This is a genomic window from Shewanella sp. AC34-MNA-CIBAN-0136, assembly GCF_040309945.1.
In the GTDB taxonomy this organism is placed as follows: domain Bacteria; phylum Pseudomonadota; class Gammaproteobacteria; order Enterobacterales; family Shewanellaceae; genus Shewanella.
Genome location: NZ_JBEOPJ010000024.1, coordinates 1 through 57,671 on the forward strand (window position 1 = coordinate 1; position 57,671 = coordinate 57,671).

The 57,671-nt window shown below is 40.6% G+C and carries 50 protein-coding genes (1 of these 50 running past the window's edge); 24 read left to right on the plus strand and 26 right to left on the minus strand.

Going from position 1 to position 57,671, the window contains the following annotated elements:
• Nucleotides 1-485: 485 nt before the first annotated feature.
• From AAEY94_RS18700 to prmB, 7 genes are all read right to left on the minus strand, one after another.
• A complete protein-coding gene (locus AAEY94_RS18700; RefSeq protein WP_101086603.1) occupies nucleotides 486-848 on the minus strand; it encodes a rhodanese-like domain-containing protein in 363 nt (120 codons plus the stop codon).
• A 467-nt stretch (nucleotides 849-1,315) separates the two neighbouring features.
• A complete protein-coding gene (locus AAEY94_RS18705) occupies nucleotides 1,316-1,864 on the minus strand; it encodes an RNA methyltransferase (protein WP_101086602.1) in 549 nt (182 codons plus the stop codon).
• 23 nt (nucleotides 1,865-1,887) lie between these two features.
• Entirely contained in the window at nucleotides 1,888-2,166 is a 279-nt protein-coding gene (locus tag AAEY94_RS18710; RefSeq protein ID WP_101086601.1) for a YfcL family protein, read from the minus strand.
• A 3-nt stretch (nucleotides 2,167-2,169) separates the two neighbouring features.
• Entirely contained in the window at nucleotides 2,170-3,324 is a 1,155-nt protein-coding gene (locus AAEY94_RS18715; protein WP_101086600.1) for an ATP-NAD kinase family protein, read from the minus strand.
• Nucleotides 3,325-3,394: 70 nt separating this feature from the next.
• Nucleotides 3,395-4,567 carry an MFS transporter gene (locus AAEY94_RS18720; RefSeq protein ID WP_350979588.1) on the minus strand — a complete coding sequence of 391 codons (1,173 nt, stop codon included), beginning with the start codon at nucleotides 4,565-4,567 and terminating at the stop codon, nucleotides 3,395-3,397.
• The gene (gene aroC, locus AAEY94_RS18725) at nucleotides 4,567-5,661 is read right to left on the minus strand and encodes a chorismate synthase (protein ID WP_059744462.1); all 1,095 of its coding nucleotides are present in this window, start codon (nucleotides 5,659-5,661) and stop codon (nucleotides 4,567-4,569) included. The genes AAEY94_RS18720 and aroC overlap by 1 nt, the downstream gene beginning before the upstream one ends.
• Nucleotides 5,662-5,717: 56 nt before the next feature.
• A complete protein-coding gene (prmB, locus tag AAEY94_RS18730) occupies nucleotides 5,718-6,662 on the minus strand; it encodes a 50S ribosomal protein L3 N(5)-glutamine methyltransferase (protein WP_101086598.1) in 945 nt (314 codons plus the stop codon).
• Between the two features lie 79 nt (nucleotides 6,663-6,741).
• Here prmB and smrB point away from each other — a divergent pair, with 79 nt between their 5' ends.
• The gene (gene smrB, locus AAEY94_RS18735) at nucleotides 6,742-7,269 is read left to right on the plus strand and encodes an endonuclease SmrB (RefSeq protein ID WP_101086597.1); all 528 of its coding nucleotides are present in this window, start codon (nucleotides 6,742-6,744) and stop codon (nucleotides 7,267-7,269) included.
• Nucleotides 7,270-7,353: 84 nt separating this feature from the next.
• On the opposite strand, the gene sixA is transcribed toward smrB, so the two are convergent.
• The gene (gene sixA, locus AAEY94_RS18740; protein ID WP_101086596.1) at nucleotides 7,354-7,827 is read right to left on the minus strand and encodes a phosphohistidine phosphatase SixA; all 474 of its coding nucleotides are present in this window, start codon (nucleotides 7,825-7,827) and stop codon (nucleotides 7,354-7,356) included.
• 188 nt (nucleotides 7,828-8,015) lie between these two features.
• Between sixA and AAEY94_RS18745 the strand changes: the two genes are divergently transcribed.
• The 3 genes from AAEY94_RS18745 (at nucleotide 8,016) to AAEY94_RS18755 (ending at nucleotide 15,948) form a co-directional block, all read left to right on the plus strand.
• Nucleotides 8,016-10,805 carry an insulinase family protein gene (locus AAEY94_RS18745; protein WP_101086595.1) on the plus strand — a complete coding sequence of 930 codons (2,790 nt, stop codon included), beginning with the start codon at nucleotides 8,016-8,018 and terminating at the stop codon, nucleotides 10,803-10,805.
• 247 nt (nucleotides 10,806-11,052) lie between these two features.
• A complete protein-coding gene (locus AAEY94_RS18750) occupies nucleotides 11,053-15,399 on the plus strand; it encodes an EAL domain-containing protein (protein WP_350979592.1) in 4,347 nt (1,448 codons plus the stop codon).
• A 105-nt stretch (nucleotides 15,400-15,504) separates the two neighbouring features.
• Nucleotides 15,505-15,948 carry a hypothetical protein gene (locus tag AAEY94_RS18755; RefSeq protein WP_350979594.1) on the plus strand — a complete coding sequence of 148 codons (444 nt, stop codon included), beginning with the start codon at nucleotides 15,505-15,507 and terminating at the stop codon, nucleotides 15,946-15,948.
• A gap of 236 nt (nucleotides 15,949-16,184) precedes the next feature.
• Here AAEY94_RS18755 and AAEY94_RS18760 read toward each other — a convergent pair whose 3' ends face one another.
• The 3 genes from AAEY94_RS18760 to fadI all read right to left on the minus strand — a co-directional run bounded on the left by AAEY94_RS18760 (nucleotide 16,185) and on the right by fadI (nucleotide 20,156).
• Nucleotides 16,185-16,397, minus strand: a complete 213-nt coding sequence (locus tag AAEY94_RS18760) for a hypothetical protein (protein ID WP_101086592.1) — start codon at nucleotides 16,395-16,397, stop codon at nucleotides 16,185-16,187.
• Between the two features lie 316 nt (nucleotides 16,398-16,713).
• On the minus strand, nucleotides 16,714-18,840 hold the full coding sequence (gene fadJ, locus AAEY94_RS18765) for a fatty acid oxidation complex subunit alpha FadJ (RefSeq protein ID WP_101087200.1): 2,127 nt from the start codon (nucleotides 18,838-18,840) through the stop codon (nucleotides 16,714-16,716).
• A 5-nt stretch (nucleotides 18,841-18,845) separates the two neighbouring features.
• Nucleotides 18,846-20,156, minus strand: coding sequence for an acetyl-CoA C-acyltransferase FadI (fadI, locus tag AAEY94_RS18770; RefSeq protein ID WP_059744448.1), 1,311 nt, complete (start codon nucleotides 20,154-20,156; stop codon nucleotides 18,846-18,848).
• A 248-nt stretch (nucleotides 20,157-20,404) separates the two neighbouring features.
• On the opposite strand from fadI, the gene AAEY94_RS18775 reads away from it, so the two are divergent.
• The 15 genes from AAEY94_RS18775 (at nucleotide 20,405) to AAEY94_RS18845 (ending at nucleotide 40,379) form a co-directional block, all read left to right on the plus strand.
• Nucleotides 20,405-21,361: an AAA family ATPase gene (locus tag AAEY94_RS18775; protein WP_350979597.1), complete on the plus strand. Its 957-nt coding sequence runs from the start codon at nucleotides 20,405-20,407 to the stop codon at nucleotides 21,359-21,361.
• A 41-nt stretch (nucleotides 21,362-21,402) separates the two neighbouring features.
• Nucleotides 21,403-22,338, plus strand: a complete 936-nt coding sequence (locus AAEY94_RS18780) for a DUF58 domain-containing protein (protein ID WP_101086591.1) — start codon at nucleotides 21,403-21,405, stop codon at nucleotides 22,336-22,338.
• On the plus strand, nucleotides 22,339-22,887 hold the full coding sequence (locus tag AAEY94_RS18785; protein WP_101086590.1) for a DUF4381 domain-containing protein: 549 nt from the start codon (nucleotides 22,339-22,341) through the stop codon (nucleotides 22,885-22,887).
• Nucleotides 22,881-23,900, plus strand: coding sequence for a vWA domain-containing protein (locus AAEY94_RS18790; RefSeq protein WP_101086589.1), 1,020 nt, complete (start codon nucleotides 22,881-22,883; stop codon nucleotides 23,898-23,900). The genes AAEY94_RS18785 and AAEY94_RS18790 overlap by 7 nt, the downstream gene beginning before the upstream one ends.
• On the plus strand, nucleotides 23,900-26,005 hold the full coding sequence (locus AAEY94_RS18795; protein WP_350979600.1) for a VWA domain-containing protein: 2,106 nt from the start codon (nucleotides 23,900-23,902) through the stop codon (nucleotides 26,003-26,005). The genes AAEY94_RS18790 and AAEY94_RS18795 overlap by 1 nt, the downstream gene beginning before the upstream one ends.
• Nucleotides 25,999-27,633, plus strand: coding sequence for a BatD family protein (locus tag AAEY94_RS18800; RefSeq protein WP_350979602.1), 1,635 nt, complete (start codon nucleotides 25,999-26,001; stop codon nucleotides 27,631-27,633). Before AAEY94_RS18795 ends, AAEY94_RS18800 begins: the two co-directional genes overlap by 7 nt.
• 101 nt (nucleotides 27,634-27,734) lie before the next feature.
• Nucleotides 27,735-28,298: a sigma-70 family RNA polymerase sigma factor gene (locus AAEY94_RS18805; protein WP_011638133.1), complete on the plus strand. Its 564-nt coding sequence runs from the start codon at nucleotides 27,735-27,737 to the stop codon at nucleotides 28,296-28,298.
• Nucleotides 28,291-28,998, plus strand: coding sequence for a DUF3379 domain-containing protein (locus AAEY94_RS18810; protein ID WP_101086586.1), 708 nt, complete (start codon nucleotides 28,291-28,293; stop codon nucleotides 28,996-28,998). The genes AAEY94_RS18805 and AAEY94_RS18810 overlap by 8 nt, the downstream gene beginning before the upstream one ends.
• A gap of 134 nt (nucleotides 28,999-29,132) precedes the next feature.
• Nucleotides 29,133-30,593 carry a sodium/proline symporter PutP gene (gene putP / locus AAEY94_RS18815; RefSeq protein WP_182744553.1) on the plus strand — a complete coding sequence of 487 codons (1,461 nt, stop codon included), beginning with the start codon at nucleotides 29,133-29,135 and terminating at the stop codon, nucleotides 30,591-30,593.
• 406 nt (nucleotides 30,594-30,999) lie between these two features.
• Nucleotides 31,000-32,283, plus strand: coding sequence for an OmpP1/FadL family transporter (locus tag AAEY94_RS18820; protein ID WP_101086584.1), 1,284 nt, complete (start codon nucleotides 31,000-31,002; stop codon nucleotides 32,281-32,283).
• 200 nt (nucleotides 32,284-32,483) lie between these two features.
• Nucleotides 32,484-33,545 carry an efflux RND transporter periplasmic adaptor subunit gene (locus AAEY94_RS18825; RefSeq protein ID WP_350979605.1) on the plus strand — a complete coding sequence of 354 codons (1,062 nt, stop codon included), beginning with the start codon at nucleotides 32,484-32,486 and terminating at the stop codon, nucleotides 33,543-33,545.
• A 5-nt stretch (nucleotides 33,546-33,550) separates the two neighbouring features.
• A complete protein-coding gene (locus AAEY94_RS18830) occupies nucleotides 33,551-36,811 on the plus strand; it encodes an efflux RND transporter permease subunit (RefSeq protein ID WP_350979607.1) in 3,261 nt (1,086 codons plus the stop codon).
• A 45-nt stretch (nucleotides 36,812-36,856) separates the two neighbouring features.
• A complete protein-coding gene (locus tag AAEY94_RS18835; RefSeq protein WP_101086581.1) occupies nucleotides 36,857-37,069 on the plus strand; it encodes a YgaP family membrane protein in 213 nt (70 codons plus the stop codon).
• 13 nt (nucleotides 37,070-37,082) lie between these two features.
• Complete coding sequence (locus AAEY94_RS18840) at nucleotides 37,083-37,460, plus strand: rhodanese-like domain-containing protein (protein WP_101086580.1); 378 nt, start codon at nucleotides 37,083-37,085, stop codon at nucleotides 37,458-37,460.
• Nucleotides 37,461-37,934: 474 nt separating this feature from the next.
• Entirely contained in the window at nucleotides 37,935-40,379 is a 2,445-nt protein-coding gene (locus tag AAEY94_RS18845; RefSeq protein WP_101086579.1) for a S8 family serine peptidase, read from the plus strand.
• A gap of 97 nt (nucleotides 40,380-40,476) precedes the next feature.
• On the opposite strand, the gene AAEY94_RS18850 is transcribed toward AAEY94_RS18845, so the two are convergent.
• The 5 genes from AAEY94_RS18850 to AAEY94_RS18870 all read right to left on the minus strand — a co-directional run bounded on the left by AAEY94_RS18850 (nucleotide 40,477) and on the right by AAEY94_RS18870 (nucleotide 43,914).
• Nucleotides 40,477-41,079, minus strand: coding sequence for a CBS domain-containing protein (locus tag AAEY94_RS18850; protein ID WP_242445127.1), 603 nt, complete (start codon nucleotides 41,077-41,079; stop codon nucleotides 40,477-40,479).
• A 234-nt stretch (nucleotides 41,080-41,313) separates the two neighbouring features.
• The gene (locus AAEY94_RS18855) at nucleotides 41,314-41,850 is read right to left on the minus strand and encodes a YaeQ family protein (RefSeq protein ID WP_350979611.1); all 537 of its coding nucleotides are present in this window, start codon (nucleotides 41,848-41,850) and stop codon (nucleotides 41,314-41,316) included.
• Between the two features lie 78 nt (nucleotides 41,851-41,928).
• Nucleotides 41,929-42,840: a precorrin-2 dehydrogenase/sirohydrochlorin ferrochelatase family protein gene (locus AAEY94_RS18860; protein WP_101086576.1), complete on the minus strand. Its 912-nt coding sequence runs from the start codon at nucleotides 42,838-42,840 to the stop codon at nucleotides 41,929-41,931.
• 8 nt (nucleotides 42,841-42,848) lie between these two features.
• Nucleotides 42,849-43,208, minus strand: a complete 360-nt coding sequence (locus AAEY94_RS18865; RefSeq protein WP_162023543.1) for a rhodanese-like domain-containing protein — start codon at nucleotides 43,206-43,208, stop codon at nucleotides 42,849-42,851.
• Nucleotides 43,209-43,593: 385 nt separating this feature from the next.
• Nucleotides 43,594-43,914: a putative signal transducing protein gene (locus tag AAEY94_RS18870; RefSeq protein ID WP_101086574.1), complete on the minus strand. Its 321-nt coding sequence runs from the start codon at nucleotides 43,912-43,914 to the stop codon at nucleotides 43,594-43,596.
• A 165-nt stretch (nucleotides 43,915-44,079) separates the two neighbouring features.
• On the opposite strand from AAEY94_RS18870, the gene AAEY94_RS18875 reads away from it, so the two are divergent.
• The gene (locus tag AAEY94_RS18875; RefSeq protein WP_350979614.1) at nucleotides 44,080-44,481 is read left to right on the plus strand and encodes a DUF3224 domain-containing protein; all 402 of its coding nucleotides are present in this window, start codon (nucleotides 44,080-44,082) and stop codon (nucleotides 44,479-44,481) included.
• Nucleotides 44,474-44,686: a hypothetical protein gene (locus AAEY94_RS18880; RefSeq protein ID WP_350979616.1), complete on the plus strand. Its 213-nt coding sequence runs from the start codon at nucleotides 44,474-44,476 to the stop codon at nucleotides 44,684-44,686. Before AAEY94_RS18875 ends, AAEY94_RS18880 begins: the two co-directional genes overlap by 8 nt.
• Nucleotides 44,687-44,944: 258 nt before the next feature.
• Here AAEY94_RS18880 and secF read toward each other — a convergent pair whose 3' ends face one another.
• From secF to AAEY94_RS18910, 6 genes are all read right to left on the minus strand, one after another.
• Nucleotides 44,945-45,892: a protein translocase subunit SecF gene (gene secF, locus AAEY94_RS18885; protein ID WP_101086571.1), complete on the minus strand. Its 948-nt coding sequence runs from the start codon at nucleotides 45,890-45,892 to the stop codon at nucleotides 44,945-44,947.
• A gap of 14 nt (nucleotides 45,893-45,906) precedes the next feature.
• Nucleotides 45,907-47,757 carry a protein translocase subunit SecD gene (gene secD / locus AAEY94_RS18890; protein WP_101086570.1) on the minus strand — a complete coding sequence of 617 codons (1,851 nt, stop codon included), beginning with the start codon at nucleotides 47,755-47,757 and terminating at the stop codon, nucleotides 45,907-45,909.
• An 18-nt stretch (nucleotides 47,758-47,775) separates the two neighbouring features.
• Nucleotides 47,776-48,108, minus strand: coding sequence for a preprotein translocase subunit YajC (gene yajC / locus AAEY94_RS18895; RefSeq protein ID WP_011638150.1), 333 nt, complete (start codon nucleotides 48,106-48,108; stop codon nucleotides 47,776-47,778).
• Nucleotides 48,109-48,133: 25 nt separating this feature from the next.
• Nucleotides 48,134-49,258 (minus strand): tRNA guanosine(34) transglycosylase Tgt, encoded by a 1,125-nt coding sequence (tgt, locus tag AAEY94_RS18900; RefSeq protein ID WP_350979619.1) that lies wholly within the window; start codon nucleotides 49,256-49,258, stop codon nucleotides 48,134-48,136.
• Between the two features lie 142 nt (nucleotides 49,259-49,400).
• The gene (queA, locus tag AAEY94_RS18905; RefSeq protein ID WP_350979621.1) at nucleotides 49,401-50,441 is read right to left on the minus strand and encodes a tRNA preQ1(34) S-adenosylmethionine ribosyltransferase-isomerase QueA; all 1,041 of its coding nucleotides are present in this window, start codon (nucleotides 50,439-50,441) and stop codon (nucleotides 49,401-49,403) included.
• 68 nt (nucleotides 50,442-50,509) lie between these two features.
• Nucleotides 50,510-50,698: a hypothetical protein gene (locus AAEY94_RS18910; RefSeq protein WP_162023547.1), complete on the minus strand. Its 189-nt coding sequence runs from the start codon at nucleotides 50,696-50,698 to the stop codon at nucleotides 50,510-50,512.
• 194 nt (nucleotides 50,699-50,892) lie between these two features.
• On the opposite strand from AAEY94_RS18910, the gene AAEY94_RS18915 reads away from it, so the two are divergent.
• The 3 genes from AAEY94_RS18915 (at nucleotide 50,893) to AAEY94_RS18925 (ending at nucleotide 52,905) form a co-directional block, all read left to right on the plus strand.
• The gene (locus tag AAEY94_RS18915) at nucleotides 50,893-51,489 is read left to right on the plus strand and encodes an acyl carrier protein phosphodiesterase (RefSeq protein WP_011638153.1); all 597 of its coding nucleotides are present in this window, start codon (nucleotides 50,893-50,895) and stop codon (nucleotides 51,487-51,489) included.
• 29 nt (nucleotides 51,490-51,518) lie between these two features.
• A complete protein-coding gene (locus tag AAEY94_RS18920; RefSeq protein ID WP_350979624.1) occupies nucleotides 51,519-52,100 on the plus strand; it encodes a protein disulfide oxidoreductase in 582 nt (193 codons plus the stop codon).
• A 151-nt stretch (nucleotides 52,101-52,251) separates the two neighbouring features.
• On the plus strand, nucleotides 52,252-52,905 hold the full coding sequence (locus AAEY94_RS18925) for a pseudouridine synthase (RefSeq protein ID WP_350979626.1): 654 nt from the start codon (nucleotides 52,252-52,254) through the stop codon (nucleotides 52,903-52,905).
• Between the two features lie 287 nt (nucleotides 52,906-53,192).
• Here the strand turns inward: AAEY94_RS18925 and sstT are convergent, their stop codons facing one another.
• The 4 genes from sstT to AAEY94_RS18945 all read right to left on the minus strand — a co-directional run.
• On the minus strand, nucleotides 53,193-54,425 hold the full coding sequence (sstT, locus tag AAEY94_RS18930; protein WP_350979628.1) for a serine/threonine transporter SstT: 1,233 nt from the start codon (nucleotides 54,423-54,425) through the stop codon (nucleotides 53,193-53,195).
• A gap of 465 nt (nucleotides 54,426-54,890) precedes the next feature.
• Complete coding sequence (locus AAEY94_RS18935; protein WP_162023549.1) at nucleotides 54,891-55,784, minus strand: chemotaxis protein CheV; 894 nt, start codon at nucleotides 55,782-55,784, stop codon at nucleotides 54,891-54,893.
• A gap of 504 nt (nucleotides 55,785-56,288) precedes the next feature.
• Complete coding sequence (locus tag AAEY94_RS18940; protein ID WP_101086564.1) at nucleotides 56,289-56,768, minus strand: dual specificity protein phosphatase family protein; 480 nt, start codon at nucleotides 56,766-56,768, stop codon at nucleotides 56,289-56,291.
• Between the two features lie 11 nt (nucleotides 56,769-56,779).
• Nucleotides 56,780-57,671, minus strand: partial view of a DEAD/DEAH box helicase gene (locus AAEY94_RS18945; protein WP_350979631.1) — the 3' portion only. Its footprint extends 395 nt past the window's final position; only the last 892 of its 1,287 coding nucleotides appear in the window; its start codon lies off the right edge, out of view; its stop codon occupies nucleotides 56,780-56,782.

A 57,671-nucleotide genomic window follows, 5' to 3' on the forward strand; every position in this document is an offset into this window, starting at 1 on the left:
CGGGATGGAGCAGTTGGTAGCTCGTCGGGCTCATAACCCGAAGGTCGTAGGTTCAAGTCCTACTCCCGCAACCATTTTCTATTAGTAATTTTCTCATTTCAATTAACTCCCTTTTTAAACCCTTAAAATCCCATTGTACAATTGGTTCCTGTCGTCATGCTCAGCTTTTTATAAACAAAGAGTCGAAGGTCTTAGATTTTTATCAAGTCCTACTCCCGCAACCATTTTCTATTGTTATACCTTTCCTTATAATTTCCCTGCTTTAATTATCTGCAATCAGAACTATATCTTTATCGTGCCCCCTTTTTTATATTTTAACCTCAATCTCACATGTTAATTAATTTGTATAGCTCGTCCAGAGAGTATGAAATGATTAGTGTCACTCGCCGGACTCAAAAAATAAAAACTGCTATGAGCCCAGACGACATTTATACCCCCTGAACAAAAAATATTAACTTCATCAGTTGAGTCTCTTTTCTAGTGTGTTATTTCGATGTTGGTAGCGATAATTTCCACCAACTCAGCATCCCACCTTCAAGTTGATATACATCAGTAAATCCAAACTGTTTAAGTTTTCTAACCCCAGGGATACTGCGATGGGCAGAGAGACATATCACGACAGTTGTTACCTCTGGTGATAATTCAAGCTGTTTTATCGTATCAATAGAAAGCGACGTGATAGGTAGGTTTTTAGAGCCTTCAATATGCGACTTGTGCCATTCCATTTTTGAGCGAACATCTACAATCTGAATATCATTCTTCTGAAGTCGTTTATGTAATTCTTGGGCGCTCATTTCGGGTACTTTTCCAAACGGTAGCCACTGACACAGTTTCTTTAATATCGACATCTATGCATTCCTAATATTGATTTCTAATGTGTATGCTTAACTAAAGCCGAATTCAGAGGCATTCATTACCAAGCCATCAAGCTAAATAGTGACAAGTTAACTTTATGGAAAACATCATCATGAATGGCGATTGCCTTTCCTAATCTCTAATCTCTAATCTCTAATCTCTAATCTCTAATGTCTACCACATAAGTCGCTTCATCAAGCTTTGAACCACTGATGTTTAATATTTATATCACTGATTTGATATCTAACATTAAACAACAACCATGATATCGAGCTTCTATTTGAAATGTTTATGCTCTTGGGTTAGATGATACAACAGTATATATTGACCATTCAATCATACAACACTGGTTTTTCTATTGACGAGTATTGCTGTCGGCGATTGTGCGTAACAACGCGTAAACAAAAATGCCGAATGATTTCTCATTCGGCATTATCTAAAGTGCAATACGGTTATTTCATCAAAGTGACTTCAACCAGTGTTTCACTTTGGTGCGATTATTATTGTCACGACTTTGCTTAATTAATTCATCATCAGCTTTAATTTGACTCGTTTTAGCCAAACGGTCATAGAGCAAAACATTCACAGATGCAGCTAAATTCATACACCCTACAGTCGGTACATACACAACATCATCAGCAGCATCAATTAATTGCTGTGGAATAGTGCCGTCTTCCGGACCGAATATATAAAAGGCATTATCTGGATGAATAAATAAAGGCAACGGCGTCGCCCCAACAACAAGATCGACACAGACTATGGTTGCGCCATCAGGCACACTATCAAGTAATGACTCGACACCAGTTAAAGGAATACGCTTGGCAGCATCTTTAGTGTCAACATCGTATTGAGCATCACCCGACTTAGCCGCCAATTCATAACGTTTTCCGGTATAGCAAACGTTATCAACACCGTAGCAACCAGCTGCTCGCATAATGCCGCCAACATTGACCGGCGTTTTGGGATTAACTAAACCTATAGTGACTTGTTGCAATGAGGAATTTACCATAAAAGCTGTTTATCTATTCCGGGTTATGCCGCTTGAGCGACAATACGTTGACGTAACTGCTGCCATGCAGCTTCCACTAATGAAAAATCATGTTCATCTAATTCTTCATTTGCCAACGCAAGACATTTAACCAACTTTTGATCAAGCGCAGGTAAATCTTGTTCAGGTTCGACTTCTAATTCAGCTAATACAACGGCGACGTGGCCTTGTAAATAACCACAAGCAAATAACGCATCGTCATCGCTGTGGCTAACACTGTCTTCAATCCAAGACTCTAATGCTGCATCGTACTGTTCTAACATGCTCTAGTTCTCCACTAAATCTGGGTTGGCTACTTGATACATTACGTAATCATGGTAACCCGTGACTATTTTGTAATAGCCAGTGAGTGCTTTATCTAATTCAGGGTCGCCACTATCCACAATTAATGGCCTACCTTCAAGTGCTTTTAGCTTAGTTTTTGTGGCCAGGATTAAAATATTGTCTTTTTCTAGTTGCCGGATCAGTTCCGGTGACAACTGCTGATTGCCACGACCCAATATATGCCCTTGCCCACCGATTAATGTAATCACTAGCTTGACGCTAGAATACCTTTTTTTATCGGCAATCAACGCGAGTAATTGTTGCGCGGTAACATCCTTAGCAATCACGCTTTTATGCTGAATAACATCAACACCAAGCAAAGTATTTTCTAAACCAAGGTCTTCCATGACTGCCGCTACGGTGCTGCCTGAACCCATGATATAAAGCTCATCGTCCATTGATTCAATCACATCGGCGGCAATATCGGCCAACACTAATTCATCAACTTCTTTACCGCCCATTTTCACGGCTTGTATATATCGTGGCGCAGCAGGAACCGTCATTTCACCAAATCGTTTCGCTTTTACAATACCCTGCCTAAACGCGATCTCATCAATGTCCATTACATCAGCAGACATTAAGCTCACGAGTTCACCTTTAAGTAACATGCTGACAACGAGCCCAGAAGCATGCGGGGTAATACCGTATACACCCGAGTGAATTTTAACACCCGCTGGTACACCTAACACCGGAAATGCGTCATCAACTACAGCATAAATATCACGGGCAGTACCGTCTCCGCCAGCAAACAGTAACAAATCTAATTGATGATCAAGTAAGCATTTAACCGCTTGTTGGGTATCTATTGCAGACGTTTTTTCAATTGAGGTTGTTTCTAACGCGGTATATACATCTTGAGTCGAAAAACCCATTTGACGACATAAGCTCCCGCCCATTTCACCAGATGCAGTAATAATATCGATTTGTTTAACGAAAGGTAAAATCACATTCAGAGCTTGTTGCATTCGCATCTGTGCTTTGGGAATAGCCCCTTTTGCAATAGCTTCTACGGCAACACCATCAGAACCTTTTAAAGCAACACTGCCTCCGAGGCCAGCTAATGGATTAATGATTACACCTAAGCGAAAACGTTTCACACTAACTCCTTGCTGATAGCATAACTTCTGTGTCAAAAATGAAAAGTAAATAAATTATCTATTGAACCAATTATAGATTAGTCGCTGGTTGGCCATTAATATTGGGGATAAGCAATACCGCTATCATAGACAAAAATGCACAAGCGGCAGCAAAGACCCACACCCACATAGTGCTACTGCCATCACCCCAAATAATGCCACTGATCCACGTGCCTAATGCGCCACCCACACCAAAGCTGACACTGGCATATAGTGCTTGGCCAGTACTTCGATGGCTGATGGAAAAATGACGATGAATAAAATGGATTGAAGCTGCATGGACTAAACCAAAAGTGAAAGCATGCAATAGTTGGCTAATAACCAATAAGGAAACGTGTTCAACACCAAAAGCCAATAGTAACCAACGAACGGCGGTTAACAGAATGCTCACCACAAGCAATACTCGAATACCGTATTGACGAATAAGACGGGATGAATAAAAGAAAATAATAATTTCGGCTAACACACCCAAAGCAACTAACATTCCAGCGATAGTCTCAGAGTAACCAACCTGCTTTAGATACAGTACAAAAAAACCATAAAATGGTCCGACACTCATCTGCAGTAACATTGCAGATAACATAAACCACACTAATGATTTATCAAATGTCAGTTTAGGACGCTCCGCTTTATTGACTACCACACTGCGATTAGCAGGTAGAGGTAATGAGCAAGCAAACAAACCTAAAAACAGTATCATCCCCATATAAGGCAACACTTCGGGGCCCCAGTGATCAATCGCTAATCCACCACTTATCACCAAAATAATATAACCAACACTGCCCCAACTTCGAATGGCACCATAACGTTCAGCTTTATCACCCAAAGTTTCTAACGTAATCACTTCTAACTGAGCAAGAATGGAATTCCAAAAGAAAGTGTATATGGCTAAACTAACCGCAAGATACATGAAGCTGCCGTCGAAGAAAAAACTGGTATAGGTAATCGCTGCAGCAAAGGAGCCAAGCTTTATCAATTCTGCTCGCATACCAGTGCGATCGGCTACAGCCGCCCATACGTTAGGCGCGACAATTCGAGTGGCCATTAAAATGGCCAACAAAAAACCTATCTCTTGGGCATTGAAACCTCGGCTATCAAAGAAAACCCCCAAATAGGGAACCATGATGCCAAGAATAGAAAAGAAAAAGAAATAACAAGCGCTGAGCCAGCGTAAATCTGGTTCAGCGGGTTTCAATGAGGACATTATCGCATTCCGATAACGGGTGTTTGACTAGTAACATCTTGGTTTTGCGCACGATGTCTTAACAAGTGATCCATCAATACAATCGCGAGCATCGCTTCAGCAATAGGCACGGCGCGAATACCCACACAAGGATCATGACGACCTTTGGTGATCATATCGATTGTTTCGCCCTGCACTGTCATGCTTTGACCTGGTACGCTAATGCTCGAGGTAGGTTTTAGCGCAATATGAGCCACAACAGGTTGGCCAGATGAAATGCCGCCCAATACGCCACCTGCATGGTTAGATGCAAAACCTTGTGGTGACATTAAATCACGACCTTCTGAACCTTTTTGAGTAACAACACCAAAGCCATCACCAATTTCAACACCTTTAACGGCATTAATGCCCATTAACGCATGCGCGATATCAGCATCAAGGCGATCAAATACGGGTTCGCCTAATCCCACAGGAACACCAGTGGCTGCAACAGTAATTTTGGCGCCTATTGAATCACCAGATTTACGTAAGCCACGCATGTACTCATCTAACGCTTCTAATTTACTGGCATCAGGGAAGAAAAATGCATTTTGCTCAATTTGAGTCAAATCAATAGTGTCAGCGCTAATAGGTCCTAGTTGAGCAAGGTAGCCATGAATTTCAATGCCGTGCACTTGCTTGAGGTATTTTTTTGCTACCGCACCTGCGGCAACTCGCATTGCCGTTTCGCGTGCAGACGAGCGCCCGCCGCCACGGTAATCACGCATGCCATACTTTTGTTGGTAGGTATAATCTGCATGACCAGGACGAAACGTGTCTTTAATATCTGAATAGTCTTGGCTACGTTGATCGGTATTCTCAATCAACAAACCAATAGAGGTGCCAGTGGTTTTACCTTCAAACACTCCTGACAAAATTCTTACTTCATCAGCTTCACGGCGTGCCGTTGTATAACGTGACGTGCCAGGACGACGACGGTCTAAATCATGTTGCATATCTTCAACGGTTAACTCCAGTCCTGGAGGGCAACCATCAATGATACAACCTAAAGCAACACCATGGCTTTCACCAAATGTTGTAACAACAAAGTTTTGACCAATACTATTTCCTGACATGCGCGTTAACTACCTCTATTAATTATTCACTTCATTGAGTGCGATTCTTGTCGCTATTATTCACTATCTTTATAGATGGCGAAAAGTGATTCATTTTCAACTAGCTGATCACGGGTTAATACAAACACGCCATCACCGCCAAATTCAAAATCAACCCAAGCAAATGGCATATCAGGATATTGCTCAATCAAATGCACCATTGAATTACCGACTTCAACGACTAGCAAACCAGTTTCTGTTAAATAATCTGCCGCATTAGCTAAGATACGCTTGGTTAAATCTAAGCCATCATTGCCAGACGCTAACCCAATAGCAGGTTCGTGATGATACTCTTCAGGCATATCACCAATATCTTGTGCATCTACATATGGAGGGTTAGACACAATTAAGTCGTAATGCTGGCCTTTTGGAATCGCTGAGAATAAATCGGATTGCATCGGGAAAACACGATCCAACACGCCCAAAGATTCAATATTAATTTGGGCAACTTCAAGTGCGTCTTCGCTAATATCTAATGCGTCAACTTCAGCATCTTCAAACGCATAGGCACAAGCAATGGCAATACAAGCACTGCCAGTACATAAATCCATAATGCGATTAACCGGTTTGTTATATAACCATGGGCTAAAATGATGATTGATCATTTCGGCAATCGGCGAACGCGGAACCAGTACGCGTTCATCAACATAAAATTCAAGACCCGCAAATTTGGCTTTATTGGTCAAATACGGTACCGGTAAACGTTCACGTACACGGCGAATAATTAATTCAACGATTTTGTGTTTTTCGCTACTGGTCAGGTTACTTAAAATAACCTGCTGGCCGATATCTTCTGGTAAGTGTAGAGCATCAAAAACCAATGCAATGGCTTCGTCCCAAGCATTATCCGTTCCGTGACCATAATAAATATTGGCATCATTAAAACGGCTGACAGCCCAACGTAACATATCAGCTATAGTACGTAACTCAGTGACAGCTTCATCTACAAAGATCTTATCCAAAACACACTCCTTAAAAATTGTTCTGCGCTATTGTAACTGATGTCTATTAAGATGACCTAGAATTCAATACAATACGCCCATGAAAGACGATAATTATCCAGACTTATCGCTGTTTAGTGCATTAATCGAGGGTATCAAACCGCTAAGGCAAGATACTCACCACTTTAAACAGCCTGTCAAAGCCAAACAACAGTTCGAAATAAAAGAACAGCAGATTCATGCTGATAGCTATTTTTCGGATACATATCAGCCGCTTCTGCCGGTAGGTGGCCCTATGCGTTGGATTAATACCAGCACAGATAAGCATGAATTAAAACGCTTAAGGCGTGGTGACTATTCTCCGGACCTGTTGCTTGATTTGCATGGCATGCGTCAAGCAGAAGCCAAACTTGAATTAGCCGCACTTATCCAAGCATGTGTTAAGCAAAACACGATTTGTTGCTGCGTAATGCACGGCTATGGAATGGGTATTTTAAAACAGCAAACACCAATGTGGTTAGCACAACACCCAAACGTAAAAGCGTTTCACCAAGCACCCAAAGAATGGGGTGGCGATGCCGCGTTATTGGTATTAATTGATATTGGTGAACAGCCTCACCGACGTTAATACGAAGAAATAAGCGCGAACATAAAAAAGGTAAGTAATCACTTACCTTTTTTTATTCAGATGTGATTCAAAACGTTATTGCCATTACACAACAACTTGATGTGGTGCTGTCATTGCGACAAAACTCGCGTTATGCGTATGTTTGTCTATGTGAGCCACCGCAGAGGTAGCAAACAAAGGTGGCTCAACCCCCGCCACAAGCTCGCTGACCATAAATCCTAAAATTGGCATATGTGCTATAACCAATACATTATCGGCTTTATATTGCTCGGCATAAGCCAACACAACATCTATCGCCACTTTAGCATCGCTAGAGGGAGTCACATCATCAAGTACTAACCACTTACGGGGTTCAGCTAAGTGTTTACTGACTTCTTGCCACGTTTGCTGCGCACGTAAATAAGGGCTCACAATCACCAAATCAAAATGGCTGACCTGTTTTGCTAACCAATTAGCCATGTAGCCAGTTTGAATACGGCCTGTTTCAGTTAACTTTCGTTCCCTATCGGACAGAGCATCAAAACTCGCTTCACCATGGCGCATCAAAAATAGCTGCATACTTCTCTCGTGATGTTTTTATTATCATTCTTAACCAATTGTAGCGTTAATCAGCGCAACAACAAACCTAGAATTGAGCATATTTAGATAAACTTTAGTCGATAATTGAATAAAACTGACCAAGGTAATTTGCTAAAAAGTAATAACAAGATCAATATATAACAAGTTATCTTTTCTGGAGTCTCCTCTTGCCTGAATTTCCAGCAGTTTATAAAAGCCAAAATGATCATCGCCAATACCAATATCGAGTGTTGAACAACCAACTTCGAGTGCTATTGGTTGAAGACATGCAATCAAATCAAGCAGCCGCATCTATGGCGGTTAGTGTTGGTCATTTTGACGATCCTGTTGACCGACCAGGTATGGCGCATTTCCTTGAGCACATGTTATTTTTAGGCACCGAGAAATATCCAGATTCAGGAGAATACCACGCTTATATTAATCAACATGGTGGCAGTAATAATGCTTGGACAGGCACAGAACAAACTAACTTTTTCTATAGCATTAATGCCGAAGCCTTAGAAGGTTCATTAGACCGATTCAGTCAATTTTTTATTGCCCCAAAGTTTGACTTAGAGTTAGTGGATCGTGAAAGGCAGGCAATCGAATCTGAATTTAGCTTAAAATTAAAAGATGATATTCGCCGAGTTTACCAAGTTCAAAAAGAAACCGTTAATCCAAAACATCCATTTTCAAAATTCTCTGTCGGTAACCAAACAACTTTAGCGGGTAAACAAGCAGACATACGGGATGAACTGCTGGCTTTTTATCAACAACATTACAGTGCTAATATTATGACATTGTGCGTTGTCGCTCCACGCCCTATTGCAGAGCTAGACACCATCGTTAAAAAATACTTCTCAAACATTATCAATAGAAATGTAAGTAAACACTATTCATCTGAAGCAATGATAACGAAGGACCAACGTCAAAAACATATACAAATTGTACCGTTGAAAGATCAAAAACGAGTCAGTATTAGTTTTTCACTGCCAGAGATAGACCAATTTTATAAGCGAAAACCACTCACCTTTATCAGCCATTTACTCGGTAATGAAAGCCCAGGGAGTTTACTGTCCTATTTAAAAGTACAGGGGTTAGCCAATAACTTATCTGCTGGCGGTGGGGTTAATGGTTACAACTTCAAAGATTATTCAATCAGCATACAATTAACCGACAAGGGATTTACAGAGCTTGATGAAGTGGTAACTTGTGTATTTGAATACATTGAATTGATTAAGCTGCAAGGTGTACAAGCATGGCGTTACCAAGAGCGAGCCAATTTACTTAACACTGCGTTTCGATTCCAAGAACAGATCAAAACCTTGGATTTAGCAAGCCATCTCAGTATCAACATGCACCATTATGATATTGAAGACATTATTTATGGCGACTATCGCATGGATGAAATGCTAGAGGATGAAACAACACAACTGCTATCTATGATGTCGGCAGCTAATATGCGCTTACTCACGGTTGCAAAAGAATCACAGGTCGATAATCAAGCAAAATGGTACGACACTCCGTACCAAGTGAGATCATTACAACCCCAACAAATAGCAAAATGGTCTTCCGTTACGGTAAGAGAGTCACTTAAACTTCCGGAAAGAAATCCGTTTATTGTCGCCAACCCGCAAGCTAGGGCAGACAAAAGCGATACTCCAGTACCCACTATTGTTGCAGAAGGCGAAGGTTACCGTATTTGGCATAAAAAAGATGATGAATTCAATGTTCCTAAAGGGCATTTATACTTATCGTTAGACTCAGATCAAGCGAGCTCAACCCCTAGACAAGCAGCATTAACAAGACTATACGTTGAAATGCTTATCGATTATCTGACTGAACCAACATACCAAGCAGAGGTTGCTGGCCTTAACTACAATATTTACCCTCACCAAGGCGGCATTACCCTGCATTTAACCGGTTTTACGGGTAACCAAGAAAAGCTCCTCACTCTAATCATCAACAAAGCCCGCGAGCGTAACTTTACCGAACAACGCTTTAGTATGATTAAAAATCAGATATTACGCAGCTGGAATAATGTTGCTCAAGCTAAGCCAATATCTCAATTATTTACCAGCTTAACCGTATCGCTACAAAAAAGAAGTTTTGAACCCGCTAGAATGGCTGAAGAACTCACGCTACTGACACTTGATGATTTACATAATCATGTCAGCGCATTTTACAAAAAGGTTTACCTCGAAGGTTTGGTATACGGAGATTGGCTGGTTGAAGAAGCACAACAACTCGGCAAGCGTTTGCAACATCTATTGTCTTTAGTCACCAAACCAAGCGCAGAGTCTTCACGCGAACTTATCAACCTAGATAAAAGAGGTTCATTACTTCGCGAAAAAACCATTTCCCATCAAGATAGTGCCATTATTGTTTACTATCAGTCTCGGATGGCGACACCAGAACGTGTGGCGTTATTCAGTCTACTGAACCATACAATGTCATCTACCTTTTTTCATGAGTTACGCACTAAACAACAATTAGGCTACATGGTTGGGACAGGTTACTTACCGTTAAACCGACATCCAGGGATGATTTTTTATGTGCAGTCCCCTACTACAGGTCCAAGACAACTTCTCGAAGCAATCGACGAATTCATCGCCGACTTTAATTATGCCGTTATGCAAATAACCAATGAACAATGGGAAAGCACAAAGCAAGGTATGATAAGTCAAATAATGGAACACGATACCAACCTAAAAACACGCAGCCAACGCTATTGGGTGAGCTTAGGTAACCGCGATTATGGATTTAATCAACGTGAAATGGTCGTCGCGGAAGTCGAAAAGCTCACCAGAGCTCACTTGATCAAGTTTATGGTGGCTCACATGCGCAGTAGAGATTGTGACCGTTTAGTCTTGTTTAACAGTGGTGAACAACATCACAGCCAAACAAGCCTTCGTTCAGATAATATGATTGTCGACTTAAAAACATTCAAACATCAAGCAGATAAATTTCAGTTTTAACCAGCATCGACGTTTAAAGGTCTAAAAAATATAAAGCGAGATAAATCGAAATTAGATTAACAAAATGTCTCAATCATTGTTAACAGTACAAGCGACCAAATAAAACCTTAGTATTACATAACTAATTGATTAAAAAATAACTATAAACAAATTTTACAGCGATAATTGAGTAATATTCTATCAATCACACCTTTTTTGTTAACATGCTTTTGACAAAGGGCCTGCTTTCTGAAAAAGTAGACAATTCATGAACTTCTTTGCGGCATCAAAAGAGAATAAGTATAAATCTATGCCTAAAATTTTACTCTTTATCTGTGTTTATTTTATTTTCAGCTTTGGCGCTGCAGCCATTGAAGCTGATGACACAGAATCAAATTTCGATCTACTACTAAACTACACTAATTATGGTGTTGCAGATGGTTTGTCTCAGGACACAGTAACTGCCATCGTAGAAGATCCAGAGGGTTACGTTTGGGTTGGTACTATCAATGGATTAAATCGTTTCGACGGCAATGAATTTAAGCAATTCTATGCAGAAGATAATGCAAATTCTCTACCCAGTTCTTTTATTCGTAATTTACTCATAGATGATAATGGCACATTATTAGTCGGGACAGATAAAGGCCTTGTATCGTATAACAAAAATACAGAGAGATTTGTTAAAAATGAAATATCAGACTTAATTGGTAAACAAACAATTTGGTCACTTTCGAAACAGAAAGAAGGTGTGATCATTGGTCTAGAAAATAGAATAATCACTTATTCCAATGCGACTAGAAACATAATATTAGACATTAATGAAAATAAATTTAAAGAGATCAAAAAAATAATAAAAAGCAAAGAATCATTATTTATTAGGAATTTTGATGGTGATGTTTTCGAATTTAAAAATCAAAGTGTTGCAAAAATATTAAGCGGTACTAATGATATAGTAACTATGAAAGATAGCTTAATAGCTGTAACTAATGACGGTATCTATATTATCAATGACGGCGTATTATTATTATCAAAGCTTAAATTTAAGGCCTTAAGTTCATCGGCTAATTTTTACTCACAACATACACTTGGATTGTCTGAAAATCATCTATACGAGCTAAATTTAATCAACAAAAAATTAGAAACAAAAAAGATCGGGACTATAGATTTAAAAAAAGAAAGATTAAATAACATTATTATTTCACAAAACAAAAAGCATATTTACATTTCAAACTATGTTGATGGTTATTTTGATATATCACAAAATAAAAATTATCTAAAAAGGATAAATACTCCAGAAAAAAACATTTGGTCTATGACTAACATTGATACTGGATTACTTATCGCTAACAATAAAAGCAATATTTATCGATATAACAAATCAATATCAAATACTGTTGAAGTCAACAACCTTAATCATGGGCCTAAATCGATAATATCTATTGGTGATACCTTATTCATTGGCTCATCTGACGGTCTAACACTAAAAAATAATACGACAAAAGAAGAAAAAAAATTACTTTCTGATATTATTTTCAATATTAAAAAACACGGTAATTTCCTTTTTGCTTCTACTTTTGATGGAAAAATTTACAAGCTTAATTTTAAAGGAGAAATAATCACCCTTTTAGACACAAAAACGGGATTCCCTATATATGACACCTTACTCGATAAACAAACTTTATGGATAGCATCACAAAGCGGCTTGATAAAGTATAACAATGGTATATTTACAAACATATTCAATCAAGATTTCGTATTCAACCTAACAAAAAATAAAAATAGTATATTTTTTGGAACAAAAAATTCAGTTTATGTATTAAAAAATGAAAATATAACAAAGATAATAGATAGAAAGAAGATAATTTATTCAATAACAAGCATTGAAGATACTCTTACAATTGCTTCAAGTAGAGAAGTAATATTATTAGATCTTAATAAAAATAAAAAATACATTTTGAATACTGAAAATGGTTCTTTTGACGATTATAATACACAAGCAACACTTAGTATGGGTCAAGAAATAATACTTGGAAGCCCTGATGGTATGCTTCTAATTAATCCAATTGAGATCATATCAACACTAGAAAAAGAACCAAGCAACAAAATAAACTTTGAAGAACTTTTACTATTTAATTCTCCGGTAGAGGTAGGTTCGGAAAAATTGAAAGAACCACTTAATTATATTGAAAAAATCTCATTACGCTATTCGGACTACCCATTCACTATAAAATTTAATATCTTAGGGGAAAGCAATAAAGATTTTGAATTTTTTTATTATTTAGAAGATCTGGAAAAAACATGGCTATCAACTGAAGGTAATAATTCCGTAACTTATACTAATTTATCTCCTGGAAAATATAATTTTAAAATTTATGCAAAAAATCGTTCTTCCGGAAAAGAGACTAATGAAAGAAATATTAAGATATTAGTAACTCCACCATGGTGGTTATCAAATCTAGCGATAGGAATTTATGTTGCCATCATTATAATTATCATTACTTTAATTATTAAATCAGCAATACATCGTAGAAAAATCCAAAAGAAAATAGCCCAGAGTGAAGAACGTTTAAAATTATCATTATGGGGCAGTGGCGATGAAATGTGGGACTGGGATATTGAAAGTGGCAAAATCTACCGTTCTAATATATGGGGCTCTTTAGACTTCCCTCAAGACGGTCGTCGCTCGGGTAATCCTGATGAAGAAAGTAATATCCACCCTCTCGATAGAGATCGTGTGACAAGGGCGCTAAATGATCATTTCAATGCCCTAACCGATCACTTCGAAATTGCTTATCGCGTTAAAGCGCGCAACCAAGAGTGGATCTGGATTTTAGACAGAGCCAAGATAGTTGAACGTGATCAGAAAGATGTACCCCTTCGAATGACTGGCACCATTAAAGACATCAATAATATTAAGCAAGCAGAAGAGCAACTTCGTTTATTCGCTAGAGCAATTGAAAATATTTCTGAAGGGATGTTTATTCTCAATGAAAAATATCAATTTGTTGAAGTCAATAATGCCTGTTGTGAACTGGCAGCTTCGACAAAGGAAAAATTTACTCATGAAATACTCAATTTCACTCGTTATCCAGCCAGTTATTCAGAACAAATAAGAAACTTACTAAAACAGCAAGGTCGTTGGAGCGGCGAAGTTGAAGCGAGTAAAGGTAAAGACAATTATTTCTTAATGGAACTGACTATTGACGCTATATACAATGAACAAGGTGACACAAGTCATTATGTTGGCGTGTTTTCCGATATAACTCGCCGTAAACAACAAGAAGAAGAACTCAGAAAACTAACCAATAATGACTTACTTACCGGTTTACCCAATCGGTCTAGTTTGCAAGTGACACTCAGCAACCTAGTTAAAAAGGATGTTCATCACACCCTAATGGTGCTTGATTTAGATAATTTTAAACGTATTAATGACTCATTAGGCCATCAAATTGGTGATGACTTATTAATTGGTGTTGCTGAGCGTATAAAGTTAGCCATCCCAAAACATGCCAGCTTATACCGTCTAGGCGGCGATGAATTTGCCTTACTCGTAGATCAACACCCTGATATCGGATCATGTGCCGCCATTGCAACGCAAGTGATAAATTGTCTAAAGCCAGCTTTCACTCTTAATAATGACTCACTGGTACTAGGCATTAGTATCGGAATTGTGCTTTATCCTGAAGACGAGCAAAACGAGCAAGCATTGTTACGTAAAGCAGATATCGCCATGTATCACGCTAAGTCTGGTGGTGGCAACCGCTATCAGTTTTATTCTGAGTCATTAAATCAAAATGCTTTACGTCAGCTTGAAATCGAAAGTTTAATCAGAGAAGCACTCAAAGACGATTTGTTTGAAGTATATTACCAACCCAAAATCGATGTGAAGAAAGATCGTCTTAACGGAATGGAAGCATTAGTGAGATTAAATCATCCTAAATTAGGCCTGATTGGACCGAATGAATTTATCCCCCTTGCCGAAGAAAATGGTTTAATCGTTGAAATTGGTGATGTCGTCTTGCGAAAAGCGTGTTTTGCTGCGCAGAAATGGCTCGAACTAGGATTATTTAGTGGTCGTGTTGCTGTCAATTTATCGTCAAGACAATTTGCTCTGCCCGATTTACAGCAACGAATAGAGTCAATTTTACGACTCACAAAGTTACCAGCTAAACACTTAGAGCTTGAAATCACTGAAGGAACTGTCATTAAAGATCCCGAACAAGCGATTAAAGTGATGCAGCAATTGGCTAAAATGGGTGTCAGCCTTGCTCTTGACGACTTTGGGACAGGTTATTCCTCTTTGTCTTATCTAAAGCGATTTCCTATTAATTGCTTAAAGATCGATAAAACCTTTGTTGATGACATAGATAAATCTGACCGAGACCTCAAGATGGTCGATTCAATTATTACTATTGCCCACAATATGGGACTGACCGTGGTAGGTGAAGGGGTTGAACAAACCGCACAACTCAATATATTAAAAGCACTTAATTGCGAAGAGATTCAAGGCTATATCTATAGTAAGCCTATTAAAGAAGCTGACTTTGAGCTTATGTTGAATGCAGACAAACTTAAATTTGAAGCATTAAACGGTACATTAAAGAAAAATAAATAACTACCTCTTATATTTGGCATAACAAATGCAAATGCAAGTTCAGTTGTCAAAATAATATTGTTATTTAACCCTGAGCTTCAATTACAAAATATAAGAGAGATTAAAATGATTAAAGGAATAATTACAGTTGCGGTTTTATCGGCATTATCATTCAATGGCTATTCAATGGTAAATAGTCCTATGACCGAAGCAGCAAATACTTGCAATGTTAGCATGTTAGACACTCGAACAGCTAAAATCCCGGGTGTTAAATTGCTTAACTCCCAAACAGCTAAAATCCCGGGCGTTAAACTGCTTAACACTCAAACAGTTAAAATCCCGGGCGTTAAACTGCTTAACTCTCAAACAGCTAAAATCCCGGGCGTTAAACTGCTTAACACCCAAACAGCTAAAATCCCGGGCGTTAAACTGCTTAACTCTCAAACAGCTAAAATCCCGGGCGTTAAACTGCTTAACTCTCAAACAGCTAAAATCCCAGGTGTTAAACTGCTTAACTCTCAAACAGCTAAAATCCCGGGCGTTAAACTGCTTAACACCCAAACAGCTTAAGGAGAACCCTATGTTTACTTCTCTAAAAATAGCACTTGGTTTAGCAAAACCAGCTCGTAAAAAAGTAAAATTGCCTGAAGGTTTAAATCACCTTGAAGTCATCCAAGCTAGAGCTTGGTGGAAGTAATTATTGAGATACTGATGATTAACCATCAGCCATAAAAAAAGGAGCATAAGCTCCTTTTTTGTTGTTTTGAATTTGAATTTGAATTTTTATATAGCAAACTAAAATGAGTTTAACCTTCTATTCTATAGCGGCCATGTCGCCAAACCTTCATATCAGCCAAGCGTTTGTGGGTGCTAAACAATGGGTAAGTGAGTGGCCCTAATATACAACCTACACATCCCCATCGCTTTACGGCTAAACCATGCTGATAAGCTGCAAAACCAAATAAAAAACCACTACTAATACTCACTAAAATAAGCATGAATAACCAACTAAACTGCATTATCGCTGACTCCAAATAACTCAGTTAACTTAATCCCTACTTATACAACATTACGATTCATCTTTGACTCGCAAGCAATCATGTTAACGCCATTATATCGAGGTGATTACAGCTTAATGGCGAAATATCATTCGTATGATCGTTTACGCTATCATCCTTGACTTATCATACTAAATAACGGGCATTATACCGTAAAGAAGTATCTGATTGATTAAAAATAAGGCAAAGGTATGCCTTTGTTACATAAAAAAGCGGCAATTCACTGCCGCTTTTTTACAATTTGATAACTAAATATTATCAATAACAATCACTCGGTTTACTTTTTATAAAATTGGCTGCCATCACTAGCCATTTTTACTAACGTATCACACGGTGCGAAACGGTCACCGTACAGTGATTGATAACCTTGTAAAGTTGCCACTAAATTACTTGCACCTAAGGTGTCGATATAACGGAACGGGCCGCCCAAGAATGGCGGGAAGCCAATACCGAATATAGCACCGATGTCACCATCTCTTGCAGAGGCAATAATCCCTTCTTCAAGACAACGAACAGCTTCATTGAGCATTTGAATAGTACAACGCTCTGCCACATCTTTTGCTTCTTTATCCGAAGCGATTAAGATATCGAGCACTTTGTAAACGGATTCATCAACCAATTTGGCTTTTTTAGCTTTAGGTCCGTATTGATAGAAACCTTTACCATTTTTACGACCCTTACGGTCATCGGCTAATAACTTGTCAAATGCTGCAGGTGCTTTAAAGCGATCGCCGAGCTCTTTTTCTAAAATTGGCGAAATTTTAGCACCTACGTCAATGCCCACTTCATCAAGCAAAGTCATCGGTCCCACAGGGAAACCAAACTTCACTAATGCGCGATCTAGGTGTTCAACACGTTGACCTTCAAGTAATAACTGCGCAGCTTCGTTCATATACAGGGCTAGAATACGGTTTACATAAAAACCTGCGCCGTCTTGAACCACAATAGGTGTCTTTCCTTGCTTGCGTGCAAACGCCACTGTAGTTGCAATCGTTTCTGGCGATGTGGTTTTATGGGCAATCACCTCAACTAACGGCATTTTTTCTACCGGAGAAAAGTAATGTAGGCCAATCACATTTTCAGGACGACTTGCCGCTGCGGCAATCTGACCAATCGGTAATGAAGACGTATTAGAAGCAAAAATGGTGTTTTCACCACATTCACGCTCAACGTCTTGAACCATTTTATGTTTAAGTGCTAAATCTTCAAATACCGCTTCAACAACGATATCGGCATCTTTAATACCTGTATATTCAGTCGTCGTTGTCATTAATGCCATGATATTGTCACGCGCTATAGGTGTCATATGACGACGCTTAACGCCTTTATCTAGCAGTTTGTAAGCATATGATAGTGCGTTACTTAATCCCTGCTCTGAAATGTCTTTGACACGCGCTGGAATTTTAGCTTTAGTGGTTGTTACAGACGCAATACCACCGCCCATTAACCCACCGCCTAATACCATTACTTTTTTAACTTTGCGTGGCACAGCACCTTCAGCACCAGTTTCTTTTTTCATTTCAGTGGTGGCAAAGAACAAGCTACGTAATGCTGCCGACTCTTTCGACATCACTAAATTAGCAAAATGAGTTGCTTCAACCTCAAGCCCTTTCACCATGCCTTTATTCATACCTTGACGAACACAATCGATGATTTTAGCTGGCGCAGGATAATTCCCCTGAGTTTTTTTCATTACCTGTTTGCGAGCTTGATCAAACATAATATCGCGAGTAAATGAAGATGATTCTAAAAACTGATTAATTTTAGATTGCACCACAGGTTTTGCAGCTTGTTTACTTTTTTTTGCTAGCTCTATCGCGGTTTCAAGCAAAATAGAGTTAGGCACAACATCATTCACTAACCCCATTTTTAATGCTTGTTTAGGACGAATTTGCTTGCCAGTAAGCATCATATCTAACGCAGTTGCAATTCCGACTAGTCGAGGTAAACGCTGAGTACCGCCGCCGCCGGGCAACAAACCCAGTTGCACTTCAGGCACCCCTAGCATGGTTTTTTTATCGTCACTGCATACGCGTAAATGACACGCTAGCGCTAATTCTAAGCCACCACCTAAACAAGCACCATTGATAGCAGCAACAACAGGAATTGATAATCCTTCAAGCTCAGAAAAAACCACATGACCTTGTTGTGACAATGCCTTAGCATCAGCTTCACTCTTGCAAGCTGCTAACATGGTGATATCGGCACCGGCAACAAACGAATCAGCCTTACCAGATATAACAACCAAGCCTTTAATGCTGTTATCAGCTTTGATTTCAGTTAATATTTCACTAATTTCAGGACCAAATTGTTCTTTTAAGGTGTTCATGGTTTCGCCAGGAACGTCCATTGTTAAAATGGCAATACCATCGTCACGACGAGCTAAATTAAATGTTTTTTCCATGCTCATTACTCCACCTCCAAAATCATTGCCACACCTAAACCGCCAGCAGCACAAGCAGTTGCTAAACCAGTACCACCACCACGACGCTTAAGTTCATTACACACTTGGGTAATCAAACGCGTACCGGTTGCCGCAAAAGGATGACCATAGGCTAATGAACCGCCTAATACGTTAAACTTACTCATGTCTATTTCGCCTATCGCGCGATTGCGACCCAGCTTCTCTGCTGCAAACTTTTTAGAACCAAACATCTGCATATTGGCCAATGTTTGTGCCGCAAATGCTTCGTGCATTTCAATCAGCGTTAAATCTTCTAATTCCATTCCAGCACGTTTTAATGCTAATGGCGTCGCATACGAAGGCCCCATTAACATGTCTTGCCATACATCGATGGCCGTAAACGCATAACTCTTGATGTAACCAATAGGTTGATACCCTAAGGCTTTAGCACGACCTTCACTCATTAAAATAATGGCCGATGCACCATCGGTTAATGGCGTGCTGTTGGCGGCAGTAACGGTACCGTGCTTACGGTCAAATGCGGGACGCAATTTGGCGTAAGACTCTAATACAGAGTTTTCACGAATATTATTATCACGATCAATAAACTGTTTGTAAGGTGGAATATGAGCTGTCATCACTTCTTGTTGAAGCACGCCAGAATTCCACGTTTCAGTAGCCAATGTATGTGAACGATGCGCTAATGCATCTTGATCTGCACGGCTAATGTTGTAAGTCTTAGCCATTTGTTCTGCGGTTTGCCCCATAGACAAACCCGTTGAATACTCAGCAACCGCTGGCGGTACCGGCATCAGGTCTTTCAAGCCTAAACGACGTGCAATCGCAAATTTTTGCTTAAAAGTACGCGCTTTATTTAAATCGACTAAAGCATGTGCAAGCTTTTTTGATACTCCAATAGGTAGTACTGAAGACGAGTCAGACCCACCAGCTAAGCCGATTTCAATATTGCCGGTCATAATTGATTCAGCTACGTTAACCGCCGACTGAAAACTGGTTGCACAAGCTCGGGTGACAGAGTAAGCATCTGTTGACACATTCATGCCAGTACCTAGTACAATTTCACGAGCAATATTGGGTGCTGCAGGCATTTGCACAACTTGACCATAGACAAGCTGCTCAATTAACTGAGAGTCGATTTCAGAGCGAGACAGCAACTCATTAACCACCATTTTGCCCATATCTAGCGCTGATACGCCATGAAAGGCGGTTGCTTGCTTTGCAAATGGTGTTCTTAAACCGGCAACAATCGCAATGCGCTCACCCCGGGAATTTGTTACTTGTTGTCTATCACTCATGTGTCACCCTCTATTATTGTTAGCTTATCTCGGCTCTGCCGGTAAATTTTTATTTTGCCAGATAATCTGGTCAGACCATCAAAGTGTGACCTGATTCTAACTTTTTATTGAATAGTTTTAAACAGGCGTTTACAACTATCTACTTCATAAAGAGTTAAATTGTGTTAATCCTACTAGCCAAAAACCAATAGAATTCATAACATAGGGTGTAATAATCCCAATGCCAACTAAATAAATTGAGTACAGCTATGCCGTTAAGTCGTTTCCACTCACTACGCACCTATTTAGATAATGTTGTCTTAGGTCAACCCGTATTAACTGAGAACTTGCTGATAGCACTTATCGCAAACGGACATTTATTAGTTGAAGGTCCTCCTGGCTTAGCCAAAACTCGTGCAGTAAAAGCATTATGTGATGGAGTAGAAGGCGAGTTTCATCGTATTCAGTTCACTCCCGATTTATTGCCTGCCGATTTAACTGGCACTGATATTTATCGTCAGCAAACAGGGACATTCGAATTTGAAGCGGGGCCAATTTTCCATAATCTAATCCTAGCAGATGAAATTAATCGTGCCCCAGCTAAAGTTCAGTCAGCGCTATTAGAAGCCATGGCTGAAGGCCAGGTTACCGTTGGTAAAAATAGTTATCCTTTACCACCACTATTCTTAGTGATGGCTACACAGAATCCGCTAGAAAACGAAGGTACTTATCCGCTGCCAGAAGCGCAATTAGATCGTTTTTTAATGCACTTAAATCTCGATTATCCTAGCGCAGAAACCGAAGTCGAAATCTTACGCCAATCGCGTAAAGAGGCCAAAACACATCAGTTGCCTAGGATAGACCCCGTCGCACAAGCCGATGTGTTTGCAGCAAGAGATCAGGCATTAGATATTTACTTAGCTGAACCGTTAGAGAAATACATCGTTGAAATTGTGATGGCGACTCGACAACCTGCGCGCTACAGTGCTGATTTAGCTAAATGGCTTGAATATGGTGTCAGTCCTCGCGCCACAATTTCACTGGAACGTTGCGCCAGAGCGCGTGCTTGGTTACATGAACGAGACTTTGTTTCACCAGAAGACATTCAAGCTGTTGCGCCTAATGTGTTACGTCACCGTTTGTTACTCAGTTATCAAGCGCAAGCGGAAGGCGTTACGGCAGATCAGGTGATTGATCACATTCTTAGTCAAGTTGCCGTACCGTAAATGTTGCAGCACGAGCACCTATTATTAAGCATGATTAGATTATGATGAACCCAACTAATTCATTACCACTTTACAGTGATGGTGTGAGCTTAAATGAGCAAGAGCTTATTGCTTGTCAAAGCTTATCCCGCGCCATACCCGATCGCAAATCGCGGGCGAAAGCAGCATTGTCTGGTCACCGAAGCAGCCAAATAAAAGGCCGCGGTATGGAGTTTGCTGAAGTACGTCATTACCAAAATGGAGATGACGTTCGTACTATAGACTGGCGAGTCACTGCACGAACAGGTGTTGCACATACTAAGTTGTTTGTTGAAGAACGCGAACGCCCTATCCTGCTATTGATAGACTTGAGCCACAGCTTATACTTTGGCTCCCAGCTACTATTACAATCGGTACAAGTGGCTCATTTAGCCACAACGTTAGGTTGGAATGCCATTAACCATGGCGATAGACTCGGGGCATTAATTGCCAGTGAAAGTACTCACTTAGAGCTAAAGCCACGTAGTCGCCGTCAAGGTATTTTACAGTTAACCTCAGGGTTAATTAATGTCCATCAACAACAATTAAACCAAATAAATCAATTATCACCCGATCCCGGCCATATGTTTAAAGCCTGCCAACGGCTACAGCGCATTGCTAAGCCTGGGTCACTGATTTGGATTATTACTGACGGCCAACATATCAACCAGCAATGTTTAGCGCCTTTAACAGAGTTGTCGCGTCACTGTGATATTGGTGCCTTTGTGGTAACCGATCCATTAAGGCAGGGAACCTTAGCGTTACCCAAACAATTTTCTTTACCCGTACGAGATGGCCAACAACAACTGACCCTAACACGTCAAAGTTATGAAGCCTGGTTAAGTACTCAGCAACAGCAGTTACAGCAATTCGTCTCATTAATGAATATGATAAAAGTACAACCTAAATTCATCGATGCCGCTAAACCGCTCAGTGCACAATTGGATATTTTACGTTAAATGACCACTGCTAACTTACCAACACAGCCATTGCCGATTGACGCCAAAGCCTCCGCTTTAGCGCAAATGCAAGATATTGTATTACCAGAGCCAATTAGTGCAGTGCCTATCGCACCTGGATATTGGATAATTGCAACAATATTAATAACCTTAGCAATCTGGTTAGTTAAGCGTTTATATAAACAACATCAATATCATGCACCACGAAAAATCGCGCTGACGTTACTAGATAGCTATGATATTGAAGATGATACCTTTGCAGCACAGGTTAACAGCTTACTCAAACGCACCGCACTTACCTATTTACCGCGTGAACACCTCGCTAAACTCAACGGTCAGCCTTGGTTTGATTGGTTAGATACTCGCCTCGCCTCTGGCCAGCAACATAAAATTGGTCAACTATTAATTAAGCGACATCAAGCAAGTGGTTTAGATCAAACCGAAAAAGCTCAATTAAAATCTTTAGCGAAAGCCTGGCTAAGCAATAAACGTCCTTTTAGTGATACAACGTTATCATCCAATAATTCATATCTGGAGGCCAAATGCTAGCATTTTATTGGCCATGGTTATTAATCTTACTGCCGCTTCCGTTGTTGATAAAACGCATCAACATACATAATGTCGGCGGACATCTACAGCTACCCGGCATCGCTACAACGGTTACAGTGTCCAGCTCAGTAAACCGAAAAAGCAGCAGAAAACGTTACTGGCTAATGTGGATATTGTTGTTGTTAGCAATCGCTCGACCACAGTGGCTTGGCGATCCCATAGAATTACCGGCAAAAGGCCGTGATTTAATGATTGCGGTGGATTTATCCGGCAGTATGCAAATTGAAGACATGGTCATAAATGGACAAACTGTTAACAGGTTTACCCTAATACAACATGTACTTAGTGACTTTATCGAACGTCGTAAAGGTGACAGACTCGGACTTATTTTATTTGCTGATCATGCTTATTTACAAGCCCCACTCACCTTAGACCGCCGCTCTGTTGCTACATTTTTAGATGATGCTCAGATAGGTTTAGTCGGCAAGCAAACCGCTATCGGTGAAGCCATTGCCCTTGCGGTTAAGCGCTTTGATAAAGTTGACGAAAGTAATCGAGTGCTCATTCTGTTAACGGATGGCTCTAATAATGCAGGTAATATTGAACCAGAAGTCGCCGCACAAATTGCCGCGAAACGTAACATCACTATTTATACTATCGGGGTTGGCGCTGAAATATTAGAACGCCGAACTATTTTTGGAAAAGAGCGCATTAATCCATCAATGGACTTAGACGAAGGCCAACTCAAAAAATTAGCTGCCATGACTAAGGGGCGTTATTTTAGAGCCCGAAACAGTGAAGAGTTAGCCAGCATTTATCAAGAAATAGACAAGTTAGAACCGGTGAGTCGTGATCAATTGAGTTATCGTCCCAAAAGTGAGTTATTTTATTGGCCGTTATTAATGTCATTACTGATTAGTTTTTTAATCAGTTTGCAGCAACAATGGCCTGCCCAGTTATTGGCTAAAACCAACCAGACTAAAACTAACCAAACCAAAGAGGCGAATCAATAATGATCCATTTCATTCGCCCTGAATGGCTATTAGGGTTCATCCCGGTATTAATATTAAGTGCATTATTTTGGCGTAAACATAGCCAGCAATCAGCATGGAAACAATATATCGCCCCACATTTAAGTCAGTTACTAATCAGCCAAACGGTTGAGAAAAGTCATCAGCCCAAATGGCTATTAATTGCCAGTTGGATAGTCGCCGTGATTGCGCTTTCAGGGCCGGCATTAAACAAACAAAATCTGCCAGTATTTGCAACCGAACAAGGTCGAGTGCTCATTATGGATATGTCTCAGTCCATGTATGCCACCGACTTAAGTCCAAATCGCTTGTCCTACGCTAAATTTAGAGCGACCGACTTATTAAATGAATTAAAAGAAGGCGAAACAGGGTTGATTGCCTATGCTGGTGATGCTTATACCATTAGCCCGTTAACCCGCGACCGTGACACTATTTTAAACTTACTGCCAACATTATCACCCGATATTATGCCCACTAAAGGATCTAACTTAACAGCGGCGTTATCTCTGGCAGAAAAACTATTGGCTCAAGGTGGTCATGTCAGTGGCGATATTATTGTCATGACCGATGGCATTTCTGCACAACAATTTAATCAAACAAGCAGCGCACTTAACAGCCGTTATCGTTTATCGATCATGGCTTTTGGCAGTAAACAAGGTGCACCCATTCGTTTAGCTGATGGTCAATTATTGCGTGATAATAGTAATGAAATCGTCGTCGCTAAAACCGATTACGGTCTATTACAGAAACTTGTCCAACAACACCAAGGGATCCTTGTGCCAGCTCAAACAGATGGTAGCGATATCTCCACCCTCACCCACTGGCTGGCAACTGATGGCAAGGCAACCGAAACGGATCTTGCTGGCGAAACTTGGCAAGATCTGGGTCCATATTTAGCTATGCTATTAATCATCCCGATGTTAATGAGTTTTAGGCAAGGATTATTAACCCTCATGCTTAGCCCTAGCTTGCTATTCGCTACGGCAATGACATTTAGTCTAGCCAACAGTCAACCAGCACAAGCCTCTGTGTGGCAGGACTTATGGAAAACTAAAGACCAACAAGCACAGTCTGCATTTGAACAAGGTGAATTTACCCAAGCAGCGGAAACATTCGAAAACCAACAATGGCAAGCCTCTGCGCAATACAAAGCAGGTAATTACCAACAAGCGCTAGAAGGCTATGAACAAGACAGCAGCGCCCAAGGTTTATATAACCAAGGTAATGCCCTAATGCAGCTTAAAGATTATCAAGAGGCCATTAAGCGTTATCAACAAGCTATTGCGGCTCAATCACCGTTTACTGAAGCAAAACAGAATTTGACCTTAGCCCAGCAATTGCTTGAACAACAAAAAGAGTCATCAGATCAGCAATCTGATAAATCAGAGCAAGATCCATCTAACTCAAATGATGACAACTCTACATCAGAACAATCTTCCGATGAAAATGGATCTCAACAAGCAGATTCCGACGAATCACAGTCTGGAGAACAGGAAAACCAACAAGGTCAACAAGACCAATCTGGCCAACAAAACCAACAACAGAATGCTGAAAACCAATCTGACAATAAAAATGATCGTTCATCTGATAATAATAAACCGCAATCACAAAGTGATCAGCCATCAGACCGCGATGAACAACAAGATGATAAACAATCCGAATCGTCACAAAACGAAGCACAACAGCAAAATGGTCAGCAACAAAATGGTTCGGATCAACAATCATCAACCTCTGAAGATAACAACACTTCACAGCAAGATGATTCAACGCAAGATTCTCCCGCTAGTAACGAATCTAGCATGCAGGCCAGTGCGACTAAAAATGGAGACCAACAAGATGATGGCAACCAAAAAATGGGGACTGCACAGTCTTCAACAGAGCCAAGTGCAGAAGACATAAAAGATGGCAAACCATCAGAAATGATCTCGGCTTCACAAATTAATCAAGATGATTTGCCTGCAGATATGCAACGTGCCCTTCGCGCCATAAACGAAGATCCACAAGTGTTAATCCGCAATAAAATGCAGCTTGAATATCTAAAACGTCGTCAAAATAGTCAACCGCCTAAGGAAAATGAACAGTGGTAATCAGAACTTTTTTTAGCCTATTGCTATTCATCATTGCTGCACCGGTATTTGCACTTAGCCAAGTACAAGCAACCATAGACCGAAATCCAATTGTTACAGGCGAGTATTTCGTACTCGATATTATTGCCGATGATGATCTAAATGCGGGGGCATTAGATACCTCAGTATTGCTCGATGACTTTATTGTTGGAAGAACTAGCGTTGGCCGCAGCACTAAAATGGTTAACTTTGACACCACCAAAGAAACTCGCTGGCAGGTATTATTGTCACCTAAGTCAGTGGGCAATGTCACCATACCGGCGTTTAACATCAAAGGAATTAGCTCAAACCCAATTACCTTAAAAGTTATTCCACAAGGTTCAACTGCCGACGAAGTACAAAACGTATTTATTAACATCAACACTAGTGCCTCAGAAGCTTATGTCGGCCAATTAATCACTTATAAAGTAAAACTATACCTTGCAGTAGAATTACAACGAGGAGTATTAAGTGCTCCCGTTATTGAAGGCGCGCAAATCAAGCAAATAGGCGAAGACAAAGATGGCAGTGAGATCATTGATGGCCGTCGCTTTAGAGTCATTGAACGCACTTACGGTATTATTGCCGATCTGCCAGGGGAGTTAGTTATCAATGGCGCCAGTTTCTCAGGCGATGTACTTGTTGAAGCCCCTAGACGCGGAGGTATGTTTGGCTTTAATGAAAGTCGGCCAATGCAAACAGAAGCGGAAAGAAAAGTCATTCAAATCAATTCAACACCGCCAAGTTACCAAGGAAAATGGTTAGTCAGCGATATTGCGGTATTAAAAGAGACGTGGCCAGACGATATCAACGAATTTGAAGTGGGCAGCCCAATTACCCGCACAATTAGTTTAATTGCATCTAATACCGATGACACTAGTTTACCCGACATCGATATTCCACTGGCCGACGGCTTAAAAGCTTATCCAGAAAAGCCGTTAAGACAAACTTTTGTTCGCGACAATCAAGTGGTATCACAATACAGTATCACTACTGCTATTGTGCCAACAAAACCAGGTACTTATACTCTACCTGAGATAAATGTTCCTTGGTGGAACCCACATCTTAAAAAGCAACAATTTGCCACATTGCCAGCCCGCACGATTAACGTTATAGGCAGCACAACGGCTACGACAGATATTCCACCAGCGGATAGTTTTAGCGCAGTTCAAGCCAGCGGATATTGGCCGTTACTGAGTGCTGTTCTGGCGGTATTATGGCTCATCACTTTAGTATTATGGCGTAAAGCAGCATCGGTAAACCGCACGTTGCCACAATTTAATCAAGACAATAAAAACCTCAAAATACCTAGAAAAACAGCAACGACTGGACTCAATGCAATTATTCATGCATGCGACCGTAACGACAGCAGTGCGGCGATTATTGCGGTACAAGCCTACTTTAGCGAACGTTTAGGTAAATTGATGACTTTGACTCAAATCAGCGGTTTATCAGAACAATTAGCGTTAGCAATGAATAAGCTACAAGCAGACAAATACAGCAATAAACCACAAGCGATTGATAAAAAATCGTTAATGGATGCCATTTTGGCTTATCAACACCCCCCTCTCGCCAATAAAAAATCAATAATAGCAGAGCTAAATCCATAACATTAAAAAGCTAAATAGTAGCTAGATGCTGCTATTTAGCTTGCTATTAATCCTCCTCCTTTTTAAGCTGTTACATATTATTAACTCAAAAAAGTTAAAAAATGTTTGATTCATTGCGAAAGAAAAAGTCCGAACCTGCGGTCTTATCTGAGATGCTAACAAAACAACGACGATACGATAGCCTTGTCAGGGCTCTTCACACCGACATATTTCGCTACGCCTTTTGGTTGTGTGGTGATAAACATGTTGCTGAAGATATTACTCAAGAAACGTTCTTAAGGGCGTGGCGTTCTTTGGACTCATTAAATGACGAAAAAGCGGCTAAAGCCTGGCTAATTACCATTTTAAGACGGGAAAATGCCAGACGTTTTGAGCGTAAACAATTTGACTACAGCGACGTAGAACAAGATTTACTTGAAGATGTACTATCGACAAGTCATGAAGAAGATACCGAGCAGTATTGGTTACGTCGTCAAATAGGTAAACTCGATATCGAATATCGAGAGCCGTTGTTATTGCAGCTGATTGGCGGGTTTAGTGGTGAAGAGATTGCCACCATGCTAGAACTCAATCGAAATACGGTAATGACCCGTTTATTTAGAGCCAGAAACCAGTTAAAAGACGCTCTCGAAGCACCAGAGGTAAGAGGTCAATCAAATGGATGATCTACAGTTTCGTCGCCATGCATACGGTGACCCCAATAATCAAGCCGACGATTTTTTAGCTCATTTAGCTGAAAATGAAGACGATGCTAAATTTGTCAAAGATCTACAAGCATTTGATCATAGACTCACTCAAGCACTCAATATTAGCGTGCCTGATGGGCTTGCTGATAAGTTAATTTTACGACAGCAATTGAGTCAGCATCAAAAAAACAAAAAACAGACCCGTTACTTAATGGCAATGGCTGCTTCAGTTGCCTTTATTGTGGGAGTTAGCTTTAGTTTATTACGCTTCACGCCAGTAAACTTAGGGGAAAACTCGTTGGCTCATGTTCATCATGAAACCAAAGCATTAGTGATGGAACAGGATATTGGTTTTAATGACGTAAACTTTAAACTAGCCAGTTTAGAAGGATTAAGTGATTCGAAATTTATCCAACAACCAGGCCGTGTTTTTTACACCTCTTATTGCGACTTCCAAGGTGTTAAATCATTGCATTTAGTGATGGCTGACGAGAACGGAAACAAAGTCACTTTGTTTATTGTGCCCGTCGAAAGTCGTATTGTGTTAGAAGAAGCATTTGCAGACAATCAATACAAAGGCCAAAGTTTTCAAACAGCCGACGCCTATATGGTGTTAGTGGGCGAGCCCGCTTCTGACCTTGAGTTTGTCAAAAAAGAAGTTGAAAATACCTTTATATAATTTATAAATTAATGATTTAAAATCCGCTACTTCATTGGAATAGCGGATTTTTTTTCATCTTAAAAAATCAAAGTGTGAACTAGATCAAACTTCTGCTAGCATGTCGACCATAAAAATAATCACCTGGAAGCAATATGGAAATTCAAACACCAATCATCATTACCTTTATCGGATATCTTGCCTTAATGATGGGTATCGGTTACTGGGCTTATCGTAAAACAGACACTGTTGATGATTACATTCTCGGTGGTCGCAAAATGGGGCCCGCAGTAACAGCGTTAAGTGTTGGCGCATCAGATATGTCTGGTTGGTTGTTATTAGGCTTACCTGGCGCGGTGTATTTAAGTGGTTTAGGTGAAGCCTGGATTGGATTTGGGTTAGTGTTTGGTGCGTGGCTTAATTGGTTATTTGTTGCAAAACGACTGCGAATTTATACCCAAGTTGCCAATAATTCTTTGACGTTACCCGATTTTTTTGAAAACCGTTTTAATGACTCTCATGGACTATTGAAATTGGTTTCGGCATTAACGATCCTGATCTTTTTCACTTTCTATGCTTCTTCAGGCATGGTGGGCGGTGCGATATTATTTGAAAAAGTATTCGGCCTCGATTATAACCTCGCCTTACTGATCGGTTCATTCATCATTGTTTCTTATACTTTCGTAGGTGGATTTTTTGCCGTCAGCTGGACTGACTTCTTTCAAGGCTGCTTAATGTTAATTGCATTATTAATTGTACCCATTGCAATTTTCAGCCAACCCGATACTCAAGCAAGTTTTGAACAAATTGATCCTGCTATGTTGTCGTTTATTAACGAAAACACCACCGTCATTGGACTCGTGTCGCTATTGGCGTGGGGATTAGGTTATTTCGGCCAACCGCATATTTTGTCTCGTTTTATGGCTATCGGCAGTCCAAAAGATTTAGTGTTATCTCGTCGTATCGCCATGAGCTGGATGTTAGTGTCGTTAGTTGGTGCCTTAGCAACGGGTATTGCCGGTAGTCTTTATTTTGCTGCAGAGCCACTTGAGAACTCAGAAACAGTATTTATTCATTTAGCCCATGCCGCTTTTAATCCATGGATTGGCGGCTTGCTGATTGCAGCTATTTTGTCTGCCATTATGAGTACTATTGACTCACAATTACTGGTTTGCTCTAGTGTCATCACAGAAGACTTTTACCTTAAATGGTTACGTCCACAAGCCAGCAGTAAAGAGTTAATGTTAGTAGGCCGTATTGGCGTTATTGCCATTGCATTAGTAGCCGGCGTTGTTGCACTTAATCCTGAAAGCAGCGTATTAGGACTCGTCAGTTATGCATGGGCTGGGTTTGGAGCTGCATTTGGTCCCGTGGTGTTATTATCACTCTTTTGGCAAGGTTATAGCCGTAATGGTGCGATATCAACCATTCTAGTGGGTGCTCTTACCGTTGTCGTGTGGAAACAACTGACTGGCGGTATTTTTGAGTTGTATGAAATCGTCCCTGGATTTATTTTCGCAATGTTAGTGGGGGTAATCGTCAGTAAAATGTCACCACCAACACCGAAAACTATCGCCGACTTTGCCGATTTTCGTGAATCTTTAAAAACACAATAAACTCCAATAAAAGGCTGTATTAGTCATTTTAATAGCTCAACCGCTGTAATTGCAGAGGTTGAGCTACTAATCTTATAATCGAGTGTCAATACCAACGAATGACCTAACAAGCTTCGATAAATCTCATCTGATTAGTCTCTAAAATCCACTATGAATAAACTTTAACTTAAGCTAACTGCACAGTAATGGTTGTCTAAAACTGCTGATAAATTTACATATACTGCCATGCTATCAAACACCTACTTCACCATTAAAAACCAGAATTAACTTAATATTAACAACAACTAACATCTGGTCGGAGTTGTTACATTAGTCACACTTACCTAATATGCCTAAAATTTTGGCCGTCAAATGCTTGAAGTGAATAAACTTTGTGCAAAACGGTAATAATAAATGGGACATAATAATGAATAAATTCCACAAGACCCTCATTGCTACCGCGGTAGGCCTACTCAGTGCACAAGCATCCGCTGCTGGTTTTCAGTTAAACAGCCAATCTGCTACTGGTATTGGTCGTGCAATGGCGGGTGATGCCGTTATTGCTGACAACGCATCGGTTCTATCTCGTAATCCTGCAGCCATGGCTCTTTTTGATGAAACAGCGCTATCTTTAGGTGTTGTTTATGCAGACATTGATGTATCAGTATCTGATGCACAAGGCAGTTTTGCCGGACAAGACGTTGCTTTTGGTAGTGAGCATAATGCAGCAGAAGCAAAAGTTATCCCCAATTTTTATTACATCAATCCAATTAATGACAAAATGGCGTTTGGCGTTGCGGTATTCAGTAACTACGGCACTGGCACCGATTTAGGTGACTTGGCAAACAGAACCCCTACCATTAGCGGCAATGCAGTACCACTGCCACCTCCAGTAGACTTACTCGGTAATACAGAAGTGGTTACTATTAACTTCAACACCAGTATGTCTTATCGCATTAATGATGAGTTCAGTTTTGGTTTTGGTGTTGATGCCGTTTACGGCAGCGGAACCTTAACTCGTACTAGCGAAAACCCACAGATTGGCAGTCTAGTCGATGTCGATGCAGATGGTTGGGCATTAGGTGGGATTGTTGGTGTTGTGTATGAAGTTAATCCAGATAATCGCTTTGGTTTAAGTTATCGTATTAGCCCAAAACTTACCGCCAAAGGTGATGTAAATTATCTTTACACTGAATACAATGAAATTGATATTCCTATCGCTGATATTGCTCAGTTTGCCGGTTTCCACCAGCTAACGGATAAATTTGCCGTGCATTACACTGCACAGTGGACTAATTGGAGTGCATTCGACAAAATCGTGGTTAAAGATGGTGCCAATGGTGTCGACCAAGCAGATTTAAAAGAATACCACTGGAAAGATTCGTGGTTCTTAAGCCTAGGCGCGACTTATAACCTCACTCAAGACTGGACTTTACGCGCAGGTGTCGCAACCGATCAGGGCGTAGTTAATCAGCATTCATCATTATCAATACCTGATTCTGATCGTACTTGGTACACCGCGGGTGTGAGTTACGATTTAAATGCAAAATCAAGCGTTGATTTAGGTATCGCTTTTGTACGCGGAGAAGATGTTACTGTACTAGAAAATAGTAACCTTCTTGCTCAAGTGCCTGGCTACAACAGTGAGATTTCAGCACAAACGCGTTCAAATGCGGTTTACTACTCAGTACAATATAACTACAGTTTTTAATTAGCAGTATTTACCCTTTTTTAGTCCGCTCACCACGGGCTAAAAGTTTCCAACCAAGCCGCCTTTTATTGTTAATTGGCGGTTTTTTTATGCCATTTATATCATAGGGTTCTAATCTATACGATTTTACAATATATCGGTTGCTTAACGGTGCAAAGTCCATTAGAATTTTCTTATAGACTTCACATTAGGCTATCACTATGTCTCGCTTATCTAATAATTTATTCCTCGGCACAATTCTCGCAACAACGGTACTAGCCACAATAGTATCCTATACAGTGCAAGCCTCTGATGTTGCTACATTAAAGCTAGAGTATTCAGAACAATATCAACCCCGTATTTATGATGCAAAAATTGAAGCAATTAAAGCGGCAACGATTTCTGCACAAACCTCTGGGCGGATTATTAATATTCATTTTGATGTGAATGATCTCGTCCCACAAGGCGCTGCATTATTAGAAATCACCAATAAAGAGCAAGGCGCAGGATACGCGGGGGCAGAAGCGGATCTCGCTAAAGCAGAAGCGCTAAACAGTGAGGCCCAAGCACAATATCTTCGTTATAAAACATTGTTTCCCAAGGGCGCCATATCAAAAGGTGCCATGGATGAAGCCACTGCAAAAGCAAAATCCAGCAAACAAGCAGTCAGTGCTGCTCAAGCACAGTTAATAAAGGCCAAAGAGAGTTTAAATTACACTGTCGTGAGTGCGCCTTTTAGTGGCCGAATGACCCATCGATTTATCGAACAAGGTGAAACCATATCTTACGGCCAAGCGTTGTTCTCTGGCTACGATACTCAACACCTTAGAGCTGTATTTCAAATTCCCCAGCAAGACGTTGCTCAGGTGCAACAACAGGAGCAAGTGAGTGTTCAATTGTTCAACGGCGATGAAATCATTTCAAATGATGTTAACGTCTATCAATTTGCCGATCCGTTAACTCATCAGCATCAAGTCAGAGTCAATATTGATGCCAGTAACATGGAAGACGTCATTGTAGGCCAGTGGATTAAGGTAGTCGTTAACTTCCCTAGTCGAACGAGTTTAATGATCCCATTATCGGCCATACATCAAGTCAGTGACTTAACGTCGGTGTATCGTAAACATTCAGACAAGATTGTGCTTAACCAAGTGCGTATCGGCCGAATAGACCATCAGAATAATACTGCTGAAGTATTATCCGGGTTAATGGAAGGCGATGAAATTGTTATCGATGCTGGACGATATTTAATTATGTCCTCAGCAGCGAAAGGTCAGGAGTAAACCTGATGACAACACCTAATGAATCGATAAAACTTGGCCTTTCAGGCTCAATAGCAAAAGCATTTCAACACAGTGCCATTACCCCATTACTGGCTATTCTAGGTTTATTACTCGGCCTTTTTGCGGTGATTATTACCCCCAAAGAAGAAGAACCTCAAATTGATGTGACTTTTGCTGATGTGTTTATCCCCTACCCTGGAGCCACACCGACGGAGGTTGAAAATCAGGTCACCTTACCTGCAGAACGGATAATTTCTCAAATAAAAGGCATTGATACCCTGTACTCATTTTCCCAGCCCGATGGCGCGCTCATTATCGCTATTTTTGACGTCGGCGTTCCACGAGATGAAGCTGTGGTTAATTTGTACAATCAACTGTATTCAAACAGCGATAAGTTTAACCATGCAGCAGGCATTGGTGAGCCGTTAATCAAACCTAGAGGTATTGACGACGTACCTATAGTGGGGTTAACGCTCTGGTCTCAAGATCCAAACATCACTGCAGAGCAGCTTACCTTGGTCGCATCGGGCCTAGAAACAGAGCTAAAACGGATACCGGGTACTCGAGAGATTTATAGCCAAGGTGGCCACGAGATGGTGTTAAATGTGCGTATTGATCCTGTCAAGATGAACAGTTTCGGCGTAACGTTCAACGATATTAGTGCCACATTACAAGATAATAACCAACTGTCTACAGTCGGCTCTATGACACAGTTTAATCAAGAAATAAAACTGCAAGCGGGGCAGTTTTTACGCACGCCAGATGATGTTAATAATCTGCTGATTAAAGTTAATCAACCCGAATCTATAACGGAGAAAAGTCCATTTCCTCGTGCAGTTTATTTATCTGATGTCGCCGATGTGAGCCTTAAAAGTGATATTCCTAAACAACATGTTTGGCACGTAACAGATAAGGGGACCTACCCGGCTATAACCATCGCGATTGGTAAACAGGCGGGGCAAAATGCCGTCGACATTGCAGATGCCGTATTAGCTAAAATCGATGCTGTCGATAACGTATTAATTCCCAATAATGTCAATGTCGCTATCTCTCGCAACTACGGTAAAACCGCTGGAGATAAATCTAATACACTTATTTTCAAATTGATTTTTGCCACATCTGCGGTAGTACTACTGGTATTTTTCACCATGGGACTTCGTGAGTCTGCCGTCGTTGGTGTAGCCATTATCATTACTCTCGCCATAACCTTATTTGCATCTTGGGCATGGGGATTCACCCTAAACCGAATTTCATTGTTCGCACTTATATTCTCCATTGGTATCTTGGTCGATGACGCCATCGTGGTGGTAGAGAATATTCATCGGCATATGGCAATGAGTGATAAACCCATAAGCGAGCTCATCCCTCATGCCGTTGATGAAGTCGGTGGGCCAACGATATTAGCTACCTTCACCGTTATCGCCGCCCTATTACCAATGGCATTCGTATCCGGACTAATGGGTCCATACATGAGCCCAATTCCGATTAATGCCAGTATGGGAATGATTATTTCACTATTAATCGCGTTTATTATGACCCCATGGTTAAGCCGCATATTGTTAAAACCTCACAAAAAGATACATAGTTCAAACAATAAAGCGCCTGACACAAGTATCCCAGTAGAAGAAGACAATCGATTAACGCGTCTATTTACGCGAATAATGAGTCCTTTTTTACTCGGCGAACATGCGCCAAAAGCGCGAAAAGGCTTGGCTTTAGGGATCGTATTATTGATTGTCTTCGCTATCGCCTTACCTGTAATGCAAGCTGTAGTACTAAAAATGCTGCCTTTTGATAATAAATCTGAGTTTCAGGTAATGGTTGATATGCCTGAAGGCACCCCTGTGGAACAAACTCAAAGAGTATTACAAGATCTCAGTCAATATCTCAGCAGTGTAGAAGAAGTTGAGCATTTACAGTTGTACGCGGGCACCCATGCACCTATGAATTTTAATGGCTTAGTACGACATTATTTTTTACGCAGCAGCCAAGAACTCGGTGAAATTCAGGTCAATCTAGTGGATAAAAAACATCGAGACCGCGACAGTCATACCATTGCATCATCTGTACGCGAGCCGTTGCAAAAAATTGGTCTACGTTATCAAGCCAATATCAAAATTGTTGAGGTACCACCAGGGCCACCGGTTTGGTCGCCTATAGTTGCTGAGGTTTATGCGCCTAACACCGAATTACGTGAACAAGCAGCCAATGACTTATTGCAACGTTTCAGAGATACCGAATACGTCGTTGATATGGATATATATTTGCCAGCGCAACAACAAAAGTGGCAAGTGATCATTGATCGAAATAAAGCCAGCTTAATGGGTGTTTCTTACGCCAGTATTGTGGATACGATCAGCACTGCTGTTGATGGTAAGGATGTCAGTTACTTGCATCAAGCACAGTTAGCTCATCCCACGCCGATTAGATTACAGCTTGATGAAGCCGCTAAAGTAGATCTAAAGCAAGTCTTGTTATTACGCCTACCGACTCAATCAGGTGAAACAGTACCGCTAACTGAATTAGTTAAGGTGCAACAACAAGTGATTAATGCACCCATTATCCATAAAAATATGGTGCCTATGATCATGGTTATTGCCGATATGGCAGGGCCAACGGGTAGCCCACTTTATGGCATGTTCGATATGGTCAGCCAGATTAATCAGCAAAATGAACAAGGTGACACTAGTTATCCAATTCAACAAAATTTGGTTAATCAACCTGATGGATTAACCGACGTGTCGATTCTATGGGATGGTGAATGGAAAATAACATATGAAACCTTCCGCGATATGGGCATTGCTTATGCCGTTGGTATGATTGCTATTTACTTACTTGTTGTGGGTCAATTTAAATCTTATATCGTGCCGTTAATCATCATGGCGCCCATTCCATTAACCATCATAGGTGTTATGCCTGGGCACGCTTTATTAGGCGCTCAATTCACGGCTCCTTCTATGATAGGCATGATAGCGCTAGCAGGCATTATTGTCCGAAACTCAATTTTACTGGTTGATTTCATTAATCAACAAACTGCCGCAGGCGTTCCGTTAGAACAAGCGGTTATCCACTCTGGCGCGGTAAGGGCAAAGCCAATTATGTTGACAGCATTAGCAGCAATAATTGGGGCATTATTTATTATTGATGACCCTATTTTTAACGGTTTAGCCATTAGTTTAATATTTGGGATTTTTATCTCAACTATTTTAACCTTGGTGGTGATTCCAGTGTTGTATTTTTCAGTAATGAAACATAAGCATGTGTAACAAAATTATATTATTCACTGGGCATCGCCCAATAAGGAGCTAAACATGTCATTAGAACGAAATATTATGGCCTTTGCCGGCTTTATGGTTTTATTATCTCTTGTGTTAACCGCAACAGTTAGTCCACATTTTGTCTGGCTTACTGTATTTGTCGGCGCTAATCTATTTCAGAGTGCTTTTACAGGCTTTTGTCCTGCTGCGATGATAATGAAAAAGTTCGGCGTCAAAACTGCAGCTGAAATAGCCTTAAATAAATAACAAGGAAATTATCGTGTTTAAAAAATCTATGCTGCTGTCTATTCAATCTATCTTAGCGATGTTGGTCTTATTAGCGGCATCGCTTATGCCTACTTGGGCTGCAGAGCAAGAGTCTAGCGTTGCTTGGGAAAAAATAGACCGCGGTGTCACATTAATTGATGTGCGCACTGCTGAAGAGTTTGCTGCTGGACATATTGACGGTGCGATTAATATTCCATTTGAGATTATCGTCCCAGAGTTGGCAAAGCTCAATATCGATACAGACGCCGAAGTGGTTCTTTACTGCCGCAGCGGCAACCGTAGTGGTATTGCACAGGAATCATTAGTTAAACAGGGTTACACCAATACCTATAATGCGGGTGGTTTTGATAGCTTAATATCAGCACGATAACCTCACTAACAATCTAAAACCACACATTTGCAACTGTGGTTTTATTAAGTAAATACAATAGTTTATCGTATTGACATCCTCTTCATCTCAATACGATAAACCTTACCGCTTTCGCTCCCTACATTTTTCCTGTAAAAAAATCTTTACATTTAATATTAGATAATTATTTATTAGCATAAAACGGATCCGTTTATGCACTTTCTAGTTAAGCGCTTTCATAAAGTTAACTCCATTAACGCTCGAAAGATAACATTCTACCAACTCGAGTTGTAAGTGAATGTTAAGTCATGGTTGGTGAATAAAAACTCAAATAAATCCGTTCTATAACACCAGTTACTTGACAACAAACATTAACAACTTGTTTACACCAGGCAAAAATGTGGTTACCTTTTAGACAGATAGGCAAAATAGCTTATCTGTAAAAAATAATTATAAAAGACATTACGTCCCACCCTGATTAACATGGAAGATAATATGAAAAAGCATAAAAACCCAACGGTCGTGCTTAGCATGACAGCACTCGCTTTGGCTATTTCAACTCAAGTAAACGCAGCACCAACCCCGTCACAACTCTCTGCAACTAATCAACAGATTGAACAACAATCACCTTTACCTAAACGATATATCGTTAAGTTCAGAAATGATAATGCTGCTCAGACTCTTAATGGCAATGCCGCTGTGCAAAATGTGAATGTTGAAGCCGACAACAGCATGGATTACGAGCCTCGTTCTAACGAAGTATTTACCCAGTTTAGAGCTTTGAACAGCGTAAAGGCACGAGAAATGAAGCGTGTAGGTCGTAGTAATAGCTACTCAGTTAAACTCGATTCTCCCTCTCTTAAAGCATTACGTTTGCGTCAAGATGTTGAATACGTGGAAGAGGATTTACCCCGTAGACTGCTTGCGGAAACAACACCTTGGGGACAAACCTTTGTTGGTGCGACCGTGTTAAGCGACAGCCAAGCAGGTAATCGTACTATCTGTATTATTGATTCTGGTTATGACCGTAGCCACAATGATTTAAGTGGTAACAATGCAACCGGGACCAATAACTCAGGTACAGGTAACTGGTATCAACCAGGTAATAATAATGCCCATGGTACTCACGTAGCAGGTACCATTGCCGCAATAGCGAACAATGAAGGTGTGGTCGGGGTTATGCCTAACCAGAATGCCAATATTCATGTTGTAAAAGTGTTTAACGAAGCCGGATGGGGCTACTCATCGTCTTTAGTCGCTGCTATTGATACCTGTGTTACTTCAGGTGGTGCAAACGTAGTCACAATGAGTTTAGGTGGCAGTGGTTCAACCACAACTGAGCGTAATGCATTAAATGCTCATTATAACAATGGGGTGCTATTAATTGCAGCTGCAGGTAATGCTGGCGACAGTAGTTATAGCTACCCAGCATCTTATGATAGCGTAATGTCTGTTGCTGCGGTTGACAGCAATCTTGATCATGCCGCTTTTTCACAGTATACAGACCAAGTTGAAATTTCAGGTCCTGGCGAGGCAATTCTATCAACGGTTACCGTTGGCGAAGGTCGTTTAGCCGATATAACTATTGGCGGTCAGTCATACTTTAACAATGGTGTAGTGCCGCACAACCGTTTAACCCCGTCAGGTACTAGCTACACTTCGGCACCAATTAACGCAAGTGCAACAGGAACCTTAGCGGAATGTACTGTAAATGGAACCAGTTTTAATTGCGGTAGCATGACCAATAAAATCTGTCTTGTTGAGCGTGTAGGCAACCAAGGCTCAAGTTACCCTGAAATAAACTCGGTTAAAGCCTGTAAAACAGCCGGTGCCAAAGGTGTCATTGTATACAGTAACACTGCACTACCAGGGTTACAAAATCCTTTCCTAGTGGACGCTAATAGTGAAATTCTGATTCCGTCGATGTCTGTTGATCGAGCTACGGGGCTTGCACTTAAAGCCAAGTTGGGTCAGTCAGCCACTGTGAGTAATCAAGGCAATCGAGATTATGAATATTACAATGGCACCTCAATGGCAACACCACATGTGTCAGGCGTAGCAACATTAGTGTGGAGTTACCACCCAGAGTGTAGCGCCAGCCAAGTGCGTGCGGCATTAAATGCCACAGCAGATGACTTAAGCGTTGCCGGTCGTGATAACCAAACTGGTTACGGGATGGTTAATGCAACAGCAGCAAAGGCTTATCTAGACGAATCATGTAATGGTCCAACCGATCCAGGTACAGGCTCTGGTGACAGCATACTTGAAAAAGGCGTGGAAAAAACGGGCCTAGCTGGCGCTAAAAACGATGAATTATATTTCTCGTTAGACGTTCCTGCAGGCGCGACAGACTTAAGCTTCACTATGAGTGGTGGCACTGGCGATGCTGACTTATATGTGCAGTATGGCGCATCACCTACCAGCAGCAGTTACGACTGTCGTCCATGGAAAGGTGGTAATGCAGAGTCTTGCCCAATTGCGACGCCTCAATCTGGTACTTACTATGTGATGCTACAAGGTTATAGTGCATTTAGTGGTGTAAATTTAGTGGCTAACTACACCGCTGGTAGCACTGGTGGCAGCAACACAGGCGGCCCAGCGAGCTACAACAATACCGGAAATTATACGATTCCAGACAACAACACTAGTGGTATCACTAGCCCTATTACTGTTAGCCGCACTGGCGATTCAGGAACGGTATCAGTGTCTATTGGAATTATTCATACTTATATTGGTGATTTAAAAATCCAGTTAGTTAGCCCAACAGGTCAAACTGTTGTACTGCATAACAACACTGGTGGTGGAACCGATAACCTAACCCAAACTTATACGGCTAATATGGCAGGTGTAGAATCAAGTGGTGTATGGACATTAAAAGCAGTTGATAATGCGAGACAAGATACTGGATATATTGATACTTGGAGCTTAAGCTTCCAGTAATATTATTTCGTTGATTACAAAAATAGCCACATTATGTGGCTATTTTTATTTCTGATGGATTAACTTTTTAACAGTTAGCAGACTAATAATTAAAAATCTAATAGTGAGGTTGTGTTGTTTGCAACACGGCAGGCTGCTGAATATTGGCAATCACTTCAAATATAGATGCAAATGAGTTTGGTGTACTCACATCGACAGCAAGCTTTAATCGGCGAGCAATATCATTAGCAGATAGCACACCACGAATAGCATGATTAGATCGGTCAACCACTAAACAATGTTGCTGTCCTGCTGATTGTAATGTCTCAATAACATCACCAATACGAGCATAACTTAAATCTTCAAAATCAATCGCTTTCAGATCTTCTTTAGGGATCATAAAATCTGCAACACTTAAATGCTCACGCTGATGACCAGCTGCAACACGTTTTAATATTTCTTGATTATGTAAAGACTCAAAGCTGATTAGGCCAATAAACTTATCTTTATCATCTATGACTAATTTAAGACGTACATGCGACTTCTGCATTAAGTGCTCGACCTTAACCGCCGACGTGCTCGATTCTATCACCATAGGCGTCACTTTCTTAAAATCAGTAAACACATTTAACGCTGAAGATAGTACTGAGATATCTTCATGGGCTTCTGGTGAAGTTAATTCATCAATTTTTTCTACTGGGTATAGGGCTAATTTCTTCACAATAACATCCTTAATCAACAACCATCGCGAAACGTGAAACATCATATTTATTAATGATTTATAATTTATTGTGATGTTCACTGCATGATTTGATTATCTGCCTGTGATTTTATTAGTACAAGACCCATTTGATTAAATTTAATTAATTTTTGATAAATTAAGGTTAAATTCACTTTACTGTGATCGTAAGTATGATAGCAAAATGTGATAGCAACCCAAATAACGTAAATACCACTACTTTAACGGTTCAGGCTCTATTAACACGCTATTATTTGCATCCGACAACCACACTTGCCCTTCGCTAAGACTAACTTGTAACGCCATATTTCGATTAACAAATACATCCATTTGTTTCACCGCATCTTCTGGAAAATTAATCACAGTTAAATTATCGTAGCGAGCAAATGCTTGCTGGTTCTGCTGCCACCAAATAGGCACACTTCGGCCACCATAAGTATAAAGAATAACCTGTTTTGACCGACCACAGGCTTTTCTAAGCCATTTCTCATCAGCTTGACCAAACTCAACCCAAAGATCGATTTCACCACTCAGATTTTTATCCCAAAGTTCAGCTTCATCATCAACACATAACCCTTTACTAAACACTAAAGTTTCGGATGCATTAATGGCAAATGCCAGTAAACGCACCATCATGCGCGTATCGGTTTCGGACGGATGTTGGGCTAAGGTAAACTGATGATCGGCATAATAATGACGGTCCATATCTGCAATCTGCAGCGAGACTTTAAAGACGGTAGCTTTAGCAGCCATAAAAGGTTCCAACAAGTATAAAAAAACCGAGTCTACTACAAAGTAGACTCGGCATAATAGGACATCGTACTTATCCGGTTAAATAGCGCCAGGGCGTAGATGTTTAGCCATTGGAAAATGCGCACTTAACTGGGCGACTTTTGCAACAGAAGACACTATCAACATACGAGATCCATGTTCATATTGATGAGTGATATCACTTAACAATGGCACCGCTTCTCTGCTTGCGTCTCGCCTTAATAATTCATTAATCTCACTATCAAGCGCACTATCACTGTAAACCACGTCTAATGTCTGTAACAGCGGCATTGCTGCAATAGGGAGTAAATGTGCCGGCGTATCCTCGGTTAACAAAAGAATCTCACCTTTAACACTAAAGTCTTCAAAAGACTCAAGGTAACGTTGTTCTGTTAATGCATCGAATTTATCTTGATTAGTGGTAAAAAAACGTTCCCAAAATAAACGTCTATCTTTGCCTGCTAATAATTTATGTTGTACTTCCTCGCGCTTGCTGGCAACAAAATCAAATAAAGGCGCTAATGATGACGGTAGCATAGTTTCGAGGCGTGAACGGATGGTTCGAGCGAAAACAGGTGCGGCACCAGCCGTACTTATCGCAACCACTAACCGGCCTCTATCCACTATCGAAGGCGTAATAAATCGACAAAATTTAGGATTATCGACCACATTCACCCAAATCCCCCGCTCTGTGGCCAACTGCGCAAAATCCATATTCAATTGCTCATCGGCAGTAGCAAGGTAAATGATATCCACATTGGCAATATCATCAGCACATACTTCACGACGAGACAGCTGGATCCGCCCCTGCGTATAATAGTTTTCAATATCATTGGCAACCGTCGGCGCTATGACATGAATATGAGCATCCGTACGAGACAACAAATCGAGTTTACGTGTGGCAACTTCACCAGCACCAACCAATAAGACCTTCAAACCTTGAGTATCGACAAACAAAGGGAAATATTGCATTAATCTACTCAGTCTTCAACGATAGGGAATTGATGTTGTATCCAAGCACGGTAGCCACCAACCATTGAGGCGACTTGCGTATAACCCATAAGTTGTAAATTATAGGCAGATAATGCTGCACGCTGGCCGGCGCCACAATAAAGTAATATTGGAGTATTTTTATCCGGAAAACGATGCTCTATATCACGTTCAATAATGCCACGACTGAGGTGTTTTGCATTAGGTAAATGCCCTTGTAACCATTCGTTATCTTCTCGCACATCAATTAATTGCCATTGATCTTGTTGTTGATATTGCTCAATGGTTAACAAGCTAACATGTGGCATAACAGAATCGACCAAACTGGCGAATGCTGGAGAGGGTTGCATAGCGTTTCCTTAAGTTAGTTAAATCACTCATTTGTGACAAATTAGCACTACATACGTCATAAACCTAAAAGTAGTTTAATCATTAGAGTCTATTGGATTTTTGAAAGCAATTTTGCTGCAGTTAGTGGCAATTTACTATAACGAGGAGTTTATGATGGTGTCATTTACATAAATAAGCGCTAATTGCGCCAAAATAAGCCACATATGCAATCCTAGTGGCTCAACTAAACGGGCGCATATTTATAAACTAGGCTCTTTATTACTAAACGTAAATTGACTTAGACACTTTTCGTCTAATATTTACGTCGCGATTAAACCCCGTTTATGTTGAATAATATGTGGTCATGAAAGATGGCTTTCAACGTTAAAAAACCATCATACGGGTTTATTCGTTATGCATTTCACTTCTTTGCGAACTACATTGCCAACACAATTCAAAACTGCCTTCGTTTATTTCATGGCATTGGACACATTGCCATTGAGGCTGTTCAATATCGAGTGAATCGAGTAAGGTTTGCGCAGTGACAAGTTGATTGTCTGCTACCCATAATTCTACCGTTTGCATTTCAATCGGTAAACCGCCTACACCACCAATGAGTGCTTCACCTTTAAGATCAACTTCAATTCCACTGGTTTCCAGTAGCCCTTTCCATGTGTGAGCCTGCAGTAAATTACCACCGGCTAATAATACTTTTCGTTGTTCCATGCGTTATCCTACTGCATTGCTCTTGCTGGCAAATTTGTTTCATCCTACTGCCTCTACCAAAATCTGTCGAGTGTTGTTTATAAATTGGACATTTGTCATAGACAATGATTATGTTAACTTTATATGAACTCTTCGTATTTAATAACATCATAAGCAGGGCTCTACATGACAAAAATAGTCTTAAAAGGTGTATTTCAAATCACCGCTTGGAATGAATCGGCATATGCTGAACACGACAATAACAGCAAACAAACCATTGCCGAAATCACCCAAACGTATTCTGGTGATATCAATGGTTCAGCTCAAATTCGCTATGTAATGTCATATCAAAATGGGGAGGCTGCGGTATTTGTCGGAATGGAACACTTAACCATAAACACGCCAGAAATATCCGGCACCATAGTGTTACAACATAATGGGGTATTTTCGCAAGGTGTTGCACAAAGCCAATTCAATATAATAGCTGACTCGGGTACCGATAACTTGCATCAATTTATCGGCCACGGTGAGTTTACCTCAACCGAAAACGGCCAAGCAGATTACCTCATCACTTTGCATCATGACTAAAATAACCATTTCTCGTTTAGAGACTAATATCGGTACATTTAGAGTATCTGGGAAGATGATGGTAACTTCACTGATGTTTCTCAGTGTTGATATACTCGGCAGCGATGGATGGGAAGCGCTGATAATCGACCCACAAACTCAATGGCACAAAACCTTGATGGCTGCCTGTGAAGTGCATTTAGCAGAACAACAGAACTTAACCTAAACTCGGGATAAGAGATAATAATAAAACCATAAAGATCATAAGCTTATAGCTTAACCACTATCAAGCTTGTCATTTGTTTTACTAACAGGGCGAATTAACGCGTTAATAGCTGGCCTATTGCAAGTTCATTTAACGCAGTTAGTAAGGCAAAGGGCTGTTTGAAAGGCGTTTGTTATCTCGAGTTAGGTTAACTTAGCCATAAAAAGAAACCCCAGCAAGCTGGGGTTTCTTTTTAGCGATTAAGATAAATAATACTTATTAAGGCATCATTGAAGGCTGATCAGCACCTTCTTTCTCAATCTCTACCGGTAACATGTGCTCACGGTTGATACCCAATTTAATGGCTAAATAACTTGCCACGTAAATCGATGAGTATGTACCAACAAAAATACCGAGTAGCAATGCAGTCGCAAAACCATGGATCATTGTGCCGCCTTTTAAAAACAGCGCAATAACGGTAATTAATGTAGTACCTGTAGTAATAACAGTACGACTCATGGTCTGAGTGATTGAGGTATTCACAATCTCTACAGGGGTGCCTTTACGCATTTTAAGGAAGTTTTCACGGATACGGTCATACACTACGATGGTATCGTTAAGTGAGTAACCTACAACTGTTAATAAACCTGCCAATACGGTCAAGTCAAACTCAAGCTGTAATACCGAAAATACCCCTAAGGTCACAATAACGTCATGGGCTAGCGCCGCTACAGAACCTGCAGCTAAACGCCATTCAAAACGAAATGATACATAGATAAGAATACAGATTAAAGCAACAATAACGGCTAAGCCACCCTGCTCCGCTAATTCCTTACCTACTTGTGGCCCAACAAACTCAACACGCTTTTGAATCACGCCTGAATCAATTGACTGCGCAGCAGTTAATACTGCTGCAACCTGGACATCACTTTTTAACTCATTTCTTACCGGTAAACGCACCAATATATCGCGGCTTGAACCAAAGTTCTGTACTACCGCACCTTCAGCTTCCGCTGTGGTCATAGTCGCACGTAAAGCATTCAAGTCAACAGGTGCTGAAAACTCCATTTCAACAACCGTACCGCCGGTAAAGTCTAAGCCCCAGTTAATGCCTTGTACGCCTAGCGATACAAAAGAAGCAATAACTAAGATCAACGACATTACACTAATAGGAAGTGCATGACGAAGGAAGTCGACTGTTTTCTTTACTGAAAATATTTGCAACATATTCAACTTCTCCCTTAGATAGACAATGACTTAACGCGCTTACCACCCCAAACCGCATTCACGATTGAGCGTGTGCCAACGATGGCTGTAAACATCGAAGTCGCGATACCTATCATTAAGGTAACAGCAAAGCCTTTAACCGCACCGGTACCGACAGCAAACAAGATTAACGCTGTCATAAAGGTGGTGATGTTAGCATCTGCAATGGTTGAAAAAGCATTACCATAACCTTCATGGATAGCTTGTTGTACGCTGCGACCGCCAAGAAGTTCTTCACGGATACGTTCAAAAATAAGTACGTTACCGTCAACCGCCATGCCCACCGTTAATACCATGCCCGCAATACCTGGCAAGGTTAATACCGCACCCGGGATCATAGACATCACACCAACAACCATAATTAAGTTTGCCATCAATGCAAGGTTGGCAATAAAACCAAATGCACGGTAGTAAACCATCATAAATACAAGAACAACAACCATGCCCCAAATCATCGCTTGAACACCGTTTTGGATGTTTTCAGCACCTAAGCTTGGGCCAATAGTTCTTTCTTCCACAATGGTCACTGGTGCGATCAACGCTCCTGCACGTAATAATAACGCTAGGCTTTGTGCTTCAGTATGCTCAAGACCGGTAATGACAAAATTACGACCTAAACGAGCCTGAATCGTCGCAACTGAAATAACCTCTTCAATACGAGTCATTTTCACTGTGCCATCAGGATTACGTGTACCACTGTCTTTATATTCGATAAACAATGTTGCCATTGGTTTACCGATATTATCTTTGGTGACGTTAGAGAAAATCGAGCCGCCTTTCGCGTCAAGATTAATCGCTACCTGTGGACGGCTGTATTCATCAAAAGTAGGTTGTGCACCAGTGATATGATCACCCGTTAGCATCACTTCTTTTTTCAATACGGCAATCCCGCCTTCACGGCGTTGGTACACTTCTGCACCTGCTGGAACACGACCATTTGCAGCTGCACTTACGTCGGCTTTATCGTCAACCATACGAAATTCAATCGATGCCGTAGCACCTAAAATTTCTTTTGCACGAGCTGTGTCTTGTACACCAGGCAGTTCAACAATAATGCGCTCAGCGCCTTGACGTTGTACTACAGGCTCAGCAACACCCAACTCGTTAACACGGTTACGAATAGTGGTAATGTTTTGCTGTAATGCTTCTTCCTTAATTTGCTTAAGGTAAGCATCACTCATGGTAGCAAGAAGCATAAACTCATTACCGCTACTCGCGTCGGTATAGGTCATGTCATTGCTGCGAGTTTTTAAATAAGTCTCAGCTTGGTCAACAGTTTCAGCATCTCGAAACTTAATCGCAATTCCTTTAGGGGTTTTACGAATACCAGCATAACGAATTTTTTCTTCACGAAGCTGGCTACGGAAATCAGCTATCTTAGCTTCTTCCATTTTACGAATAGCTTCGCCCATATCCACTTCCATTAAGAAGTGAACACCACCACGTAAATCTAAACCTAATTTCATCGGCGACCCACCAACAGCTTCAAGCCATTCAGGGGTTGCCGGAGCTAAGTTTAACGCAACGGTATATTTCTGACCAAGCAGCTCAGCGATAGCTTCTTTAGCCACCAACTGCTGCTCAGGATTTTGCACTCGGACCAATAACTGACCATTTTCAAGCTCGGCACGCTTTACGGCAATACCCTGACTATCTAATAAATCAACCACAGCCGTTTGTGTCGATGCAGTAACTTCTGCGCCGCGAGTTGCGACAATCTGCACTGCATGATCTTCACCAAACAAATTTGGTATTGCATAAAAACTACCAATGGCGATGACAAGCATCACCATGATGTTTTTCCACATTGGGTATTTATTTAACACACCATAGCCCTCTTGGCTTTATAACGACTGGATAGAACCTTTAGGCAATACCGCTGCGATGTAATCCTTTTTAATCGTGATTTGGTTGTTATCATTAATCGCTAATAACACATAATCACTTTCTTCACCGATTTTGGTCACTTTACCGAGAATGCCACCACTGGTTAACACTTCATCACCTTTTGAAATCGACGCCATTAGGTTTTTGTGCTCTTTTACACGCTTTGACTGTGGACGGAAAATCATGAAGTAAAAGATTAATCCAAACATGACTAGCATGAAAATTAACTGCATGGTTTCGCCACCGGCTACACCACTGATTGGGCTTGCATATGCATTTGAAATAAACATAGTTCTCTCTTCTTATTAGCTAAAATTAAACGATTAACTCAGGTACTTCACGACCAAAACTGGTATAGAACTCCTTAACAAAGGCGTCTAATGTACCTGTCTCAATTGCGCCGCGCAAACCTTCCATCAACATTTGGTAATAACGTAAATTATGGATGGTGTTTAAACGCGCACCTAGAATTTCATTACAACGATCTAAATGGTATAAATAAGCACGTGAATAGTTTTTACAAGTGTAACAATCACACTTAGGATCTAATGTTGCTGTGTCATCACGGTGACGTGCATTACGAATTTTAATCACACCTTCACTGGTAAATAAATGGCCATTACGGGCATTACGTGTTGGCATTACACAGTCAAACATATCCACACCACGACGAACACCTTCGACTAAATCTTCAGGTTTGCCTACGCCCATTAAATAGCGCGGCTTGTCAGCAGGAATTTGCGGACAAACATGCTCTAAAATACGGTGCATGTCTGCTTTAGGCTCGCCAACAGCTAAACCACCTACGGCATAACCATCAAAACCGATGTCTACAAGACCCTTTACGCTCTCGTCACGTAAATCTTCAAATACGCCACCTTGAATAATGCCAAACAAAGAGTTTGGGTTTTCTAAACGGTCAAACTCATCACGTGAGCGCTTAGCCCAACGCAGTGACATTTGCATCGACTTACGTGCTTCGTCATGTGTCGCTGGATACGGTGTACATTCATCAAAAATCATCACCACGTCAGATCCTAAAGAATCCTGAATTTGCATTGATTTTTCTGGGTCTAAGAAAATCTTTTCACCATTGATCGGTGAACGGAAATGCACACCTTCTTCAGTGATTTTTCGAATGTCACCTAAACTAAAAACTTGGAATCCACCCGAGTCAGTTAAAATAGGACGCTGCCAATTCATAAAGTCGTGCAAATCACCGTGTTTACGCATGATCTCTTCGCCAGGACGCAACCATAAATGGAAGGTGTTGCCCAATAAAATGTCGGCACCAGTAGCGCGCACTTCTTCAGGCGTCATACCTTTTACCGTACCGTAAGTTCCAACAGGCATAAATGCTGGTGTTTCTACAGTGCCACGATCAAAAATAAGACGTCCGCGACGTGCACGACCATCAGTTGTATCTAATTCAAATTTCATAAATCACCTTGCCAGATAAACAGTCTGACTCGTTTAGTTTCTATAGTAATGAGGGCAAATTTTAATGCTTCAAGGTTACTGACACATTAAATCAAAAAAACGCCCACTATTGTGGGCGAGTATTTTAAATCAAATTCATTGCCTACGGGGCTTTTTTCGTCACAAACATCGCATCGCCATAGCTAAAAAAGCGATATTTTTGCGTAATCGCATGTTGATAAGCCTTCATGACCGCTTCATAACCTGCAAAAGCACTCAACAGCATGATTAATGTTGATTCTGGTAAATGAAAATTAGTGACCATGGCATCAACAACTTTAAATTGAAAACCTGGGTAAATAAAGATATCAGTATCACCACTAAAGGCTTCAAGCGGACGTTCTCCACTCGCGCGCGCTGCGCTTTCTAATGAACGCACTGATGTTGTGCCGACGGCAACAACACGATTTCCAGCCGCTTTAGTAAGCGCAATTAGGTCAACAACCTCTTGTGGCACATTAGCCCATTCTGAATGCATCTTGTGCTCAAGCACATTATCTACTCGCACTGGTTGGAATGTACCCGCACCCACATGCAAAGTCACAAAGGCAATATTGACCCCTTTGGCTTTTAAATCGGCTAGCATGGCATCATCAAAGTGTAAGCCTGCTGTAGGTGCAGCTACTGCGCCTGGCGTTTGGTTATACACTGTTTGATAACGTTCTTTATCAGCATCTTCATCTGGACGATCGATGTAAGGAGGCAGTGGCATATGGCCAACGTCTTCAAGGACTTCTAATATGGTTTTATCAGACAGTAACTCAAGCTCAAACAAAGCATCGTGACGAACTAACATTTTCATTTGGTAGCCGCCGTCTAAGTCGATAATCGTATCCACTTTAGGCGATTTTGAACTGCGAACATGGGCTAGAATACGTTTATCGTCGAGCATACGTTCAACGAGAATCTCAAGCTTACCGCCAGTCGACTTTTGACCAAATAAACGCGCAGGTATGACTCGGGTGTTATTAAACACCATCAAGTCTCCAGGATTGATCAGATTGAATAAATCAGTAAACTTTTTGTCGGCAAGCTCACCGTTTTCGCCACTTAATGTGAGTAAACGCGAAGCATTGCGTTGTGCTGTCGGATAGCGAGCAATCAGCTCATCAGGTAGGTCGAATGAAAAATCTGCAACACGCATAGTATGATCTCAACAGTAAAAACGGCCGCTAGTCTATGGCGACTGCGGGTTAAGATCAAGTTTGGTGATTATTTTGTCGGCTTTTGTTCTATCGACTCGGTGTCGATATCGTCCAATTCAATAGTATCTGACTTGGCAGAGTCAAAGGTTTGGTCCGATTTATATGAATGTTCTTCATAACGCATGTCGATGTGTACTTTATTTCTTTTTGGTGCAGCTGGCTTACCCAATAACTTTTTAATCCAGTCTTTCATCATCCTTGATCCCTAAATTAATCCTATAACCTTTAAAAAGCAGTCACATATACGCATCACAATGATACGAAGCTCAATACTCCATGACATTTATCTATAAAACGTTATGATTAACACCACTCACTTGCCACTTTGTAACGCTTTGTTACAAACGGCTAGTATCATACTGTAAAATAATAAAATTAGAAGTACAATTTATGAACTTTTTAGCTCACTTACATTTAGCCGATATCAGCGATACTCACCTAGTAGCTAATTTGTCGGGTGATTTCGCGAAAGGTAACATAGAGCAACATCCAAAACATCTGCAACAAGGGATATGGCTTCATCGACAGATAGACCAAATTACTGATAGTCATGAAATTATTATCGACCTGCTCAAGCTGTTTCCTAAAACCTCACGTCGTGTTGCACCGATATTAGTAGACTTAGTATTTGATCATTACTTAGCATTTTATTGGGAAGAGTATCATCATCAGCCATTAGATGAATTTTGCCAAAAAGCATACCACCAGCTTAGTACTACACTTGAACTACCTCCGACGTTACAGGCCATTGCGCCACAAATTATCCAACAAGATTGGCTAAGTAGTTACCAAACAAGGCAAGGATTAGATCAAGCGATTAAAGGCGTCAGTCGTCGTTTATCAAAACCAGAACTTTTTGACCATGCCATTAAAGATATCGATAAGATTTATATTGATATCGAGATTGCATTTAGAACCTTTTATCCACAGTTAATGGCCTATAGCAGGCTTTATAGTCGTAAGACTCCGGCAGCATATTTACCTTAATACAGGGTATTTATAGGAATTGATGTCGTATGCCGTCATGGTTACTTAATCTAAAATACACACTCAAAACCAAACGGTTTTGGCTAACGAGTCTACGCGATATAATCGTTATTGCGGTGGTGTTGTTCGCTATCGCGAGTTATCTACAGCGAGATATGCGAACAGGCATAGCGATGCCAATTAACGCATATACTATCGCCAATAAACCAATATCATTATTTACTTCAGCATCAATTGACGCCCAGCAGCATATCAGAGAGAACAGTACCCAAAATAAACCCACCTTGGTCTATTTTTGGGGCACTTGGTGTCCGGTGTGTAAAGTGACCTCTCCTATGGTGAACTCGGTTAATCTTAATCCAGATTATCAGGTTGTTTCCATTGCAGTAGCTTCAGGTTCTGACGACGACATCAGCACCTTTATGCAACATCATCATTATCATTTTGATGTCATCAATCAGCATCAAACAATGTTATTAAGCCAACAATGGGGCGCCATGGCATTGCCTGCTATTTATATCGTTGATACTGAAAACAATATTCGCTTTGTTACCTCTGGCGTAACAAGCAGTTGGGGAGTGTCATTACGGTTATGGTTAGCGACCTGGTAAAGCAGCCATAACCAAACAGCATTATTCAGTCGAATAATTGGTTTTTGGTTATCAGTAAAACTTTGTTAGTATCCGCAACATGAGTACTCGCGAGATTAACGTTTCGCCACATCAATACCTGAATCAGACACAATTAGAGAGACAATTTATAATGCACATCTTTACTTATCAACCACCCTCAATTCCGTGGTTGGACATACGCTATAAAGACCGTGACATTATCGTCATCAATAAGCCTTCAGGCCTATTATCAAATCCAGGGCGTTCACCTGACACACACGATACGGCCATAACCCGTTTGCAACGATGCTATCCTGAAGCGATTTTGATCCATCGTTTAGATTGTGATACTTCTGGGATCATGATTTTTGCTCGTACTAAAAAAGCGGAATCACATTTAAAAATTCAGTTTCAAAATCGCCAGGCCAAAAAAGTGTACATTGCTGAAGTGATTGGCCACGTGGGTGAACAACAAGGTAAAGTGAACTTTGCCCTAGGACCTAATCCTGATTCACCACCATTCCAAATGCTTACAGATTCAGGCAAGGCTGCGTTAACCTACTTCAACGTTTTGGAGCATCGTGCTCATTCAACTTTGATGGAATTAAAACCTCATACTGGCCGGACTCATCAGCTTAGGGTTCATATGTTGGCGCTTGGCCATACCATTTTAGGCGATGAATTCTATGGTGATGAATCAACAATTAATGCCAGTAAACGGTTAAACCTGCATGCTCAATCACTTACTATTACCCATCCTTATAGTCAAATCGAGATGACGTTTTTTAGTCAGCATCCATTTTAATATCTTAACCAAAGCTTGGGATAATAGATGAGAATGTAGTCAGAAGGATTAAAAGCTTAGCGATTAATCACTATCAATATTATTATTTGTCTTAGTAACAAGACGAATCGACGCGTCAATATCTAGCCTATTGCAAATCTTCTTGTGTAAAGAATAACGCAGGTATCAAGACAAGGAACTGTTTGAGAGGCGTTTGTTATCTTCACATCAGGTTACATTGGCCATTCAAACAAAAAAATGCCGACGCTATCGCGTCGGCATTTATCAATAAGGACTTTTTCACGATATTAACGCGCTTGAGCTGTCTCTTTCGTTTCAGCAGCTTCACATGCTGCAGCAGTAAAGATCACATCTGTAGAGCTATTTAATGCAGTTTCAGCTGAGTCTTGAATCACACCAATAATAAAACCAACTGCCACAACTTGCATAGCAACATCATTAGAAATGCCAAACAAACTACACGCTAATGGGATTAATAATAGGGAACCACCGGCAACACCTGAAGCACCACAAGCAGAAACGGACGCTATCACGCTCAATAACAGAGCTGTCATAAAGTCCACTTGAATACCCAAAGTATGAGCTGCTGCTAATGTTAATACCGTAATGGTAATCGCAGCACCACCCATATTAATGGTGGCACCTAATGGAATAGACACAGAATAGGTGTCTTTATGCAATTTTAGCTCTTCACACAATGCCATGTTGACCGGAATATTGGCCGCACTTGAACGGGTGAAAAAGGCTGTAACACCACTTTCACGTAAACATTTAAATACTAATGGATATGGATTACGTTTAATTTTGACATAAACGATAATAGGGTTAATCACCAAAGCAATGAATAACATGGATCCCACAAGTACCATCAATAATTGGCCGTAACCCGCAAGAGCATCGAAACCTGTTTCAGCAAATGTAGCCGCAACTAAACCAAAAATACCAATTGGTGCTAAACGAATTACAAAGCGAACTATATTTGACACCGCATCACTGACATCAGAGAGCATTTGCTTAGTACTGTCGCTGGCATGATGCATGGTTATCCCAAGACCTGCCCCCCACACCAAAATACCGATGTAATTGCCCGTCAATAATGCGTTCACCGGATTATCAACAATTTTGAACAATAAGGTATTGATTACTTCGCTAATCCCTTGAGGAGGATTTGAGCCCTCTATCCCGGCAGTTAGTAGTAACGTCGTTGGAAAAGCAAAACTGAATAATACTGCGGTTAATGCCGCTGCAAACGTTCCGAAAAGATATAGCCCAATGATAGGACGCATATTGGTTTGACTATTTTTCTTTTGATTGGCAATCGATGATGCAACCAAAACAAAAACCAGTATTGGCGCAATGGCTTTTAAAGCACCCACAAAAAGTGAGCCCAAAAAAGCCACATTATTGGCACCTGTGGTTGAAATACTTGCCAGAATCACGCCCAAAATGATTCCGCTGATGATTTGTAGCACGAGGCTACCGTTAGCGATACGAGCTAACAGTGATGTTTTTTGATTCATTGCTTAACCTATGATTATTATATTCATGACTTTTTTGATCAAGGTTTTGCTTATCTTTAGAAAAGGAAACATCATAATACTCGTCTTATCCACGTATTCATCACCTTGCAACTTACAGCGATATAATACTTAGGTTACGATACTCATGACATCTCGATAATATCAATGCTATTACTGAAAACACCCTACTCTCTTACTCATTGAAGGATATTAACTCACCACAATCAATTAGCACACTTCAATCAATCCGTTTTCAGGGATAGCACTCCCTCATTAAAGTTAAGCATTACCTTGTGCCCAGCGAATATACTGAACACTATAAAAGCCTTGTAGCTATATATCAGGATGCCATGTAATAAGTCTAGTGTTGATACCAAATGAGTAAAAAAATTCAATCATCGGTCATAAAGAGAGCACTAATTTGACGGTTACAGGCTGAAAATACCAAAAATAAAACAATGACAATCATCCAGCAGGCTGCAATGCTTGAGCACCTCTAAGCATCGCTTCAATCAACTCTTTAGCATCAAACTTAGTTAACGCCTCATTGGCTCCGACTTGTTTGGCTTGGCTGACACTGATTTCGCTGGATAATGACGTATGTAAAATAATGTACGCATGTTCAATTGCTGGATTATTTTTGACCTCAAAGGCTAATTCGTATCCATCAAGTCCTGGCATTTCAATATCACTCACCAGTAAATCAATAGGCTTTCGTTCTTCCGCGGCTTGTTGCATCATCTGCAGAGCGTCGCGACCATCTGCCGTCACCTGATAAGCAATGTTAATAGAGTCTAATGCATCAGATAATTGTTTACGGGCAACTTTTGAGTCATCCACCAGTAAAATACGTAACGGTGTTAATTTCTCACGTTGTACATCGGTTAATATCGCTCGATTATTAATCGGATCATCCGGAAATATTTTCGACAGTAATAACTCGACATCTAATAACTGAACGAGCTGATCATTAAAACGGGTTACACCTGTTAAAAAGGCATTTTTGCCTAAGTTACCTGAAGGTGCTTCGATATTACGCCAATTACATTCAATGATTTTATCGATTGAGCGCACAAGAAAACCTATCACCATTCTCTGACAATCAGTAATGATGATATAGCTATCTTTAAGCTCTGCTTCGGTAACGGGTCTATAGCCAATACCTGCAGCCATATCGATAATCGGAATAGTCATACCCCGAATGGTTGCTGCACCAAGAATAGCCGAGTGAGAGTGTGGGATTTTAGTTAAAGGAGTAAACGGCACGAGTTCACGAATTTTTAAAGTACCTAAAGCAAACACTTGTGTTTGATTTAATTTAAAAAGCAATAAACCCTGCGATTGATTCGCTTTGCTCATTTTCGGACTCATCATTACCCCTTCATCTGAAGACTGAAATCTACTTCACTATAGCATTTATCGTCAGTCTTTAGACTAGCTTAAGTGGCCTATTTTATCTGCAAAGATCATTACAAATCACAAAATTAGCTATTCATCCGATAATAGCCAACTCGATAAATCATTACGATACAATTACGGTTCTATAAATAATGAGTATTTGAGGCGGAGACTTTGGTTGATAACCAGAAATAGCAAACTACATTAGTACTATTTCCGCAACAAGTTGTCGATATGTCGTGCAAAAAAGATCAACGATTGAATTGTTGTGAACCTTCTTATGTAATTTATCAAAGCCGGGAAAAACTTAATCGGCAATATACACATATAAGCTAGAACATAGTGCAAGTTAGCACCGAATATAGCCTAATAAAAACAACAAAGGGAAACAACGATAATTAAATCAGCCACTGATTTAATTATCGTTGTTTCCCTCATTATTATGATGCTTTAAATTGACATTAATCAGTTCGAAGCAGATTGCAGCTCGTAAAGCACATCATAAACAAATTGATCCCACCCCTCAGCATCGAACGCTAAGCCACTGGCATTACGAACTTGACTAACCGCATGCAAAGGCGCTGCACCGTTCTCCATCATATAATAAGCCATCACCATTTCTGTACGATTGATCCCAGAGCGACAATGGAGTAACACTGGTAACTGATCAGTTTCACATTCACGAATAAATGTTAATACCTGGGGGAGTATTTCAGCACAAATAGCTAAATCATGCGGCTTAGGTGGAATATTATCAGGTAAATTAAATACTTTATGACGAAGACCTAATTCAGCCATAGCGTCGATATCGCAACCTTCACCATTATTTAAGGATGCAATTGCACCGAAACCGGCTTGCTTTAACTCAGCTAAGTCCCACGCATCTTTGTTTGGACCGCTACGGCCTGCAACTTGTCCATCAACTAACCAAAAAATATGTTTCATATTACCTACTACTAATCTGGTTTTTTAGCCCAAATATCAACATTAACTGAGGACAACTTTTTACGTTTTTTCTTACCGCTACCTTCTGGCTTCGCTATTGGCTTAGGTTGTTCCAGTACGCTTTCAGGCACTACATCATCAGCCTCAAATCCGTTAACTTGTTCACGTTCAAGGCGAATTTGATTCTTTTTCTCGATAACAGAGAAGTGATGATACTCATCATGCGACAACAAGGTCAACGCTAAACCGACCTCTCCCGCACGTCCGCTGCGACCAATTCGATGCATATAATCTGCTGGACTGCGCGGTAAGTCAAAATTTATTACCACTGGTAATTTTTCAATATCAAGGCCACGAGCAGCAATGTCAGTCGCTATGAGCACTTGAATATCTCCAGCCTTAAAACCTTCCAATACACGACTTCTCGCGCCTTGGGCTTTATCACCGTGAAACACCTCTGCAGTGATACCACGTTTAGCCAGTTTTTGAGCTAAATGATTGCAACTATTTTTGGCATTAACAAAAATCAATACTTGGCGCCATTGATGTTGTTGTAGCAAGTGCGCAAGTAATGCGGTCTTTTTTTCACGATTAACCGTCATTACCCGTTGTACTAATGTACTCGCTTCAGCGCTTTGTAATTGTATCTCAAGCGGATTAACGAGCAGCGCTTGCGTTAGTTGGCGTACTTCATCTGGAAAAGTAGCTGAAAACAATAACGTTTGTTTTTGCTTAGGAAGTAAATTGAGTACTCGAGTCAATTCTTCAGTAAAACCAAGGCTTAACATTCGGTCAGCTTCATCAAGTACTAACGTTGTCACTTGGGACAACTTTAGTGCATTTGACGATACTAAATCGAGTAAACGACCTGGCGTAGCGACCACCACATCGGCACCACCACGC

What these genes read in the sequence shown, in the direction of transcription:
- AAEY94_RS18700 (WP_101086603.1), bottom strand. Translation starts at nt 848, where the DNA reads ATGTCGATATTAAAGAAACTGTGTCAGTGGCTACCGTTTGGAAAAGTA.
- AAEY94_RS18705 (WP_101086602.1), bottom strand. Translation starts at nt 1,864, where the DNA reads ATGGTAAATTCCTCATTGCAACAAGTCACTATAGGTTTAGTTAATCCC.
- AAEY94_RS18710 (WP_101086601.1), bottom strand. Translation starts at nt 2,166, where the DNA reads ATGTTAGAACAGTACGATGCAGCATTAGAGTCTTGGATTGAAGACAGT.
- AAEY94_RS18720 (WP_350979588.1), bottom strand. Translation starts at nt 4,567, where the DNA reads ATGTCCTCATTGAAACCCGCTGAACCAGATTTACGCTGGCTCAGCGCT.
- aroC (WP_059744462.1), bottom strand. Translation starts at nt 5,661, where the DNA reads ATGTCAGGAAATAGTATTGGTCAAAACTTTGTTGTTACAACATTTGGT.
- smrB (WP_101086597.1), top strand. Translation starts at nt 6,742, where the DNA reads ATGAAAGACGATAATTATCCAGACTTATCGCTGTTTAGTGCATTAATC.
- sixA (WP_101086596.1), bottom strand. Translation starts at nt 7,827, where the DNA reads ATGCAGCTATTTTTGATGCGCCATGGTGAAGCGAGTTTTGATGCTCTG.
- AAEY94_RS18750 (WP_350979592.1), top strand. Translation starts at nt 11,053, where the DNA reads ATGAACTTCTTTGCGGCATCAAAAGAGAATAAGTATAAATCTATGCCT.
- AAEY94_RS18755 (WP_350979594.1), top strand. Translation starts at nt 15,505, where the DNA reads ATGATTAAAGGAATAATTACAGTTGCGGTTTTATCGGCATTATCATTC.
- AAEY94_RS18760 (WP_101086592.1), bottom strand. Translation starts at nt 16,397, where the DNA reads ATGCAGTTTAGTTGGTTATTCATGCTTATTTTAGTGAGTATTAGTAGT.
- fadJ (WP_101087200.1), bottom strand. Translation starts at nt 18,840, where the DNA reads ATGGAAAAAACATTTAATTTAGCTCGTCGTGACGATGGTATTGCCATT.
- fadI (WP_059744448.1), bottom strand. Translation starts at nt 20,156, where the DNA reads ATGAGTGATAGACAACAAGTAACAAATTCCCGGGGTGAGCGCATTGCG.
- AAEY94_RS18775 (WP_350979597.1), top strand. Translation starts at nt 20,405, where the DNA reads ATGCCGTTAAGTCGTTTCCACTCACTACGCACCTATTTAGATAATGTT.
- AAEY94_RS18780 (WP_101086591.1), top strand. Translation starts at nt 21,403, where the DNA reads ATGATGAACCCAACTAATTCATTACCACTTTACAGTGATGGTGTGAGC.
- AAEY94_RS18785 (WP_101086590.1), top strand. Translation starts at nt 22,339, where the DNA reads ATGACCACTGCTAACTTACCAACACAGCCATTGCCGATTGACGCCAAA.
- AAEY94_RS18790 (WP_101086589.1), top strand. Translation starts at nt 22,881, where the DNA reads ATGCTAGCATTTTATTGGCCATGGTTATTAATCTTACTGCCGCTTCCG.
- AAEY94_RS18795 (WP_350979600.1), top strand. Translation starts at nt 23,900, where the DNA reads ATGATCCATTTCATTCGCCCTGAATGGCTATTAGGGTTCATCCCGGTA.
- AAEY94_RS18805 (WP_011638133.1), top strand. Translation starts at nt 27,735, where the DNA reads ATGTTTGATTCATTGCGAAAGAAAAAGTCCGAACCTGCGGTCTTATCT.
- AAEY94_RS18810 (WP_101086586.1), top strand. Translation starts at nt 28,291, where the DNA reads ATGGATGATCTACAGTTTCGTCGCCATGCATACGGTGACCCCAATAAT.
- putP (WP_182744553.1), top strand. Translation starts at nt 29,133, where the DNA reads ATGGAAATTCAAACACCAATCATCATTACCTTTATCGGATATCTTGCC.
- AAEY94_RS18820 (WP_101086584.1), top strand. Translation starts at nt 31,000, where the DNA reads ATGAATAAATTCCACAAGACCCTCATTGCTACCGCGGTAGGCCTACTC.
- AAEY94_RS18825 (WP_350979605.1), top strand. Translation starts at nt 32,484, where the DNA reads ATGTCTCGCTTATCTAATAATTTATTCCTCGGCACAATTCTCGCAACA.
- AAEY94_RS18830 (WP_350979607.1), top strand. Translation starts at nt 33,551, where the DNA reads ATGACAACACCTAATGAATCGATAAAACTTGGCCTTTCAGGCTCAATA.
- AAEY94_RS18835 (WP_101086581.1), top strand. Translation starts at nt 36,857, where the DNA reads ATGTCATTAGAACGAAATATTATGGCCTTTGCCGGCTTTATGGTTTTA.
- AAEY94_RS18845 (WP_101086579.1), top strand. Translation starts at nt 37,935, where the DNA reads ATGAAAAAGCATAAAAACCCAACGGTCGTGCTTAGCATGACAGCACTC.
- AAEY94_RS18855 (WP_350979611.1), bottom strand. Translation starts at nt 41,850, where the DNA reads ATGGCTGCTAAAGCTACCGTCTTTAAAGTCTCGCTGCAGATTGCAGAT.
- AAEY94_RS18860 (WP_101086576.1), bottom strand. Translation starts at nt 42,840, where the DNA reads ATGCAATATTTCCCTTTGTTTGTCGATACTCAAGGTTTGAAGGTCTTA.
- AAEY94_RS18865 (WP_162023543.1), bottom strand. Translation starts at nt 43,208, where the DNA reads ATGCAACCCTCTCCAGCATTCGCCAGTTTGGTCGATTCTGTTATGCCA.
- AAEY94_RS18870 (WP_101086574.1), bottom strand. Translation starts at nt 43,914, where the DNA reads ATGGAACAACGAAAAGTATTATTAGCCGGTGGTAATTTACTGCAGGCT.
- AAEY94_RS18875 (WP_350979614.1), top strand. Translation starts at nt 44,080, where the DNA reads ATGACAAAAATAGTCTTAAAAGGTGTATTTCAAATCACCGCTTGGAAT.
- AAEY94_RS18880 (WP_350979616.1), top strand. Translation starts at nt 44,474, where the DNA reads ATGACTAAAATAACCATTTCTCGTTTAGAGACTAATATCGGTACATTT.
- secF (WP_101086571.1), bottom strand. Translation starts at nt 45,892, where the DNA reads ATGTTGCAAATATTTTCAGTAAAGAAAACAGTCGACTTCCTTCGTCAT.
- yajC (WP_011638150.1), bottom strand. Translation starts at nt 48,108, where the DNA reads ATGTTTATTTCAAATGCATATGCAAGCCCAATCAGTGGTGTAGCCGGT.
- tgt (WP_350979619.1), bottom strand. Translation starts at nt 49,258, where the DNA reads ATGAAATTTGAATTAGATACAACTGATGGTCGTGCACGTCGCGGACGT.
- queA (WP_350979621.1), bottom strand. Translation starts at nt 50,441, where the DNA reads ATGCGTGTTGCAGATTTTTCATTCGACCTACCTGATGAGCTGATTGCT.
- AAEY94_RS18910 (WP_162023547.1), bottom strand. Translation starts at nt 50,698, where the DNA reads ATGATGAAAGACTGGATTAAAAAGTTATTGGGTAAGCCAGCTGCACCA.
- AAEY94_RS18915 (WP_011638153.1), top strand. Translation starts at nt 50,893, where the DNA reads ATGAACTTTTTAGCTCACTTACATTTAGCCGATATCAGCGATACTCAC.
- AAEY94_RS18920 (WP_350979624.1), top strand. Translation starts at nt 51,519, where the DNA reads ATGCCGTCATGGTTACTTAATCTAAAATACACACTCAAAACCAAACGG.
- AAEY94_RS18925 (WP_350979626.1), top strand. Translation starts at nt 52,252, where the DNA reads ATGCACATCTTTACTTATCAACCACCCTCAATTCCGTGGTTGGACATA.
- sstT (WP_350979628.1), bottom strand. Translation starts at nt 54,425, where the DNA reads ATGAATCAAAAAACATCACTGTTAGCTCGTATCGCTAACGGTAGCCTC.
- AAEY94_RS18935 (WP_162023549.1), bottom strand. Translation starts at nt 55,784, where the DNA reads ATGAGCAAAGCGAATCAATCGCAGGGTTTATTGCTTTTTAAATTAAAT.
- AAEY94_RS18940 (WP_101086564.1), bottom strand. Translation starts at nt 56,768, where the DNA reads ATGAAACATATTTTTTGGTTAGTTGATGGACAAGTTGCAGGCCGTAGC.